At 49.2% G+C, this 57,671-nt stretch carries 48 protein-coding genes and 2 pseudogenes (1 of these 50 running past the window's edge); 23 read left to right on the top strand and 27 right to left on the bottom strand.

Features of this window, described 5'->3' with window-relative positions; all coding sequences use genetic code 11:
• The 3 genes from eco to AC2A06_RS15825 form a co-directional block, all read left to right on the top strand.
• On the top strand, positions 1 to 468 hold the 3' portion of the coding sequence (eco, locus tag AC2A06_RS15835) for a serine protease inhibitor ecotin (protein ID WP_023492680.1). 57 nt of this gene lie to the left of the window's left edge; the window shows 468 of its 525 coding nt (coding positions 58-525); its start codon lies beyond the left edge, outside the window; its stop codon occupies positions 466 to 468.
• 455 nt (positions 469 to 923) lie between these two features.
• Complete coding sequence (gene dcuC, locus AC2A06_RS15830; protein ID WP_484380899.1) at positions 924 to 2,285, top strand: C4-dicarboxylate transporter DcuC; 1,362 nt, start codon at positions 924 to 926, stop codon at positions 2,283 to 2,285.
• A 428-nt stretch (positions 2,286 to 2,713) separates the two neighbouring features.
• Positions 2,714 to 3,838 carry a M20 family metallopeptidase gene (locus AC2A06_RS15825; protein WP_484380898.1) on the top strand — a complete coding sequence of 375 codons (1,125 nt, stop codon included), beginning with the start codon at positions 2,714 to 2,716 and terminating at the stop codon, positions 3,836 to 3,838.
• A gap of 89 nt (positions 3,839 to 3,927) precedes the next feature.
• Here the strand turns inward: AC2A06_RS15825 and AC2A06_RS15820 are convergent, their stop codons facing one another.
• From AC2A06_RS15820 to AC2A06_RS15800, 5 genes and pseudogenes are all read right to left on the bottom strand, one after another.
• On the bottom strand, positions 3,928 to 4,809 hold the full coding sequence (locus tag AC2A06_RS15820; RefSeq protein ID WP_484380897.1) for a MurR/RpiR family transcriptional regulator: 882 nt from the start codon (positions 4,807 to 4,809) through the stop codon (positions 3,928 to 3,930).
• Between the two features lie 542 nt (positions 4,810 to 5,351).
• Positions 5,352 to 6,623 (bottom strand): RidA family protein, encoded by a 1,272-nt coding sequence (locus tag AC2A06_RS15815; protein WP_484380896.1) that lies wholly within the window; start codon positions 6,621 to 6,623, stop codon positions 5,352 to 5,354.
• A 519-nt stretch (positions 6,624 to 7,142) separates the two neighbouring features.
• Positions 7,143 to 7,406 (bottom strand): annotated as a pseudogene (locus tag AC2A06_RS15810) (transposase); the annotation flags it as partial.
• Positions 7,303 to 7,563 carry a hypothetical protein gene (locus AC2A06_RS15805; RefSeq protein WP_484380895.1) on the bottom strand — a complete coding sequence of 87 codons (261 nt, stop codon included), beginning with the start codon at positions 7,561 to 7,563 and terminating at the stop codon, positions 7,303 to 7,305. The pseudogene AC2A06_RS15810 and the gene AC2A06_RS15805, both read right to left, overlap by 104 nt.
• A gap of 349 nt (positions 7,564 to 7,912) precedes the next feature.
• Positions 7,913 to 9,601, bottom strand: a complete 1,689-nt coding sequence (locus AC2A06_RS15800; RefSeq protein WP_484380894.1) for an aspartate:alanine antiporter — start codon at positions 9,599 to 9,601, stop codon at positions 7,913 to 7,915.
• A gap of 407 nt (positions 9,602 to 10,008) precedes the next feature.
• On the opposite strand from AC2A06_RS15800, the gene AC2A06_RS15795 reads away from it, so the two are divergent.
• Positions 10,009 to 10,398: an inner membrane protein YbjM gene (locus AC2A06_RS15795; RefSeq protein ID WP_484380893.1), complete on the top strand. Its 390-nt coding sequence runs from the start codon at positions 10,009 to 10,011 to the stop codon at positions 10,396 to 10,398.
• A 33-nt stretch (positions 10,399 to 10,431) separates the two neighbouring features.
• On the opposite strand, the gene AC2A06_RS15790 is transcribed toward AC2A06_RS15795, so the two are convergent.
• Positions 10,432 to 10,695, bottom strand: coding sequence for a GrxA family glutaredoxin (locus tag AC2A06_RS15790; RefSeq protein WP_023491972.1), 264 nt, complete (start codon positions 10,693 to 10,695; stop codon positions 10,432 to 10,434).
• 192 nt (positions 10,696 to 10,887) lie between these two features.
• Here AC2A06_RS15790 and AC2A06_RS15785 point away from each other — a divergent pair, with 192 nt between their 5' ends.
• From AC2A06_RS15785 to rlmC, 4 genes are all read left to right on the top strand, one after another.
• The gene (locus AC2A06_RS15785) at positions 10,888 to 11,184 is read left to right on the top strand and encodes a DUF1418 family protein (protein WP_023491971.1); all 297 of its coding nucleotides are present in this window, start codon (positions 10,888 to 10,890) and stop codon (positions 11,182 to 11,184) included.
• A 22-nt stretch (positions 11,185 to 11,206) separates the two neighbouring features.
• Positions 11,207 to 12,109: a 30S ribosomal protein S6--L-glutamate ligase gene (gene rimK / locus AC2A06_RS15780; protein ID WP_484380892.1), complete on the top strand. Its 903-nt coding sequence runs from the start codon at positions 11,207 to 11,209 to the stop codon at positions 12,107 to 12,109.
• Between the two features lie 194 nt (positions 12,110 to 12,303).
• Positions 12,304 to 12,783, top strand: a complete 480-nt coding sequence (locus AC2A06_RS15775; protein ID WP_473195566.1) for a YbjN domain-containing protein — start codon at positions 12,304 to 12,306, stop codon at positions 12,781 to 12,783.
• Positions 12,784 to 12,953: 170 nt separating this feature from the next.
• Positions 12,954 to 14,081, top strand: coding sequence for a 23S rRNA (uracil(747)-C(5))-methyltransferase RlmC (gene rlmC / locus AC2A06_RS15770; RefSeq protein WP_484380891.1), 1,128 nt, complete (start codon positions 12,954 to 12,956; stop codon positions 14,079 to 14,081).
• 106 nt (positions 14,082 to 14,187) lie between these two features.
• Here rlmC and AC2A06_RS15765 read toward each other — a convergent pair whose 3' ends face one another.
• The 5 genes from AC2A06_RS15765 to artP form a co-directional block, all read right to left on the bottom strand.
• On the bottom strand, positions 14,188 to 14,922 hold the full coding sequence (locus AC2A06_RS15765; protein WP_473195564.1) for an arginine ABC transporter substrate-binding protein: 735 nt from the start codon (positions 14,920 to 14,922) through the stop codon (positions 14,188 to 14,190).
• Positions 14,923 to 15,124: 202 nt separating this feature from the next.
• Positions 15,125 to 15,793 (bottom strand): arginine ABC transporter permease ArtM, encoded by a 669-nt coding sequence (artM, locus tag AC2A06_RS15760; protein ID WP_484380890.1) that lies wholly within the window; start codon positions 15,791 to 15,793, stop codon positions 15,125 to 15,127.
• Positions 15,793 to 16,509: an arginine ABC transporter permease ArtQ gene (gene artQ, locus AC2A06_RS15755; protein WP_023491963.1), complete on the bottom strand. Its 717-nt coding sequence runs from the start codon at positions 16,507 to 16,509 to the stop codon at positions 15,793 to 15,795. Before artQ ends, artM begins: the two co-directional genes overlap by 1 nt.
• A gap of 9 nt (positions 16,510 to 16,518) precedes the next feature.
• Positions 16,519 to 17,250, bottom strand: a complete 732-nt coding sequence (gene artJ / locus AC2A06_RS15750) for an arginine ABC transporter substrate-binding protein (protein ID WP_484380889.1) — start codon at positions 17,248 to 17,250, stop codon at positions 16,519 to 16,521.
• Positions 17,251 to 17,282: 32 nt separating this feature from the next.
• On the bottom strand, positions 17,283 to 18,011 hold the full coding sequence (gene artP, locus AC2A06_RS15745; RefSeq protein ID WP_484380912.1) for an arginine ABC transporter ATP-binding protein ArtP: 729 nt from the start codon (positions 18,009 to 18,011) through the stop codon (positions 17,283 to 17,285).
• Positions 18,012 to 18,323: 312 nt separating this feature from the next.
• On the opposite strand from artP, the gene AC2A06_RS15740 reads away from it, so the two are divergent.
• A complete protein-coding gene (locus AC2A06_RS15740) occupies positions 18,324 to 19,169 on the top strand; it encodes an N-acetylmuramoyl-L-alanine amidase (protein ID WP_484380911.1) in 846 nt (281 codons plus the stop codon).
• Here AC2A06_RS15740 and AC2A06_RS15735 read toward each other — a convergent pair whose 3' ends face one another.
• Complete coding sequence (locus AC2A06_RS15735) at positions 19,170 to 20,180, bottom strand: NAD-dependent epimerase/dehydratase family protein (protein WP_484380888.1); 1,011 nt, start codon at positions 20,178 to 20,180, stop codon at positions 19,170 to 19,172.
• A 200-nt stretch (positions 20,181 to 20,380) separates the two neighbouring features.
• Positions 20,381 to 21,820, bottom strand: a complete 1,440-nt coding sequence (locus AC2A06_RS15730; RefSeq protein WP_473195561.1) for a DUF2867 domain-containing protein — start codon at positions 21,818 to 21,820, stop codon at positions 20,381 to 20,383.
• Positions 21,821 to 21,962: 142 nt separating this feature from the next.
• On the opposite strand from AC2A06_RS15730, the gene AC2A06_RS15725 reads away from it, so the two are divergent.
• On the top strand, positions 21,963 to 22,310 hold the full coding sequence (locus tag AC2A06_RS15725; RefSeq protein ID WP_473195560.1) for a DUF1294 domain-containing protein: 348 nt from the start codon (positions 21,963 to 21,965) through the stop codon (positions 22,308 to 22,310).
• A gap of 2 nt (positions 22,311 to 22,312) precedes the next feature.
• Here the strand turns inward: AC2A06_RS15725 and AC2A06_RS15720 are convergent, their stop codons facing one another.
• Entirely contained in the window at positions 22,313 to 23,140 is an 828-nt protein-coding gene (locus tag AC2A06_RS15720) for a MurR/RpiR family transcriptional regulator (RefSeq protein WP_484380887.1), read from the bottom strand.
• 167 nt (positions 23,141 to 23,307) lie between these two features.
• Here AC2A06_RS15720 and AC2A06_RS15715 point away from each other — a divergent pair, with 167 nt between their 5' ends.
• Both AC2A06_RS15715 and AC2A06_RS15710 read left to right on the top strand, forming a co-directional pair.
• Positions 23,308 to 24,864, top strand: a complete 1,557-nt coding sequence (locus AC2A06_RS15715; RefSeq protein WP_484380886.1) for a maltose/glucose-specific PTS transporter subunit IIC — start codon at positions 23,308 to 23,310, stop codon at positions 24,862 to 24,864.
• Complete coding sequence (locus tag AC2A06_RS15710; protein ID WP_484380885.1) at positions 24,861 to 25,553, top strand: N-acetylmannosamine-6-phosphate 2-epimerase; 693 nt, start codon at positions 24,861 to 24,863, stop codon at positions 25,551 to 25,553. The genes AC2A06_RS15715 and AC2A06_RS15710 overlap by 4 nt, the downstream gene beginning before the upstream one ends.
• A 91-nt stretch (positions 25,554 to 25,644) precedes the next feature.
• Here the strand turns inward: AC2A06_RS15710 and ltaE are convergent, their stop codons facing one another.
• From ltaE to AC2A06_RS15690, 4 genes are all read right to left on the bottom strand, one after another.
• Positions 25,645 to 26,661 (bottom strand): low-specificity L-threonine aldolase, encoded by a 1,017-nt coding sequence (gene ltaE, locus AC2A06_RS15705; protein ID WP_484380884.1) that lies wholly within the window; start codon positions 26,659 to 26,661, stop codon positions 25,645 to 25,647.
• Between the two features lie 301 nt (positions 26,662 to 26,962).
• Positions 26,963 to 27,967 carry an NADH oxidoreductase gene (gene hcr, locus AC2A06_RS15700; RefSeq protein ID WP_484380883.1) on the bottom strand — a complete coding sequence of 335 codons (1,005 nt, stop codon included), beginning with the start codon at positions 27,965 to 27,967 and terminating at the stop codon, positions 26,963 to 26,965.
• A 54-nt stretch (positions 27,968 to 28,021) separates the two neighbouring features.
• A complete protein-coding gene (hcp, locus tag AC2A06_RS15695; protein ID WP_484380882.1) occupies positions 28,022 to 29,671 on the bottom strand; it encodes a hydroxylamine reductase in 1,650 nt (549 codons plus the stop codon).
• A 171-nt stretch (positions 29,672 to 29,842) separates the two neighbouring features.
• Positions 29,843 to 30,739 carry a LysO family transporter gene (locus AC2A06_RS15690; RefSeq protein WP_484380881.1) on the bottom strand — a complete coding sequence of 299 codons (897 nt, stop codon included), beginning with the start codon at positions 30,737 to 30,739 and terminating at the stop codon, positions 29,843 to 29,845.
• 185 nt (positions 30,740 to 30,924) lie between these two features.
• Here AC2A06_RS15690 and AC2A06_RS15685 point away from each other — a divergent pair, with 185 nt between their 5' ends.
• A complete protein-coding gene (locus AC2A06_RS15685; protein WP_484380880.1) occupies positions 30,925 to 32,583 on the top strand; it encodes an ATP-dependent endonuclease in 1,659 nt (552 codons plus the stop codon).
• Between the two features lie 99 nt (positions 32,584 to 32,682).
• Here the strand turns inward: AC2A06_RS15685 and AC2A06_RS15680 are convergent, their stop codons facing one another.
• Both AC2A06_RS15680 and AC2A06_RS15675 read right to left on the bottom strand, forming a co-directional pair.
• The gene (locus tag AC2A06_RS15680; protein ID WP_484380879.1) at positions 32,683 to 33,462 is read right to left on the bottom strand and encodes a creatininase family protein; all 780 of its coding nucleotides are present in this window, start codon (positions 33,460 to 33,462) and stop codon (positions 32,683 to 32,685) included.
• Between the two features lie 16 nt (positions 33,463 to 33,478).
• On the bottom strand, positions 33,479 to 34,870 hold the full coding sequence (locus tag AC2A06_RS15675; RefSeq protein ID WP_484380878.1) for a purine-cytosine permease family protein: 1,392 nt from the start codon (positions 34,868 to 34,870) through the stop codon (positions 33,479 to 33,481).
• Between the two features lie 658 nt (positions 34,871 to 35,528).
• On the opposite strand from AC2A06_RS15675, the gene macA reads away from it, so the two are divergent.
• Positions 35,529 to 36,641, top strand: coding sequence for a macrolide transporter subunit MacA (gene macA / locus AC2A06_RS15670; RefSeq protein ID WP_484380877.1), 1,113 nt, complete (start codon positions 35,529 to 35,531; stop codon positions 36,639 to 36,641).
• Positions 36,641 to 38,587: a macrolide ABC transporter ATP-binding protein/permease MacB gene (macB, locus tag AC2A06_RS15665; RefSeq protein WP_484380876.1), complete on the top strand. Its 1,947-nt coding sequence runs from the start codon at positions 36,641 to 36,643 to the stop codon at positions 38,585 to 38,587. Before macA ends, macB begins: the two co-directional genes overlap by 1 nt.
• A gap of 92 nt (positions 38,588 to 38,679) precedes the next feature.
• Here macB and cspD read toward each other — a convergent pair whose 3' ends face one another.
• Positions 38,680 to 38,901, bottom strand: a complete 222-nt coding sequence (gene cspD / locus AC2A06_RS15660) for a cold shock-like protein CspD (RefSeq protein ID WP_023491938.1) — start codon at positions 38,899 to 38,901, stop codon at positions 38,680 to 38,682.
• A gap of 412 nt (positions 38,902 to 39,313) precedes the next feature.
• Here cspD and clpS point away from each other — a divergent pair, with 412 nt between their 5' ends.
• The gene (gene clpS, locus AC2A06_RS15655) at positions 39,314 to 39,634 is read left to right on the top strand and encodes an ATP-dependent Clp protease adapter ClpS (RefSeq protein ID WP_473195550.1); all 321 of its coding nucleotides are present in this window, start codon (positions 39,314 to 39,316) and stop codon (positions 39,632 to 39,634) included.
• A 26-nt stretch (positions 39,635 to 39,660) separates the two neighbouring features.
• Positions 39,661 to 41,943, top strand: coding sequence for an ATP-dependent Clp protease ATP-binding subunit ClpA (clpA, locus tag AC2A06_RS15650; RefSeq protein WP_023491935.1), 2,283 nt, complete (start codon positions 39,661 to 39,663; stop codon positions 41,941 to 41,943).
• A gap of 212 nt (positions 41,944 to 42,155) precedes the next feature.
• On the opposite strand, the gene infA is transcribed toward clpA, so the two are convergent.
• The 6 genes from infA to AC2A06_RS15620 form a co-directional block, all read right to left on the bottom strand.
• Positions 42,156 to 42,374: a translation initiation factor IF-1 gene (gene infA / locus AC2A06_RS15645; protein WP_002211347.1), complete on the bottom strand. Its 219-nt coding sequence runs from the start codon at positions 42,372 to 42,374 to the stop codon at positions 42,156 to 42,158.
• Positions 42,375 to 42,500: 126 nt separating this feature from the next.
• Positions 42,501 to 43,253 carry a leucyl/phenylalanyl-tRNA--protein transferase gene (aat, locus tag AC2A06_RS15640; RefSeq protein ID WP_473195549.1) on the bottom strand — a complete coding sequence of 251 codons (753 nt, stop codon included), beginning with the start codon at positions 43,251 to 43,253 and terminating at the stop codon, positions 42,501 to 42,503.
• A 75-nt stretch (positions 43,254 to 43,328) separates the two neighbouring features.
• Positions 43,329 to 45,074 (bottom strand): heme ABC transporter ATP-binding protein/permease CydC, encoded by a 1,746-nt coding sequence (cydC, locus tag AC2A06_RS15635; protein ID WP_473195548.1) that lies wholly within the window; start codon positions 45,072 to 45,074, stop codon positions 43,329 to 43,331.
• 2 nt (positions 45,075 to 45,076) lie between these two features.
• Positions 45,077 to 46,843, bottom strand: a complete 1,767-nt coding sequence (gene cydD, locus AC2A06_RS15630; protein ID WP_484380875.1) for a heme ABC transporter permease/ATP-binding protein CydD — start codon at positions 46,841 to 46,843, stop codon at positions 45,077 to 45,079.
• Positions 46,844 to 47,181: 338 nt separating this feature from the next.
• A complete protein-coding gene (gene trxB, locus AC2A06_RS15625) occupies positions 47,182 to 48,156 on the bottom strand; it encodes a thioredoxin-disulfide reductase (RefSeq protein WP_023491931.1) in 975 nt (324 codons plus the stop codon).
• A 73-nt stretch (positions 48,157 to 48,229) separates the two neighbouring features.
• Positions 48,230 to 48,544, bottom strand: a complete 315-nt coding sequence (locus tag AC2A06_RS15620; RefSeq protein ID WP_473195545.1) for a hypothetical protein — start codon at positions 48,542 to 48,544, stop codon at positions 48,230 to 48,232.
• A gap of 213 nt (positions 48,545 to 48,757) precedes the next feature.
• Between AC2A06_RS15620 and lrp the strand changes: the two genes are divergently transcribed.
• The 6 genes and pseudogenes from lrp to AC2A06_RS15590 form a co-directional block, all read left to right on the top strand.
• Positions 48,758 to 49,252, top strand: a complete 495-nt coding sequence (gene lrp, locus AC2A06_RS15615; RefSeq protein WP_023491928.1) for a leucine-responsive transcriptional regulator Lrp — start codon at positions 48,758 to 48,760, stop codon at positions 49,250 to 49,252.
• A 120-nt stretch (positions 49,253 to 49,372) separates the two neighbouring features.
• Positions 49,373 to 52,912, top strand: a complete 3,540-nt coding sequence (locus AC2A06_RS15610) for a DNA translocase FtsK 4TM domain-containing protein (protein WP_484380874.1) — start codon at positions 49,373 to 49,375, stop codon at positions 52,910 to 52,912.
• A gap of 250 nt (positions 52,913 to 53,162) precedes the next feature.
• Complete coding sequence (gene lolA, locus AC2A06_RS15605; protein WP_023491924.1) at positions 53,163 to 53,774, top strand: outer membrane lipoprotein periplasmic chaperone LolA; 612 nt, start codon at positions 53,163 to 53,165, stop codon at positions 53,772 to 53,774.
• A 7-nt stretch (positions 53,775 to 53,781) separates the two neighbouring features.
• On the top strand, positions 53,782 to 55,125 hold the full coding sequence (locus tag AC2A06_RS15600; protein WP_473195542.1) for a replication-associated recombination protein A: 1,344 nt from the start codon (positions 53,782 to 53,784) through the stop codon (positions 55,123 to 55,125).
• Positions 55,126 to 55,514: 389 nt separating this feature from the next.
• Entirely contained in the window at positions 55,515 to 56,807 is a 1,293-nt protein-coding gene (serS, locus tag AC2A06_RS15595; RefSeq protein ID WP_473195541.1) for a serine--tRNA ligase, read from the top strand.
• Between the two features lie 173 nt (positions 56,808 to 56,980).
• Positions 56,981 to 57,441 (top strand): annotated as a pseudogene (locus tag AC2A06_RS15590) (molybdopterin dinucleotide binding domain-containing protein); the annotation flags it as partial.
• Positions 57,442 to 57,671: the final 230 nt, after the last annotated feature.

Genomic DNA, 57,671 nt, shown 5'->3' with positions numbered 1-57,671 from the left:
CTCGCTGCAACAACTATTGCCGCAACAACCACACAGGAAGATCTTCAGCAGCAACCGCTGGAAAAAGTAGCGCCATTCCCTAAAGCTGAGAAAGGCATGACTCGGCAGGTCATCTATTTACCCCAGAAGGAGAATGAAGAAAACTTTAAGGTTGAATTACTGATTGGTAAAACGCTGGAAGTGGATTGTAACCGCCATATGATGGGGGGAGCGCTGGATAGCAAAACATTGGAGGGATGGGGTTATAACTATTTTGTCCTGACCAAACTTTCGCCGCTGGCGTCCACCATGATGGCCTGTGCCGATGACACCAAGCGCCAGGAGTTTATTGCCGCCAATTTAGGTGAACAGGCCATGCAGCGTTATAACAGCCGCCTACCTATCGTGGTTTATGTCCCCAAAGACGTTGAAGTGCGCTACCGCATATGGTCAGCCAGTGAAACGATGGGTCGTGCAGTAATAAAATAATGCTCGCTGGATAAAGCCAACCTGCCCATAAGGCATGGGCAGGTTGGTGAGGTATCTAATCAGATTTCTTCGCCATCCATAGACTTTTGGTCGTTCTTATCGTTAACCGCGTGTGGGTCGTGATTTAAAACCGGTTAATGGGAAATCGTATTTCTCATGACTATTCAATCAATTCCATATATTACCGCTTAGATTTAGCTCAAAATGCTAGTTTTTACACTGAACCTTCAACCACAGCACCATAGTAGCGTACTGATTAGTAACGCTGTGGGATTAAATTCTGCATATCAGGGTGACATTGGAGTGATTATTGTTTTGAGATGTAAATCCAGTATAAAAATGCGGTTACTACACGCGATATCACAGTTTTTTTAGGGAAAGATCACTTCTCATGTCGTTTCAAGCTGGATAAATTCAAGATAGGCGTTACTAACTGTTTTCTTATGGAGAAGCATATGGTTGCGCTGCTTGCCTTGCCCATAGTGTTTGGTGCGGGATACTTAATTATAAAGAAATATAACACCCAAGCGGTATTATTTGGGACTGGTCTCTTAATGATGATGATCGGTGTCGTTTTTTCTGAGCCTGATTTTTTGCCAAAAGGGACAAAGCCAACGGGTTCGGTATTGGTAGATTTTTTCTTTGTTATTCAGACGATCACTTCTTCAACATTGGCCAACTTAGGTCTGATTATTATGGCCGTTGGTGGTTTTTCTAAGTATATGGGGCACATCGGTGCGGCCAATGCTTTGGTAAAAGTGACCACTAAGCCGCTTTCTACAATTAAAAACCCCTATATAGTTCTTGCCTTGGGGTACATCTTAGGTCAGTTTTTAAACGTTTTCATACCAAGTGCCGTTGGATTAGCGATGTTATTGCTGGTTGCATTATATCCAGTATTGGTCGGTATCGGTTGCACTCCCGCCTCTGTTGCTGCGGTATTGGCGACAACAGCATGTTTAGATTTAGGCCCAGCTTCTGGTGCTGCGAACAAAGCGGCAGAAGTGATTGGCATTGATGCCGCTTCATATTTTATTGAACACCAATTATTTGTTGGCATCTGCTCGGCACTTGTTATTGCTCTGCTGCATTTTGTTTGTCAGAAGTGGTTCGATAAACGAGATCAGGTTAAAGGTGTCTCTTACGAGCTGCAAGCCAAAGAGGATAACGCGCGCGAAGCACCACAGTGGTTTGCAATCTTACCGGTTTTGCCACTGGTATTGCTGTTAACATTCAGTAAATTTGCGATTACCTCGATTAAAATTGACGTGGTCACCGCGATGTTTATTAGCCTTGCGGTCGCAATGGTCTGTGACTTTATTTATTCTCGAAACGGCAAGGCAGTAGCCGATTCGTTGAAAGTCTACCTACAAGGGATGGGGGATGTCTTCGCTAGCGTTGTATCGTTAATCATTGCTGCACAAACTTTTGTGGTTGGTCTTGATGCGATAGGCTTTATTTCTGGCATGTTGGGTGTCTCCGCCCACCTTGGATTTGGCTACATCATGATGGTTATCGTGCTTGTGGCAATTATTGGTATCACAACGCTTATGTCAGGTTCTGGCAATGCGGCCTTCTTTAGTTTTTCTAACTTAGCACCTGATGTTGCTGCTCACGTTGGTGTTTCCACCGCTGCGTTAGCGTTACCGATGCAACTTTCTGCTGGTATTTTCCGCTCTTTCTCTCCTGTGGCTGGGGTGGTGATTGCTTGTGCAGGGGTGGCAGGTATTTCGCCATTCGAACTGGTAAAACGCACCGCGATTCCGATGATAGGCGGGTTGCTGACGGTACTTATCATTACTTTTATCGGGGCGTAAGGCGACTAATAGGCCGGACTAACATGCATCTTGGATTGAAGATTCATTTGCAGTAGTCACTTGGCTAGAGCGGGCAGCGCGGTTGCTTGCTCATCAAATCGTTGATGCTGAAAGAATGCATGCTAATTCTTCAGCATCACCTCAGGTGCTTATGTCGCAAGCGGTGATGATAAAGTCCGCAGAAAAATTTGCTGTAGAGAAGTGCGGCCTATTATCAAGTAAAAGCCCCATTGAAAAGGCCACTGAGTAAGATGATTTGAGACGAATTTGACCACAACATCCTGCAGTTTTAGCAAGATTAGCCGCAGATGAGCTTAATACAGCTGGTGAACCTAATCATTGTCTTGGTGGTAATCATGCGTTACTCAATGAAACTGTAGAGCCATATCGCACCGTGACAGCTCGTATCTAGGATTTTGGAGTGAATAATGAAATTTAATCTAGCGGAGTATCTTGAAGAGTTACGGCCGCTGATCAACGTCGATTGCGGTACCTATACCCTTGAAGGCATTGAATGTGTCGCCAGTCAATTTGAACAAAAATTTCAAGCTATGACTGGTTGGTATGTTAAACGTGTCGATTGTGCTAAAGCGGGTGTTGGTCTGGAAATTCGCAACAAGCCAGATACTGAACAAATTGATATCATGTTGGTTGGTCACCTTGACACGGTGTTTGCAAAAGGCACGGCGGCGCAGCGCCCTATGTCTTATGATAATGAGAAAGCGTATGGCCCTGGCGTCGCTGATATGAAATCAGGGCTACTAAATATTGTATATGCGCTACGCCATCTTGAGCCTGATCTGATCGATAAGTGTTCTATTTGCGTGTGTATGAATCCTGATGAAGAAGTCGGTTCTGCAGATTCGGTTGCTTGGCTTCAGTCAGTGGCTAAACATGCCAAGCATGCATTGGTGGTTGAAGCGGCACGAGCGGATGGCGGTTTAGTAAAGGCACGCAAAGGGCGAGCTTGCTATCAACTGAATTTTCATGGCGTTGCTGTCCATGCCGGTAATGAACCGCAAAATGGGCGTAGTGCGATTACAGAATTGGCACATTGGATTGTCGCCATCAATGGGATGACCAACTTTGACTCGGGTACAACGTTAAACGTTGGGGTTGTGTCAGGTGGCACAAATAGTAATACGGTAGCTGAGTATGCCGATGCTGCTGTTGAAGTCCGCTTTTGGAGTAACGAAGAATATCAACACGTTGATGCAGCGCTGAAGCGCATGCAAGCCAACCCGTTTATTGATGGGGTATCGGTGGTAGTAGAGCGGGAAGTGTATAAGCCAGCGATGATGCCCTCTGAGCGTACCGAATCATTGATGAAACTGGTTGAAACACTGGCACAAGAGCTCGAAATTGATATCAAGTGGCATTCTGCTGGCGGTGGATCCGATGCCAACCACATGGCGATTTTAGGGATACCTACCATAGATGGTTTGGGGGCAATAGGTGGCCATTTTCACAGTGATAAAGAGTACCTGTTACTCGAATCGATCGAGCCGCGAATTCGATTACTAATGCGGATATTGCAGCAACTGGCGGCTTAAAGCATTTACCCTGGTGATGAGCCGAATTTGGCTCATCACCAGACAATCAGTAAGCATCGGTACGACCATTGAGTAAGGGTATATTTAAGCTATTCGGTGCATGAGTAAGTACCAAAAAATTTAAATAACGTTTCTAAATCCTCGAAATTATCATCATCTCGACACTCTTTTTGCAGTAAATACAGCAATAACTCAATAAACAAAAAGCCAATCGTACGGCTATGGAAGATTGAATCAACATCACTTGGCAAAATAAACTGCATATCGCTATAGATACCATAAGGATTGGAGTGGGTATTGCTTATCACCACTACATTGGATTTTATACTATTGAAATATTTAGTGATTTCCAAAACCACTGGATTAAAGCGATAGTAAGAAAAAGCCACTAAAATATCCTGTTGCGACACGCCAAGTAACGCTTTAGGGAGTTCTGCTTTGTCTAAAGGAAGCAGCACCACTTCAGTACGGCTGTATTTTAGCAATGTTGAAAAATGTGTGGCTAGCGCCCGTGATGAGGCTGAGCCGACAACGTAAATAGTACGCTGCTTTTCTGCAATCATCTTAGCCAGTTTTTTCAGAGCATCGCCATCCAACTCATCGGAGAATTGTTGAATCAGCTGAGTGACATTACTGATATAACGGAGCGCCGTCTCTTGGATACTGTCATCCTGGCTTTGATTCTTCACTCTGCTGGCTTCAATCGGCGCAATCATGATGTTATGAGTGCGCAAATTATTCTTTAATGCAGTTTTAAATTCAGCATAGCCGGTAAAGCCGAGCTTATTCAGATAGCGACCAATTGTCGCTTTACTGACTTTGGCTTTTTGCGCCAGATCAATGATGCCGTAATAAGCGAGCTCTTCAAAGTGCTTGATAATAAAAGCATTTAAGGCGGTTTCAGATTCGGTTAATGATTGAAGTTGCTTGGCTAACTGTATATACCCAGCCAAATCTATATGCTCTTTCATAAAGGTTAAATTATCGTATTGGCCCATAGAGGCAAGATTAGCACAGAGAGTGGTTGCGTTTATTGCTTAGAAGCAGAACTTAAACGGTTAGGTGCATTTAGTTTACATGTGGATGGTAGTTTATCAATTACTATCAATGTGTTAACCGGGGTTATTGGCGGATGTAAGTGACTAGGTGAGTTGGATTTATGCCAGAGAAGGGGCGTCAGCATCAGCATAGTTAACCTGAGATCTGGTTAAGCCATTATCAGCGACGTCATTTCTGAACGGGTCACTTTGATTGATGGATTATCCTCCTTCAGACAGTACGCGACCAGTTCGCACACCTAATCGACGCAAAAGAGCTACATAAGGGCACCATGACCGACGACATGACGCCTAAAAAGCGGGTGTAACTGAGGAGCTCAGGTAATCTAAATCGGGCTGATTGGAACGATGAATTTAGGGCTGAATGGCTATTTGATTAATATTTAAACACAATAGAATTCAACCCTAGAGTGACAGTTGCACAAGAAAGCTCTTATGCTTTTTTGTTGTTGCGGTTAAATTATTGGCGGTGTTCCTTCTTCGTTGCCGAGCACAACATCAATTTGGATCAATGCATCTTCTGGTAAAGCAGATACGCCCACAGTTCTTCGTGCTGGAATACCTTTAGGGAAGAAAGTAGTGTAAACTTCATCCACATCAGCAATATCTGCTATATTCTTTAGAAAAATATTGACTTTCACTACATCTTCCAAAGCATGATCAATGCTCTCAACGATTTCTTTAATATTCGTTAAACATTGTTCGGCTTGTTTTTTTATATCGCCCTCAACTTTTTTTCCGGTGACAGGATTAAGAGGTAATTGGGCGGAAAGATGATTGTAGTGAGAAAATGCAACAGTTTGGGTAGAAAAACCACTTATAGGTGCCTTTTCTGTGTTATTTGCTTCAATGATTAGCCCATGTCGATCTTCAATCGCTTGTGGCGGTGTGCCATCTCCATGGGAAACCACGGCTTCAATTTGCACTAAAGCATCCATCGGTAACGCACAAGAGGCTATGATTGTTCGTGCTGGCAGATAAGCGACAGTTCGGGCAATAGCTGAATCTGGGAAAAAGGTACTATAAACCTGATTGACATAATCAATATCGGAAATATTTTTAAGGAATATATTAACTTTAACAATATCATCAAAGGGAACATCAATACTTGCTAAAATTGCCTTAATATTTTTTAAACATTGTGCCGTTTGCTCTTTCACACCACCAATGACTAATCTACCGGTTTTAGGATCAATAGGTAATTGTGCTGAAATATTATTGTAATGAGAAAAAGATACGGATTGGGTAGATAATAAACTCATGGGTGCATGAGCTGTGTTATTACAAAGTTTAATAAGATCGCCTGCTTGTGGAGCATTAGGAATGGTACCTTCACCATTAGAAATAAGTGCTTCAACTTGCACTAAAGCCTCCATAGGCAAAGCGGCGACAACGGTTGTAGTAAGAGTAGGAACATAAGTTGGGAAAAAACTTTTATAAATGCCTTCTACAACATCCAGGTCTTTAATGTTTTTGATAAATATAGTGATCCGAACAACATCGCTCATCAGATGATCAATGCCTTCTACAATGGCTTTTATGTTTTTAAAGCATTGTTCTGCCTGTTGCGTTATTCCACCAGTAACTATCTGGCCTGTTTTTGCATCAATAGGCAATTGTGCGGAAATATTATTATAATGTGAAAAAGCAACTGTTTGTGAATATGGACCTATACTTTTTGGTGCGTGCTCTATATTCCTTGGTAATACAGCATTGTAACTTGCCATGATCATATTTCCTTTTGAATGTATCCGTCCCCATTCAAACCGCAGGGTTGTTGGCTGTGTACTCGTCCCTTACAGGATCGCTGCAGGCAGCGTTCAAACCAACCTTTGACCTATTTGTCGTCACCCTGGCGCATAATTGGCTATGCTTTTAGAGATCCGCTTAGTTGTCGCTTACCTGCAACTTGCATGAACACTCAGACTAATAGCTAATAGAACGGAAGTTATAGCAAATAATCCATACATACTCTATGGTTTTTATCGGTTTTTTAAGCAGTTTTTTGCTTAAAAGATACAGAGTAAATAACCTAATTCCAGGGCAAACGATTGCTGTTTATAACTGGGTTATGTTGAACCCCCTTAAAACAATATGCGGTCAATCTAAACATCATATTCAGCATAAAAATATGCACACGCCGCTGACGTCACCATGACAGATGACAACATACCTAAAAAACGGGTATCGCTGAGCTATGCCAAAATACTGATTGTGGTAAAAATGATAGTTAACCTGAGATCTGGTTAAGCCATTATCAGCGACGTCATTTCTGAACGGGTCACTTTGATTGATGGCTTATCCTCCTTCAGATAGTACGCGACCAGTCCGCACACCATATTCAGCATAAAACCGTGCAAGCTCCGGTGCCGTGTGTGCTCTATCTGTGAGATGTTTTTCAACTGATCATTGATAGTCTCTATGATAAAGCGTTTTGATAACATCAGCTTGTCCCATAAAGATAGGGCTTTTGCCTTCATGTTCTTGCGTATGCCAGTGATCAGGTTTATGAAAAGCGATAAGGATGGTCATTATCTCACTGGGACTCATCCGGCAAGAGCGCCGACGTTTGCGGCTACCGTTCTCCAGACACTGCTGCTCCCATAATGGGATGAAGACCCTGCAAAAATCATCGAGATCACAGAAGAGTTCTATTAATTTGTTCATGCCTGTTCCCCGCTCGATTGGTCCGTTTGTTTTTTTCATCAAAAGATCGGATCTGGGAACAGGCACTTAGTTCAATTTTTTATCCAGAGCTCAGGTTAGTTACCCTGCTAAACAGGGATCCAGAGGGCGATGGAGTGTCGAGTTTATTGATAGCTATGGCGATAAATTTTAGGCAATAAAAAACCCGATAATCTTGAACCTAAAAAGGCGGGATTAACGGGCTCCACAAATTGGGGACATCAAAGAAAAGCAGTGGCACTAACTCAGACTATCAGTATTTGGAAAAGTTCTGCTTAATAATCGAAATATCATAAATATTTTATCTTAGGGGTGTTTTCTGGTGCGTGCTTTACCCCATTATCCCCGGCCATATCACTACGATGAGTGAACCGGCCAAGGTTAACAACACGTTAGCGATGGCGTAGGTGCCCGCGTAACCCAGAGCGGGAATATTACTACGGGCAGTATCGCTGATGATGTCCATCGCCGGGGCGCAGGTGCGAGCACCCATAATGGCACCAAACAGTAAGGCGCGGTTCATACGTAGAATATAGGCACCGAATAAAAAACAGATCACCACAGGTAGCAAGCTGACAATTAACCCGGCAATCAGCATCTGCCCACCAATGGCACCCAGGCTGTGACCAATACTGGCTCCGGCACTTAGGCCAACACCCGCCATAAACACCATCAGGCCAAACTCTTTCACCATATTCAGTGCCCCCTGGGGGATGTAACCGAAAGTAGGGTGGTTGGCACGCAGAAAGCCTAGCATAATGCCAGACATCAATAGCCCAGCGGCATTACCAATACCAAACGAGAAATTACTGAATTGGATAGTGATCTGGCCAATTAATAGCCCGATGATAAAAAAGGCACAGAATGCCAGCAGATCGGTGACTTGGCTGTGAATCGAGATAAAACCAATCTTCTCGGCCACACTTTTCACCCGGCGAGCATCGCCACTGACTTGCAGCACATCACCTTTATTGAGCACGATGCTGTCATCAATCGGCATTTCAATCTGGCTGCGGATCACGCGGTTCAAGAAACAACCGTTATCAGTCAGTTTCAGTTGACTCAGGCGTTTACCGACCGCATTGCTGTTTTTTACTACAATTTCTTCGGTCACGATGCGCATGTTGAGCAGGTCACGATCGAAGACTTCTTTACCATTACGAAAGCTGGGATCCAACCGGGCATGGGCATCAGGGTAACCAACCAGTGAGATTTCATCCCCTATTTGCAGGACGGCATCACCGTCTGGGGTAGCCAGAATACCGTTACGACGAATGAGTTCGATATAACAGCCAGTTTGCCGGTAAATGCCCAGTTCACGCAGATTTTTGCCATCAGCCCAGGCCACCAACTCTTGGCCAACCCGATAGGCGCGGATCACTGGCAGGTAAACTTTGCGCTGGCTGTCGGTATCAAGGCCACGCTCATGGGTGATTTGTTGGGCGGAGGTCGAAAGGTCCTGGTGCTGCAGTTTGGGCAGATAGCGAGCGCCAAAAATCAGGCTGACGAGGCCAATCAGATAAGTCAGGGCGTAGCCCAGGCTGAGATGATCTTGAGCGGCCAACAGTGTGGGGCCATCGCTAATGGTATTACGTAGCGTATCTCCCGCACCGACCAATACCGGGGTGGAGGTCATGGAACCTGCCAGCATACCGGCAGTCAGGCCGATATCCCAATCGAACAATTTACCGAGCCCGATGGCTGTCAGCATGGCGGTACCGACCATCACCAGTGCCAGCATAAAATAGTTTTTGCCATCACGGAAAAAGATGGAGAAAAAATTGGGCCCAGCTTCGACACCAACACAAAAAATAAACAACATAAAGCCGAGGCTTAATGCTTCAGTATTGATGTTGAAGTGTTGCTGGCCCAGCAACAGTGAAACCACCAAAACACCAATCGCATTACCTAATTGAATGGAGCCCAAGCGGATTTTTCCAAGGCAGAGCCCTAGAGCGAGAACCACAAACAGTAACAGAATATAGTTACCGTTTAACAAACTAGCGACGTTTATATTCACGGAGGATAACTTATTGTTTACCAGTAAATTATTGATATAGAAAACTTTAAGGTATAGATTTAACCCTATAATATAGGGATAAAACCGATACCGACCCAGATTGATGCAAAGGCTAGCCAATATAGCTGCCACTCGATTAGTGACGAGTATAACTATTGAACAGCGGGGCTTATTCTAGCTGGTATGATGAGTAACAGCCAGCGTATAGCCGAGTTGTTTCAATAAGAGCACGCTAAGTGGTAAAGCCAGGGGATAAGTAGTCCATTTTAACGGCTAATGTATTTCACTTTTTTTTACCAGGGAAAAGTTTCAGCTAGTGCTGCCAGCCCACGCCGGCGGCATATGACTTGATGGGTGGTCAGGCTGTTTTTCTGCAGTGTAGTGACTGGTTCAAAGGGGAGAAGGGCATGGCAAATTATCGCTATTGGCTGGGGATTGTGAGTAGTTTCTTGCTGTTTAGTCTGGTTTTTCTTAGCCAGAAAAGTGTTACGGTCAACCATTCTGCTGTTGAGCATCAAAGCGAGATCGGCTTGTTGCTGTTTGTTATACCAGGGCTGATTGCCAGTTATCTTTCAATCAAAAAGCACATTTTGTGCCCGCTGCTGGGTGCATTGATTGCATTGCCGCTCTGTTTGATCATCCGTTATATCGGGTTGTTGCCTGGCTATTCACTCTGGCAGGAACTGGCTTATGCCGTTAGTGCCGTATTCTGGTGCGTGCTGGGTGCCATGCTATACCTGTTTATCCGGATGATTTCGCAAACGTTGGATCAGTTGCGTAAGCGAAAGCGGCAATAAGTATAAAAGAGTCTTTTGGGTCAGATCAGCCGATTACTTAAACAAGCCCAGATGTTCTTTGGCATAGGCTTCGAAGTCGGTGCAGCCGCCAATGTGCTGTTCATCAAGAAAAATCTGCGGCACGGTTTCAACTGGCTTACCGACGGTTTTTTCCAAATCGGCTTTGGTGATACCTTCTGCATGGATATCAACGTAACGGAAATTAAAATCGTCACGCTCTTCAGTCAACTTCTCTGCCAACTCTTTAGCACGGACACAATAAGGACAGTTCGGACGCCCGAAGATTACAGCAAACATATGATACTCCTGGTTTGTTAGGGTAATAACTGAGATCTAGCAAAGTAAACTGCCGTTTACTATGCCTGTTGTCAGTGGCAAAAAAAAGCGGCTTCTGCCTGTTAATTCGATTTATCGAACCGATTAATCAGTGGGGCTATTGCCAAGAGGGTAAATTCACTACACTGAGTGCAACCATTCAGGAGACGATATATGCGTTCAATCCGCAAGTTACCGCGTACTGTTTTATTGCTTGAAGCGCTAGGCATGGTGTTGCTGGTGCTCTCTTATATGAGCATCCATGATTGGGTGCATTTACCGGGTATGCTGGCATCGCAGCAAGCGGCGGTAGGGATGATTTTTCTTGGTGTGGCCCTGATGGTGCCTGCGGCGGTATTTTTGGTCTGGCGTGTGGTACATGGTGGGAGCTTCCTGCTGCTGGGTGATAAGCCGCCCAAGCATGATCAGCGCTCTTTGCCCAATGACGATAAAAAAGATCAGGGTAACTGACCAACGTTTCCAGGAGTGATCCGTGAAAATTGCCATTCTTTCCCGTGATGGTTCGCTGTATTCATGCAAAAGATTGCGCCAAGCGGCGGAGCAACGTGGGCATCAGATCGATATCATTGACCCACTTTCTTGCTATATGAACGTCAACCCCGCAGCGCCAGCCATCCATTATCGTGGCCGTAAGCTGGAACATTATGATGCCGTTATTCCACGCATCGGTTCTGCTATTACGTTCTACGGTACGGCGGTGCTGCGTCAGTTTGAGTTATTGGGGAGTTACCCATTGAACGAGTCGGTGGCCATCACCCGCGCGCGCGATAAACTGCGTTCGTTACAATTGTTGGCCAGCCAAGGCATTGATCTGCCGATTACCGGTTTTGCCCATTCTCCAGATGATACCGGGGATTTGATTGAATTGGTGGGGGGCGCACCGTTGGTGGTCAAACTGGTGGAAGGCACGCAGGGGATCGGCGTGGTTTTGGCTGAAACCCGCCAAGCGGCAGAGAGCGTGATTGATGCGTTCCGTGGCTTGAATGCCCATATCTTGGTGCAAGAATATATTCACGAAGCCCAGGGGCGTGATATTCGTTGTTTAGTGGTCGGTGGGCGGGTGATCGCCGCGATTGAACGGCAGGCAAAACCCGGCGATTTTCGTTCAAATTTGCACCGTGGCGGTACCGCTCGCAGAGTGCAGATCACCAGCAAAGAACGTGCTACGGCGATCAAGGCTATCGCCGCACTGGGGCTAGATGTGGCTGGCGTTGATATTCTGCGTGCTGATCGTGGCCCGCTAGTGATGGAGGTCAATGCCTCGCCGGGGTTGGAAGGTATTGAAAATACCACCAGATTGGATATCGCCGGGATCATGGTCGAATATATTGAGCAGTGTGGCCGCCCGGGCTTTTGCCTGAAGTCAGGCGGTTGAAATATAGTGAATTTAGTGGTTTTAAAGGAAATTAAAGCACGTTTGGCTCAAGCTACCGCAGCGGCGAGTTGGGCGTGTTGGCGTAGAAAAATGATCAAATCCGTGAATTTATCGCCTTTGGGCGTGCATATCGATTGAATATTCCGTAAGCTATGCGCCGTTTATGTTTTTAAAGCTTGTGAGGCTGGTAATTTATGGATTCGCTCATTGTCCCCGATTTGGCGTTGTTACGACGTTGGCTGGATCAATTGGGTGTCTCTTTTTTTGAGTGTGACTCTTGTCAGGCCTTACACTTGCCACATATGCAAAATTTTGATGGTGTCTTTGATGCCAAGATTGATCTGATTGATGGTGTGATTCTGTTTTCTGCCTTGGCAGAGGTCAAGCCCACCGCGTTGATCCCCTTGGTGGCTGATCTGAGCCAGATTAATGCCAGCTCATTGACCATTAAGGCATTCGTTGATATTCAGGACGACAACCTGCCTAAGCTGATTGTTTGCCAAGTGTTGAGCATTGCTGTCGGGGTAACTTATGAACAGTTTGCCCATTTTATGCAGCAGGGAGAAGAGCAGATTTCCATGCTGATCCTGGAAGCCCGAGCCAACGATCTGCTGTTTATGGGCGATGAAGAAGAAGCCGCGCCAGTGGTCACCCGTCAGCCGATGTTGCATTAAATCGTGTTCACTGATTGATCAGCAGGTTTACCCCCCCAATTTCCTGTTTCCGTTTACCACCACGAAAAGTTCTTTATCCTAGCGCTAACGGCAGCTTGAATAGCGACGGTGTGCGGTAAAGTGTTACAATCTGCCCCCTTATCGTGTTGCGGATTTGATGGTTACCCTTTATGCATTGCGCGTTGTATCAGGCGAATATCTGCCGTTCCTGTCAGTGGTTGGAAAAGCCCTATCCGCAGCAGTTGGCTGAGAAACAGCATCACTTACAATCCTTGTTAGCGGCACACCAGCAGGTCGATTGGTTAGCGCCGGTAGCGAGTGAACCACGCGCATTTCGCAACAAGGCAAAAATGGTGGTTAGCGGCAGCGTTGAACGCCCATTGCTTGGCATGTTGCACCGGGATGGAACCCCGGTTGATTTATGTGCTTGCCCACTGTACCCCGCCAGCTTTGCTGAGGTCTTTGCTGTACTTAAGCAATTTATCCCTCGTGCCGGGTTGACCCCTTATCACGTTGCCCGCAAACGGGGTGAACTGAAGTATCTGTTATTAACCGAAAGTACCCACAGCGCCGGTTTTATGCTGCGTTTTGTGCTCCGTTCTGAGAAGAAATTAGCTCAATTACGTGCGGCATTACCCTGGTTGCAGCAGCAATTACCCCAGTTGACCGTCATTTCTGCCAATATTCAGCCAGTGCATATGGCAATTATGGAGAGCGATTGTGAAATCCCGCTCACCGAACAGCAGGTATTGGAGGAACGATTTAATCAGGTACCGCTGTATATTCGCCCCCAGAGTTTCTTCCAGACCAATCCACAGCTAGCGGGGCAGTTGTACGCTACCGCACGGGATTGGGTGCAGGCATTGGGCATCAGTAGTATGTGGGATCTTTTCTGTGGTGTCGGGGGGTTTGGTCTGCACTGTGCGCAACCGCAAACACGGTTGACCGGGATTGAAATTAACCCAGAAGCGATCGCTTGTGCTAAGTTGTCAGCCCAAAAACTGGGTTTACAACAGGTTGATTTTCAAGCGCTGGATTCCACCGGTTTTGCTCTTGCTGAAGGGGCGGTACCACAACTGGTGCTGGTTAACCCACCACGCCGGGGGATTGGCAAAGAACTTTGTGAGTACCTTAATGCAATGGCACCGGGCTATATTCTCTATTCAAGCTGTAATGCGGTGACTATGGCGCAGGATATCACCCAGTTGCCTGACTATCGCGTTGAGCGTGTGCAGTTGTTTGATATGTTCCCGCATACGGCACATTATGAAGTGTTGACGCTATTGGTACGTAAATAAATAGCACGAAAATAGTCAGGGCTTGAACTGCCCATCACACTCAAGTGGTAACTTGAATGGGTCTGGGCAGGGTTCAGGCCCTAAGTACTGATCACTGACGGGTCACTTATTGCGGGAACCACTTGTCGTTAATGGCTTTATAAGTGCCATCAGCCTTGATGGCATCTAGCGCAGCGTTCAACTTGGCTAACAGCGCCTGGTTATCTTGGCGTACGGCAATACCTAAACCTGTGCCAAAGTACTGGGCATCGGTAACATGCTCACCCACAGGGGCCAGATCCGGGTTGTTTTTCAGCCATTCATTCACCACCGCGGTATCCCCAAACACACCATCAATACGGCCATTTTTCACTTCCAGAATGGCGTTTTGATAGCTGTCATAAGCCACCGTATTAATCTCTGGGTGTTTATCCTGCATATATTTTTGGTGAGTAGTGCCATTCTCCATACCGATTTTCTTACCTTTTAAATCAGCCAGTGAGGTGAATTTGCCTTTTGGGGCAATCACGATAGCGGAGTTGGCATAATAAGGCTGGGTAAAAGAGACCTGCTTGCTACGTTCTGCGGTGATATCCATACCGGAGATCACAGCATCATATTTTTTGAATTTCAGTGCGGCGATCAGGCTATCAAAAGCATGGTTGGAGAAAGTACACTCGGCCTGCATCTGTTTGCATAAGGCTTTGGCCAAATCGATATCAAAGCCGACGATTTGGTTGTTGGCATCCAGGGATTCAAAAGGGGGATAGGTGGCAGAAGAGGCAAAACGGATACTCTCTGCCGCTGCGGCGTTAAAGGTCATCCCGGCGAGAAGGGTGGCGGCAAGTAACAGCTTTTTCATGCGTAATACTCCTGTCAAAAATGAGATTCTTTATTTCGCCACCTTTGATTTTACTGCCAATAACGCCGGCATGGTGAGTGGCTGGGACGCTAAACATGCCATTTAGTGAATTAATATGCAATATGAATGATTAAAAATTTATTTGGTGGAATAAAAAAGCCCTGCAGGGCAGGGCTTAAAGCAAGCAGTTTCGCTAGCCAGCTTAGTTGCGGCGTTCAAACGCCAGCGCACGGCGTTCAATCAGGCGCATCATCAATGTCAGTAACCCGTTAACACACAGGTAAACAAGACCTGCAGCACCAAACACCATCACATCATAAGTTCGGCCATACATCAGTTGGCTGTACCCCATCACTTCCATCAGCGTGATGGTGTAAGCCAGCGAGGTACTCTTGAAGACCAAGACCACTTCGTTGGAATAGGAGGACAAGGCGCGTTTAAAGGCGAACGGTAATAGAATGCGCAATGTTTGCTTGCGCGACATGCCTAGGGCTTCACAAGATTGCCACTGACCTTCCGGGATAGCACGCACCGCACCGTGGAACAATAAGGTGGTATAAGCCGCACTGTTTAACGCCAAGGCGATCATGGCGCAGAGCCAAGGTTGTGATAACAGACTCCACAACCAGGGATACTCACGGATGGCGGGGAACTGGCCTGGGCCATAGTAAATCAGGAAGATTTGTACCAGCAGGGGGGTGCCGGTGAACAGCGTAATATAGCCCTTTACCAACGGCGTCAATACCGGCGTTTTTAGCGTCAGTACCACCGTCAGGAACAATGACAGGAATAGGGAAACCACCAATGCCGCCACCGTCAGCGTCAAGCTGGTATGTAATCCTTTAAGAATGACAGGTAAGAACTCAAGCATCAGGATGGCCTCCGTTCAAAACGTGTGGCACGGAGTTCAATCCGTTTAAGGATGTACTGGCTGAGTAATGTCACCAGCAGATAAATGGCTGCGGCAATGACATACCAGTTAAACGGTTCCTGAGTACGGGTGGCGATACTTTTGGTTTGCAGCATCAAGTCATTAACGCTGATCAGGGAAACCAGTGCGGTATCTTTCAATAATACCAACCATTGGTTACCTAGCCCCGGCAAGGCATGGCGCCACATTTGCGGCATGATTAAACGGAAAAATATTGCCGCTTTGCTCAACCCCAATGCCTGGCCCGATTCCCACTGGCCTTGCGGCACGGCTTTCAGCGCCCCACGCAAGGTTTGCGAGGCGTAAGCAGCATACAGCAGGGCGAGGGCAATGACGCCACACATGAAGGGGCTGATCTCGAAATTATCGATAGCCAACTGTACCGGTAGTTGGAACAGGCCAAAGTTTAGGGTAAAGCCGTCCGATAGCAGCAGTAACAGCTGTGATGAGCCGAAATAAATGAACAGCACCACCAGGATCTCCGGCAAGCCACGCAATAGCGTCACCCAAGCGGTTCCGAGCCAACTGACCACTTTCCAACGGGAGGTTTCCCAGACGGCAAACAGCATCGCCAGGATTAACCCGAGCACCAAGGCACAAACGGCAAGGCCGACGGTCATGCCGGCGGCGCTTGCTAGAGGTTGAATTTCATTCATGGGTGATGATTACTGTTGGAACCATTTTTTGTAGATGGTTTCGTAGGTGCCATCTTGCTTGATTTTATCCAGAGCTGCGTTGAATTTCCCTTGTAGCTCGGTATTTTGCTGGCGAACCGCAATCCCCAGACCGGTGCCGAAATAGCCTTTATCGGTCACTTTGTCACCCACGGCGGCCAGTGCAGCATTCTGCTTCAACCATTCGTTAACCACGGCAGTATCTCCGAACACCGCATCAACACGGCCATTCTTCAGATCCAGAATTGCATTCTGGTAGCTGTCGTAAGGCACGGTGGTGATTTCCGGGTGTTTATCGGTCAGGTATTTCTGGTGAGTGGTGCCATTTTGTACACCTACTTTTTTCCCTTTCAGTGCGGCAACGTCAGCCAGCTTACCTTTCTCAGCAATGAATAGCGCTGAGTTATCATAATAAGGCTTGCTGAACAGCACTTGTTTCTCACGCTCAGGGGTAATATCCATACCTGCAATTACGGCATCGAAGCGTTTGAACTTCAGGCTTGGGATTAAACTGTCGAAGGCTTGATTGGTAAAAGTACATTCGGCCTGGATCTCTTTACACAGGGCATTAGCCAGATCGATATCAAAACCTTGGATCTGATTATCTGCCGCGACAAACTCGAACGGAGGATAGGACGCTTCGGTAGCGAAACGAATAGTTTCAGCGGCAGTGGCAGAAACGCTGATGCCAGCCAGAACGGCGGCGATAAGTAGTTTTTTCATCGCAAATTCCCCTAAAACAGCAAATAAAAGTATTAGTGTGACAGGTAGTTAGCAAACTCTGTGGTTTGCGGTTGAGCAAAATGAAGCGCAGACCCCTGTTCAACGACGCGGCCATTTTCCATATAGACCACTCGGCTGGCGGTTTTACGTGCCACTTCAACTTCATGGGTAACGATCACCTGAGTGATGCCAGTACCTGCCAGTTCATTGATGATACTGACTATTTGTGCAGTAATTTCCGGGTCTAGTGCGGCAGTCGGTTCATCGAACAACAACACTTGCGGTTCCATCATGAGTGCACGGGCGATAGCAACACGCTGTTGTTGACCACCGGAAAGATGCAGCGGAAAACGATCAGCAAAATCAGTCAAGCGCAGTCGCGTTAACAGCTTATCGGCCCGGTCCATTGCCTGAGCCTTGGTTAGGCCAAGTACACGGCAAGGGGCTTCTATCAGGTTTTGCAGTACGTTAAGATGCGGCCAGAGATTGTATTGCTGAAATACCATGCCGACATTCTGGCGCAGTTCGCGGATGGCTTTTTCACCGGGTGCCTGTTTGAAATCAAACTGGTTGCCAGCGATGTTCAGTACCCCCGAACGTGGCATCTCAAGCAGGTTAAGTACCCGTAGCAAGGAGCTTTTCCCGGCACCACTTGGTCCAAGCAATACTAACGTTTCCCCTGCAGGGCAATCCAAAGTGATGTTAAACAGCGCCTGGTGTGCGCCGTAAAAGCAATTGATATCTTTTAGTTGAATACTCATGCGTAGGAGTTGAATAGACATTGATGCGGCGAATGTTAACTTCCATAGAATACTTATGCAATCTTTGTGAGTTAAAATTTATCACTGAGCAGGATAACGCGATGCAGGTAGCACAATATAGTGAGATTGATATTCTTATCGGTTGTTTCCCTCGTCGTATGTGATATTGATAGATATTCTTTTTAAATCGAGGGTGTTTGGGGGGAAGGTATGCGAGGTGAGGGATTCTTGGCATGTGTTCGCCAGTCATCAAACATCGATTATGGCCCCAGCAGTTTGAATGGCGAAGGGTATATTGGAGGGATGGTGAGTATCAGAGCAGCGGTGATATTAGCAAGTGTACTATTGGCCGGGTGCCAAACCCAGCAGCACAGTACCAGTGCCAGTACCATTATGGAGCAGGGCAGCTATCGCTTGGAAACCTTGCATCAGGCCCGGGGGGCAGATCAGCGAATTCGTTTTTTGGTGATGCATTATACTGCGTCGGATTTTAACGCGTCGTTGAAGACACTGACAGATGAAAATGTTAGTGCTCATTATTTGTTGCCTGAGCAGCCGTCATTGCAAAAGGGCAAACCCGTGGCTTACCAATTGGTGCCGGAAGAGATGCGCGCTTGGCACGCCGGCGTCAGCTATTGGCGTGGGCGCAATAATCTCAATGATACTTCGATCGGTATTGAGCTCGTCAACCCGGGGTTTAGTCACCTGTTGCAGGCCAAGCATTGGCCCCCGTATTCCCCAGCACAGATCGAGCTATTGATTCTACTGAGCCGCGATATCATAAAGCGTTACGATATTCAGCCGATGGATATCGTTGGCCATAGTGATATTGCTCCGCAGCGCAAGCTGGATCCGGGGCCGCTGTTCCCTTGGCAGCAATTGGCGCAGGCGGGTATTGGCGCTTGGCCGGATAAGCAACAGGTTGAATACTATCTGGCGGGTCGTGATAAGCAGGCCCCGGTAGCGATGGCGCCGTTTTTGGCCAAACTGCAACGCTATGGTTACGGTGTTGATCCCACGTGGGATAGAAATCAGCAGCAGCACTTGGTGGCGGCGTTTCAGATGCATTTCCGACCTGGCGATCATCGCGGTAAGCCGGATGCCGAAAGTGAAGCGATTATTGATGCCTTGCTCAGCAAATATGGTCAGGGGCGCTAATCATAGGCCGTGCAGTTTGCCGTGTTCTGCCAGCCAGCGAGCAGTATGAGTAATGCCCTCTTCCAGTGAGATCAGCGGTTGATAACCCAGTTCTTGTTGTGCCCGCGTGTTATCCAACGTGAGGTCAAAATTGAGTTTAGCAACACCATAATGCGTGAACAGTGGCTCTTTGTTGTTGTTGCTGTTCAGCTTTTCCATGGCTCTGGCGATAAGATCCAATAGCGGATAAGGCACTGAACGGATACGGCATTTTATATCGAGCTGATCAATGAATTGCTGTATCACATGCTTCAGCGGGCACACTTGTTGATTGGTGATATTGTAGGTACGCCCTGATGGGGTGTCTGTTTTCAGGGTTGCCAGCCACATCGCATGTACCGCGTTTTCTTGATAGGTCATATCCACCAGCGCGTCACCGCCACGGGGCAACGGCAGGTTGCCGCACTGCTTAATCATCTGCAGCAGGCGCGGTAACAATATTTTATCGTGTGGGCCAAACAACCCTTGGGGCCGCAAAATAGTAAAGTGAGTTTGCGGGTTGGATAACGCCAGGTGCTGTACCACTTGTTCGCTTGCTGCTTTGCTGCGGGCAAATTCATTGGCATAGCGCTGTGGGCGGAAATCTTCCTGCAGATGGTGATGATGGCGGTAGTCAAAATAAATCGCCGGTGAGGAAATATGGATAAACTGTGAGACGCCATAAGCAGCCGCCCACTCCCCCAAACGACGCGTAGCGCGGACGTTAGCCAGTTCAAAGGCTTGTTCAGTCCCCCACGGAGAGGTAAAACCAGAGCAGTGCCATAGCACATCCACCCCCGCTAACATGGCTTTAGCTTGCGTAGAAACCAGGTTGCTAAGGTCGGCATGAATAAACTCCGCGCCTATTTTTTCCAGCAGAGAACCCAACGCCTGATTACGGCTGGTGGCGCGTACCGCGATGCCTTGACGGCAAAGATATTCAATGGCGCTACGGCCTAACCCACTGCTTGCACCAGTGACCAATACCTTCATAACGAACTCTATTTTTACCCAAAATCAAGCGGCTGGCTTGCTTGCCGGAGGAGATTACCCAATGTGCGCCATTGTTCCGTGATTTGAAGCGCTATGCAATCGGAAAGGGCCCAACTGTATCAGCAAATTGTGCGCTCAGGCAGAGCAGACGCCACTTGTTTTTCATTTTTGCACCAATAAAAACTAAACTCATCTCAATCTCAGTGAGATAAATTATCTTTTTGTTCTGCCAGCTTAATAATGCGTTTGGCCATGCCACGAAAAATAAACAGATGGGCTGGCATCATGACAAACCAGTAAAGCAACCCGCGAAAACCAGCAGGATGCCACCAGGCACGGACATCAAGTTGGCGACGATCACCCAGATCTTTGATGGTGAAGGTTAAGCGCCCAAGCCCTGGAGCCTTCATGCCGAACAACAAGGCTAATTGTTGCAACGGTTTTAGCGTGATCACTTTCCAACCATTCACCACATCGCCGAGCGCTAAGGTTTCCCGCTGTGGTCGACCATAGACGACACCGTTGCCCAGCATATCGTCCATCCGGGCGCGGATTTCCCATAAGATATTGGCATAGAAATAGCCTTCTTTGCCGCCCAATTGTTGAACCACATGCCATAAGGCTTCACTGGAGGCGGCGGTTTCCACTGCGCAGCCAGCCTGTTTGGGGTAGAAGCCGTAGCCTGGGCGCCAGCGGGCTCTGGCTTCAGGGGCGTAACCCCAGTCTGCAGAGTCGGTAACTTCTTCTTCGCGGCGTAGGGTGAGGGTGACTGCCTGATCAAAGGTTTGTAGTGGCTGCGGGATTAACGTTTGCAGCGGTTGACCATTAGCGGGTAAGTCATGGTTAAGGCCCTGAATCAAGGCCTTGGCAATGGACGGCGGCACCGAGGTAATCATGCTGATAAACCAGACTGAGATAAAACGCGTCGGCAAAGGGACTGGGATCAACCAACGTTTTTTACCGCTGATGGCAATAAAACGTTCAAACATGGTTTGGTAGCTGATGTACTCCGGGCCAGCAACGTCGAAAATCCGGCTTTCTGTTGCAGGGTGTTGTAATAACTCGGTCAGGTAGGTGAGCAGATTATCCAAGGCGACCGGCGAGGATTTAGAACGTACCCAACGTGGTGGGGTCAGGACCGGCATGTTGTAAACCATATCGCGCATAATCTCGAAAGCCGCGGAACCTGGGCCGATAATAATACCGGCGCGCAGTTCTGTTATCGGTATCCCGCTTTGCCGCAGGATCTCACCGGTCAGTTTACGTGCCACCAGGTGCGGGGAGCTTTCCCCTGTTGGTTGCAGAGCACCGAGGAAAATAACTTGCTTGACCTGAGAATCTCGCAGCGCATTACGCAGATTTTCTGCGGCTTGACGCTCTTTTTCGATAAAATGCTCGCCATCACCCATTCCGTGGATCAGGTAATAGACGGTATCGATTTGCCATAAAGCGTCGGGCAGGGTGGCAGGGCGATAAACATCAACATAGCGGCAGTTCACCTGCGGCCAGTTTTGTTGCTCCAACCATTCGATGCGACGTGCGGCAGCGGTGACTTCATGACCCTGTTGAGCCAAGCAGGGGATCAGATGCTGACCGATATAGCCACTAGCACCAAGAACCAAAATACGTTGGGGAGTCATTATTGCTGCCTTGTCGTCAATTTGTCAGTAATATAAGCGGTCGTTACAGAATGCCAAATTTGCTGATGAATTGCAGCAGTTATACTTGCTATCATTTCAATGTGTTCCTTATTACACCTTACATCCATTTGAGCCTATACCAATGAAAATCAATTATTTTTGTTATTTGATGCTGTTGCTGATTTTTATTGGCTGCCAGTTTATTCCCCATCCATTATGGGGGTGGTTGTTGCTGGTCAATGTGTTGACCCTGTTGCTCTATGGTGGCGACAAACTGGCTGCCAGCAAGGGGTGGCAACGGTTGCCAGAGTTCACCCTGTTACTGTTTGGGATACTGGGGGGCTGGATAGGCGGCTTTCTTGGGCAACAGCTTTTCCGGCATAAAACGCAAAAACAGCCCTTTAAAACGTATTTTATTCTCAGTGTGGTGGTTAATCTGCTGGCGATGTTGGCCGCAGGATATTGGCTTTATGGCCGTATGGTGGTGTGAGTTTATAACAGCAATGGGAAGGTGGCACGGGCGGTATTTTCAATGGACTGGTTATAGCCCGCAGCCTGTTTGGTCAGTTCTGCCACCATAAACTCCACCAATAACATCGCCCCCACTTTGGCTGGCAATGTGCCCGCGTTGAGTGGGCCTTCCGGTTTGGCAGCTACCAGTAAAATATCCGCCAGTTTAGCCAAAGGGCTGCGTTGGGTGTTGCTGATAACAATCACCTGGGCCTGTTGCTGTTTGGCTAAGGTGACCGCATGTAAAATATCTTTGGTGGAGCCTGAACTGGAAATGGCAATCAGTACATCCTGCTGGCCCAGTGAGGTGGCATTCATTGCGGCACGATGCATATCGCTAAAAAGCAGTGCCGGTTTACCCACGCGTAATAACTTGTATTGCAGGAAATCACCAATGATCGCACTGGCGGCGACGCCATAAATTTGCACGGCTTTTGCCTGGTGCAAAGCTTGGGCTGCCAGTTGTAATGCCTGATGGTCAAGTAGCGCCCCGGTATCACGCAGCGCTTGTACGCTTTCTTCGATCAAACTTTCTGTTGAGCTGAGGTCTGACGCCACTTCCGGTTGATTTTGCTGCACACACAGTGCCAGCGCCATTTTAAACTCGGTGTAGCCTTTGCAGCCCAGATGACGGCAGAGGCGGGTAACACTGGCTTCGCTGGCTCCACTCTCACGGGCCAACTCAGTGATGGTAAAGTAGAGCACCCTGGAAGACTCTTCGATAACAAAATTGCCGAGTTTTTGCAGTGTAGGACTGTAACTCGTCAAATTCTGCTTAAGACGTAATAACAAATTTCCAGTATTCATCACGTTACCTTGTTGGCTATCTCTGCCCTATTGTGACGGAAGATCTTCCCTTCCCGCCAGCAAAATCCGCAGCCTGTGAAGCACATCATTATTTTGAATTTTATTTTCATATTTACGTTTTATTTGTGGTAATAGTTTTTATCTAAAATAAATATTAAAGGAGAAAATTTATGTCAAAGCCAGGAGGAAAAACATCAGGAAGTTGGTTTGAAAAAGCCCAACTTTTTGGTAAGTCATTTATGTTACCCATCGCCGTACTACCGGCGGCCGGGTTACTGTTAGGGATCGGTGGGGCGCTTTCCAACCCGAACACCGTGGAAGCTTACCCTTTTCTGAATATCGGTTGGTTACAGGGGCTCTTCACGGTAATGGCCAGTGCCGGTGCGACGGTATTTGCTAATTTGGCGGTGCTGTTTGCTGTTGGCGTGGCGGTTGGCTTAGCCAAAAGTGATAAAGGTACTGCCGGGTTGGCATCGTTAATTGCCTATTTGGTGATGAATGCCACGATTAATGCGTTGCTGAAGATCAGTGGCACCCTGGCCATTGATAACCCGAGTGCCGTAGGTCAAGGCATGATCCTCGGGGTTCAGACGCTGGAAACCGGGGTTTTTGGTGGTGTCATCATTGGATTGGTGACTTGGTATCTGCATAACCGCTATAACAAAATTGCTTTGCCGCAGTTTCTCGGGTTCTTTGGCGGTTCACGTTTTATTCCTATCATCAGTTCCTTTGCGGCCATTGGTGTCGGCGCGGTGATGACTCTAATTTGGCCGCACTTCCAGAAAGTGATTTTCAGTCTCGGCGGGTTAGTGGATGCCACCGGCTATCTGGGGACGTTCATCTATGGGTTTGTCCTGCGTATGCTGGGCCCATTTGGTTTGCACCATATCTTTTATCTGCCTTTCTGGACCACTGCCCTTGGGGGAAGTGAAGTAGTTAATGGGCAACTGGTTGAGGGCACGCAGCGTATTTTCTTCGCTCAGTTAGCGGATCCCAACACCCAACAGTTCTACATTGGTACTGCACGTTTTATGTCGGGCCGTTTTATTACCATGATGTTCGGGTTGGTAGGGGCTTGCCTGGCGATGTATCAAAGTGCCAAGCCTGAAAACCGCAAACGTGTTGGCGGGTTGCTGCTTTCTGCGGCGTTAACCTCCTTTCTGACCGGGATTACTGAACCTATTGAATTTTCGTTCCTGTTTGTTGCCCCGGCATTGTATGTAGTTCATGCCATCTTTGATGGTTTGGCGTTTATGTTGGCGCATATTCTGCACATTACTATCGGCCAGACGTTTTCTGGTGGTTTTATCGATTTTATCCTGTTCGGTGTTTTGCAAGGGGAAGCCAAAACCCATTGGATGTACGTCCCCTTGGTCGGCATCCCTTGGTTCTTCCTCTATTACTTCACCTTCCGCTTCCTGATTGCTCGCTTTAATTTCAAAACCCCAGGGCGCGGTGATGAGTTGGAAACGGAAACCCTTCAACCCGCCAGTGACCGTTCACAACAGGTAGTGACTGCGTTAGGGGGCAAAGAGAATATCGTCGAATTGGATTGTTGTGCCACGCGCTTGCGTATCACGCTTAAACAGAGTGATCACATTGATGAAGCGGCTTTAAAAGCCTCGGGTGCCCGCGGGGTGATTATCCGTGGCAATGGGGTACAGGTGATTTATGGGCCCCATGTCACCATTATTAAAAATGAAGTAGAGGAGTTATTGGGGTTATGACCGTATCGATTTTGCAGCAGATTAAAGGGAAGCTAGTGGTATCTTGCCAGGCTTTGCCAGATGAACCTCTACACAGTGATTTTATTATGTCGCGTATGGCGCTGGCTGCCGAGCAGGGCGGGGCGGCAGCGATCCGCGCCAACAGCGTAGTAGATGTCAAAGCGATTATGCAGGCGGTGGCGTTACCGGTGATTGCCATTATCAAACAGGATTACCCGGGTAGTGAGGTCTATATTACGCCAACCCTGGCGGAGATTGACCAATTGATGACGGTGGCGCCACAGATGATTGCCTTGGATGCCACACTCTATCCACGCCCGGGGGCGTTGCAGTTACCGGCCTTGATAGCCGCCATTCGTGCTAAATATCCGGCGCTATTACTGATGGCGGATATTGCCACCTTGGAAGAGGCAATAATTGCCAGTGAGTTAGGCTTCGATTGTGTGGGAACCACACTGCATGGTTATACCCAAGAAACTGCCGGGCAAAAGCTGGCGCAAGAGGATTTCCGTTTTCTGCGCGAGGTGGTGGCGGTGGTGAACTTGCCGGTGATTGCCGAAGGGAATGTTGAAACGCCGGAAATGGCCGCTCGTTGTCTGGCATTAGGGGCTCATGCGGTGGTGGTTGGGGGGGCGATCACCCGCCCTCAGCAAATTACCCGCCGCTTTGTGGCGGCGATAACTGGCTGAATAGCACGCCCTGATAGTTTATCAGGGCGTCTTAGCTCAGTTGGCAACCAGTTACTGCAATTATGCGGTAACTGGCCGGGTTGAGGCGATTTTAGGCATGTTGCTGCAAGAATTCCTGCCACAGATTGACCACTTTTTGCAGGTCTTGGCGGCTGACGTTGAGGTGAGTGAGGATACGGGTCAATGGCCCAGCACTGATCAGCACACCACGCTCTTGCATCCATGGCCCTAGTTTGGCTGCCAGATCCGGCGATTGGCGCAGGTATAATACGTTGGTCTGAGCGCCGGGTTCGGCAATATCCAATCCAATAGCACGTAACTGCTGTTCCAGCCATTTGGCGTTATCGTGATCTTCTTTTAGCCGTTCAACATTGTGTTCTAAAGCATACAACCCAGCCGCTGCCAGGATACCGGCTTGACGCATACCGCCACCGGTCATTTTGCGCCAACGAATCGCGCGCTGGATAAACTCCTGGCTACCGCAAAGTAACGACCCAACCGGTGCACCTAAGCCTTTTGACAGACAGATGGTGAAGGTATCGCAATATTGGGTGATAGTTTTTAGCGGTACATTCAGTGCCACGGCGGCGTTGAAGATGCGCGCACCGTCAATGTGCAGGGCTAACTGCCGTTCACGGGTGAATTGCCAGGCTTGTTGCAGATAGGCTAACGGCAGCACTCTGCCACTGATGGTATTTTCCAGACTCAATAAACGGGTTCTGGCAAAGTGAATATCGTCGGGCTTGATGGCGGCTGCGACTTTGTCCAATGGTAGAGTACCATCCGGCGCGGCTTCTACAGGTTGTGGCTGAATACTGCCGAGGACTGCGGCACCACCGGCTTCATATTTATAGTTATGTGCCTGCTGGCCGACAATATATTCCTCACCGCGTTGGCAATGGCTCAATAAAGCCACCAGATTAGCCTGGGTTCCGGTGGGCAGGAACAGCGCGGCTTCTTTGCCTGAAAGCCTGACGGCTTCGGCTTGTAGAGCATTAACGGTAGGATCGTCACCATACACATCATCGCCAACATCGGCACGAGCCATGGCGCTACGCATCTCTGCGCTGGGTTGGGTAACGGTATCACTGCGTAAATCGATTAACATAGGGAACCTTGAACGTTTGATGACGGGTGAGTTGTTATAATAACCCGATTGCAGGGTGGGAAAAGCAGAAAATAAAATGGTTTTTTCTTGTTTGGCGTGAAGAAAATGTCGGCAAGCACGCCAGTAGCCCGTTTGATTCAACCTGTTGTCTAGCCGTCATCAATCAAGCTACCGCGGCCCTGATGCGCTAAGCCTCAGTGATGAGCAGAGTAACCGCCGTCAACAGCCAAGCCACTTGAAGTATAAAGGGTGTGGTTGCATCCTGACCCTGCTCATCAAATCGCCTGACGACGGATACGCATTAGGCCAGAGTGGTATCACTCTCCAATAGGCAACTGCAGGCTAACACATAACCTGCTTCGATCTCTTTGGGCGTTAGCGTGATCGTACTGGTGGTGCTGTATTTGCCGTTGAGAATGCGGATTTTGCAAGCACCGCATACCCCAGCGCGGCAGGCTGCATTGACCGGTAGTTGGTGCATCTCCAAGGCGGCCAACAGGGTGCTGCCAACGGGAATACGGAATTCACGGAGTGGCTGGTTGATACGCAGTATCAATTGATCAGCCAGTGGGTCAGTGTGTGCTGATGGAGTATGGAACTGTTCCTGATGAAATTGAGCCGGCGGAACCCCCAGTTGCTGACACAGTTGCGCCACTTGTTGCATATAAGGCTCGGGGCCACAGGTCATCACGGTACGTGAAGCAATATCCGGTGCCACTTGTCGCAGCACCTGCTCATTGATGCGGCCGGTGAGAAAACCCGGAGTTGCCTCTTGCTCAGCCATCAGCGTTAACTGCAATTGTGGGTGTTGAGCCGCTAATTTCTGCCACTCATCGGCAAAAATGACCTCAGCTGGGCTCCGAACATTAAAGATCACGCAGATATCGCATTGCGCGCGGTTGCTGACTAACCAGCGGCACATAGAGATTATTGGTGTAACGCCACAACCAGCAGCGAGCATCAGGTAATGGTCACTGGGATACAGCGCACAACTGAAGTCCCCTTGAGCATCTGATAGCCAGAGCTGATCACCCGGTTTGACCTCCTGAGTCAGCCAGCGGGAAGCGGTACCGTCTGGCAGGCAGCGGACACTGATACTGATAAAACGGCTTAAACCAGGGGAGGAAGAGAGCGTATAGGCGCGCAATATTTCTTCACTATTACGGATACTGACTAAGGCATATTGGCCGGGAAGATAGGAGTAAACGCCGGGAGTGATCAGATTCAGTGTCCAAACGTCAGCAGTTTCCTGTTGCAGGGAGTGTACTTGCATCTGATTAGGGCAAAATGGGCTGGGTTGGGTCACTTCAATCACCTTAAAAATAGAGGGGCCGCAACTGGCAGCCCCGGGGAAGCAGCATTAGCCGAGAATACCTTGCAAATCTTGTTCAACGCTGGTGATTGGGCGCATGGCGAATTTTTCGTTGAGGATCGCCAACAGGTTATCGGTCAAGAACGCCGGGGCGGTGGGGCCGGTCAGGATATTTTTAACCCCCAGTGACAGTAGCGTCAGCAGGATAACAATCGCCTTTTGCTCAAACCAGGAGAGCACTAGACTGAGTGGCAGATCATTGACGCTGCAACCGAGTTTTTCTGACAGCTTCACCGCCAACATCACCGCTGAATAGGCATCGTTGCACTGGCCCACATCCAGCAGGCGCGGCAAACCTTCCAACGTACCGAACTCCAGCTTGTTGAAGCGATATTTGCCACAACCCAAGGTCATAATCAGGCAATCTTGCGGAATATTACGGGCAAAATCGGTAAAGTAGCTGCGGTCATCACGGCTACCATCACAGCCGCCAACCAGGAAGACATGGCGCAGTTTTTTCTGTGCCACCAGGTCAATAACGGTATCCGCCGCATTGAGGAGCACCTGACGACCAAAGCCGATGGTGATCTGCTGTTCAATCTCACTGTAGGGAAAACCCGCAAGCTGTTGTGCCTGGCTGATAACGGTACTGAAGTCGTCACCATCCAGGTGATTAACGCCCGGCCAGCCGACCATGCTGCGCGTCCAGATACGATCCGCGTAATTACCGACATTGGGATCGATAATACAGTTGGAGGTCATGACGATTGGGCCAGGGAATTTGGCGAACTCAACTTGTTGATTCTGCCAACCGCCACCGTAGTTCCCCACCAAATGGGGATATTTACTGAGTTCTGGATAGCTATGGGCGGGCAGCATTTCACCATGGGTGTAGACGTTGATGCCAGAACCTGCGGTTTGTTCCAGTAACAGTTGCAGGTCTTTCAGGTCGTGACCAGAAATCAGAATCGCTTTGCCGGCAACCGGGCGAACATTGACCGAACTGGGTTGTGGATGACCAAACGCCAGGGTTTCCCCCTGATCCAGCATCTCCATCACCTTAAAGTTCATTTTGCCGATGCCCATGGCGTTGTTTAGCAAGGTATCAACATCGGTCGGCAGTGCGCCCAGCCAAGCCATGTAAGCATGATAATCGGCATAGATTTGGCTATCCGACTGCCCCAATACATGAGCGTGTTCCATATAAGCGGCGGCGCCTTTCAGCCCATACAGACACAGCATGCGCAGCCCATGAATATCGTCACCGACGCCAGCTTTATCGCTATTGAGGGCAAACTGTGCCGCCTGCTGTAGCAGAGCGGACATATCGTCTCCCGCTAGTTGCAGTGCTGCCAGCGGGTGATCAACCCGGACACTGGGATCAAGCAGACGACAACGTGCCGCCAGTGATTCGCGCAACGCAACAGCCTCACGAGCGTAGCCGATAATGCGCTGAGAATCGAAGTTGACGTTGGTCAGTGTCGAGAAGAAGGCATGGGGTGAAAAATGGTCGATGTCATGATCGATAATCCCTAACGCCCGCGCTTGTAAAGCCCATGCAGATAGCCCTTGTAACACGGCAACCAACAGATCTTGCAGATCAGAGGTTTCAGCTGTTTTTCCACATACACCTTGAGCGTAAGAACAGCCATTGCCTGCAGATGTCCGGATGGTTTGTTCACATTGCACACAAAACATGATCGCTTCCTTTTTAAAGTTGCATTTTATATACCTGTTTATGAGCATAGATCGGCAGGCGTGGCTTAAAAAGGGATTTTTAATGCAATATTAACTTAATTTGATTTAGAACAAATTAACCTGAAAACAGCAATCATTCTCTTTTAGCGTCGGCAGCGCTGAACGGCATCATTAAGAGAACAACGCGATAAGTATCGGGGCTAACAAGCTTAACAGGAACCCGTGTACGATTGCCGGAGGCACCATGTCCAGCCCGGCACTGCGTTGTAGCACCGGTAAGGTGAAGTCCATGGATGTCGCGCCACATAATCCCAAGGCGGTAGAACCGCTGCGGCGAGCCAGTGTCGGGATCAGCATAATGGCCACCAGTTCCCGCGCCAGATCGTTAAAGAAAGCGGCGCTGCCCATCACCGGGCCGTAGGCATCGCTGATCAAAATACCGGAAAGTGAATACCAGCCAAACCCTGATGCCATTGCTAAACCGGTTTTTAGCGAAAGCCCCAGCAATTGTGCCGCTAACGCGCCACCAGCCAATGAACTGACTACCACCACCACAGCCACCACCAGACCACGACGGTTTAGCACTATCTGGCGCAGGGTCATACCATTATTGCGTAGTTGGATCCCCACCAGTAATAGCAGGAAAATCAAGGCATACTCACTGCCTTTACCCGCCAGTTGCAGCCAGTGCCACTGGGTTAACCCTAGCGCAAAACCCGCGAGAACCACGCCACCAAGCTTCAGTGATTCCAGTGCCATATGCAGGCGAGAGGGGGGTTTTAACTGTTTGTTGGTGTGCCGCCATGGACGATAGCGTTCCAACACAGAAAGTAACAGGAGATTGGCGCAGCAGATACACAGGAAAAACACCGCAGTGTATTGAAAGATCAAAACCAGATTAATGGCCAGGTTTTCCAGAAACGCCAGGCTGATCCCCATAAAAAACAGAATAACGTACACCATCCACCCGAGCAGACGGTTAATAACCTGAATCAGGGCGTTGCTGCGTAGTGGGACAAGGTAACCGACGATCAGCGGTAATAAAATAATCAGCAGTCCTGAATACATAATTAAATACGAGCCTGGTAATTTTGATAGGAGTTTATCAGAGGCTGGCGGATTATACCCAAGTTCATTCAATTTGCCGCTTATCTGCAACTCGCATAGACTGGGTCAGTAAGGTGCAGGTAGGTCACCAACGCGTCAACCTTGGCAGTATTGGCAATAACCATGGTGTGCACAGGAGCCGCTAGATGTTCTTAGAACGAGTTGAAATTGTAGGATTTCGAGGCATAAATCGGCTTTCATTGCAGTTGAATGATAACACGGTATTAATCGGTGAGAATGCCTGGGGTAAGTCCAGCCTGTTGGATGCCATGACCTTTTTACTGGCACCGGAGCAGACGCTTTATCACTTTGAAGCGAGAGATTTTTATTTTCCACCCGGCGATGAAGCGGCAAAAGAGCGTCATTTGCAGGTTATCTTTACCTTTTGTGAAAAAGATATCGGTCATGCCCACCTGCCACGTTATCGCCAACTTGCACCACTCTGGTCGAAAGGGGACGATAACCTCAACCGTATTTACTTCAGTTGTGCCGGCGAGTTGGCGGACGATGGCACGGTGTGTACCTGGCGTCGTTTCCTCGACACCCGTGGTAATGCTTTGCATTTGCATCATATCAACCAGTTGGTTCATGCGCTGATCCGTATTCACCCGGTATTGCGTTTGCGTGATGCCCGCTTTATTCGACGTTTGCGCCCCAGCCCGCTGAATGAACATCTTGCTGCCGATAATAGCGCTTTGATGCAACAACTAGAGCAACTCACACGGGAACTGGTGCGTAATCCGCAAAAATTGACCAATTCAGAGCTGCGTCAGGGATTGACTGCCATGCAGCAACTACTTGAGCACTATTTTGCTGAACTGGGCTCGCAGGCGGTTGGAACGCATCGCCATCGGCAACGGTCTGAACAGCAAGCATGGCGCTCGCTGGATAGCATTAACCGCATGATTGGAGAACCCAATAGCCGTAGCATGCGGCTGATCTTGTTAGGGATGTTCTCTACACTGGTGCAAGCCAAAGGTAACTTAAAACTCGATCCGCATACCCGGCCACTGTTATTGGTGGAGGATCCGGAAACGCGTCTGCACCCCATTATGCTGTCAGTGGCCTGGAATCTGCTTAACCTGATGCCATTGCAACGTATTACCACCACCAACTCCAGCGCGCTGGTTTCACTGGTACCGGTAGAAAACATATGCCGGCTGGTGCGTGAATCTGCGCGTGTGGCAACCTACCGCCTTGGGCCGCAGGGGTTAAGTGTGGAAGACGGGCGGCGTATTGCCTTCCATATCCGTTTTAATCGCCCGGCGTCGTTGTTTGCCCGTTGCTGGCTGTTGGTGGAGGGGGAAACGGAAGTTTGGTTGCTCAATGAATTAGCACGTCAGTGTGGTTATCACTTTGAAGCTGAAGGCATCAGAGTTATTGAATTCGCCCAATGTGGCTTAAAACCCCTGCTGAAATTTGCCCGGCGCATGGGTATTGAATGGCATGCCTTAGTTGACGGTGATGATGCGGGTAAGAAATATGCCAATACCGTGCGCAGCTTGCTGGATAGCCATGAAGATAGTGAGCGTGACCGTTTGACGCCGCTGCCAGCGCTGGATATGGAGCATTTTATGTATCGTGAGGGGTTCAGTGCCGTTTATCATCGGGTGGCCTCGGTACCGTTAAAAGTTCAGATGCCAGCACGCAAAGTGATCCTCAAAGCAGTGCATCACTCATCAAAACCCGATCTGGCGCTTGAAGTGGCGATGCAGGCGGGGGAATGGGGTACCGGTTCAATACCGCCGCTGTTGAAAAAGTTGTTTTCCCGTGTCATTTGGTTGGCTAGGGGGCGGGCAGATTAAGTTTGGGGAGGGGGTACAATGGTGCTTTCAGCAAGCTGCTAATCAAACGGCAAGGTGCTAGCACCTTGCCGTTTGCATAACTGATAAACCTACACTTGTTTAGTCACAGCGGCGGTCATAATTCCAGTCAGTTTTCTCCAGTTCCTGGATGTTCTCTACGACGATATCCACCAGTGCCGCCAGCATTTTCTGGCCTTTTTCGATACTGGCAAACGTTGGGTCGCCTGTCGCACCGGTGGCTGAAACTTCAGCGATATCCCAGATTAGCTGGATATGTTTACTGTAGCGCAGCGCATCTTCAGGCATTTGGCGCACTGCTTTAGACAGGTCGCATAACTCAGGGCAAACGGCAGCGGTAATGGACGATTCCCCTTCACCACCATGGCCCAAGCCATCCCAACCGGCGAAAAAGTCTGGCCCCAGACGATCACCAAGGATAGACCACCAAGCCGGTAAAAAGGCAAATACCACCTCTTTATGGCGCGCCTTGACTTTACGCTGGGCAATTTCAAGGGCGGCAATATTGCCATCATGACCATTGAGGACAAAGATATGCTTGATGCCATATTGAATCAGGCTTTCAAACATATCTTCCGCCAGGGCGATAACCGTTTCAAAACGGAGCGTGATGGCCATCGGGTTGGCGTTATAGTGCATGGAGGTTCCATAGGGAACCCCTGGCAACACCAGAGTGCGCCCCAGGCGTTGTGCCGCTTGCTTGGCCACTTCGGTTGGCACAAACAGATCGGGGCCGAGGGGCAGATGCCCACCATGGCTTTCACAACTACCGAAAATAGCAATTACACTGTCAATTTGCTTTTGCTGAAATAATGTTTCCAACTCCGCGGTGCTGAACTCATTGAGCATGACTTTTTTCATCTTTTTTCCCTTCTGTTCAATTGGTGGCGCACTGTTTTTGACCAAATACTGCCTGGATGAGTGTATAGGTGACGATAGTGATCAGTAGCGCCAATAATCCGGTAGGCCAGTTTGCCAAGATATTAAGCAGTGAAAAGGCTAACCCGATGCCCATACCTAAAACCGCACTGAACACCCCAGCCCAGTTAAAGCGAGGCTGCTGGTGCAACTGATCAAGGGCGTAGTTACCGCGACGATGCAGATAGTAATCCGCCAATAATGGACCAGCCAGTGGTGGCGCCATAACGCCCAGATAGTTGATAAACTGGGAGAACAGGATTTGATAAAAGCCCAGAGAACCCAGCAGCGTACCCAGGATCCCGGCAATCAATATCAGTGTTTTCTTATTCACTTTAATCCCGCAAGAATCCAGCACCGGGCCAGTATAAAGTGAATTGCAGTAGAGTTCGGCATCGTTGGTCGTCCACAGGGACAATGTCCAGGTGAGTACCCCGATACTGGCTAATATCACACTTTTACCCAGCATCCAGGTGACATAGTTAGGCATACCCACGGTGACCGTGCCGATATAACCCACAATGTTCAATAGCGGATTGGTGAAGATAAAGCAGGCGGCGGCTCCCCATAACACGGCTCCGACTGATTTATTGAAACGAAACAGATCCACGCCCATCACGGCACCAGCAATCCAGCTACCGATCACCATGGTAATCGCGGTGGAGAGAGGTAATCCGCTATTTTGATCTGAACGGGTAATAAACTCAGTTAATCCTCCCCCTTCATTCAGCATGGCGATACCGGTGGTCACTGCAATCAACATGATGATCGGTGAAACCGGTATGGCGATGATCTCCAACCCTTTCATGCCATAGAGTGACGTGAGGGTAAACAGCAGACCGGAAATGAGACAGGCTAAAAAGACTTCTAATGTAATGACACTGCCTTGAAAACCATGAAGCGCGGGATCAAAAACAGTGATCCCGGAAGGGTTACCGAGGAAAGAGCCCCAGATATCACCAACCATACCGGTAATGGCGGCAAACCAGCCCAAGGTTAATAACCCCATGGCAATCATCGGTAAATTAGCCCCTAACCGACCGTAAGAGTAACGGCTGATCAACGCCAGGCTTAACCCGGTTTTTTGCGCCATAATGCCCAGCAGCGAGGTTAGGACGAATAAAATACTCATCCCAATGGCAATGGCCATTAACGCTTGGGGAAAGGGTAAGCCGGGTTTACCGCCGACACCGGCTAATGCACCACCAATAAATAACCCGGTGGCAACATAACCAAAGCCAACCCAGACCAGCACCTGTTTCCAGGTGGGGCGGCGGGCAGAGAGTGGAATAGGGGAAAACATAAAATCCGCATCTGTCGGCGGAGTGGTGCTTGGTGTGTGTTTGCTCATTCAATAACCTATCTATTATTTTTATGTACCATGTGTAGCTCTCCATACCCGTTACCCCCTGATGGTAACTTGATTTAACTTGGGTATAGCGGCACAAAAGCACGGTAAGTTAAAAAACGCCCTAAAAATGAGTAGATCAAAAGCATTTTCATTACGTTTCGACGGTCCAGAAGCGTTAGCAGCGTAAGGCTAACCAATCCCAGATGAACAAAATTGTCGAGCATACTCACGGCCTGCCAGGTTGCAGAGAGCTTGGCGTGATGAGCAGGCCTATGCATGGACTTTGCTCACTGGCCTTCTGACTGCAGACAGGATGGACCGAGGTATGCTTTGCCACTACAGCGTCAAGTTGCAGTAGCAAAATGTAGTATAGGGGATAAGGAGAGAGGCAAAAAAGTCAAAAATTATGTTTTTTCCGCTTTGTTCCCAACAAATCTCTGTTGGCCCAATATATGCGTGTTTGCTGTTTTAATAACCTTAAAGAGAAGTAACATCCCTTTTAAGAGTAAGTTAATGTTCTGTTTTAAATTTTACACTTCACACATTGTCGGCCTGATAAGCATGGATTAGGCAATTAAAAATCAACAGTGATAATTTCGTTACGTTACTATAGAGTGCACTCAGTCATTGCAGGTCATCTGGATGGGAATAAGTATTGATGCGGTTAATTAGGCGTAACAAGTATTGGTGGGGCGCAGGGGTTAGTTTGCTGATGATCATTTGGGGTTATTGGTATTTCTCACACTCTGAGCCAGTGGATTTTAAAACCGTTAAGGTGGTGAAGCGCGATCTGCAACCAAGCGTCTTGGCGACCGGTCAATTGGATGCAATGCGCAAGGTGGATGTTGGGGCGCAGGTCAATGGGCAGTTGCAAAGCCTAAAGGTTGAAATTGGCGATAAAGTAAAGAAGGGCCAGTTGCTGGCCATCATTGACCCACAGCAAGCGCAAAACAGCATTCGTGAAGGTGAAGCAACGTTGCAGCAGTTGCACGCTCAGTTGCAGCAGACGCAAGCAGAACTGCAATTGGCGACACTTACCCTGCAGCGTAACCAGCAGTTGGCCAAAGTCCAGGCGATATCACGCCAGGATTTGGATAAGCTCACTACTGAACTGGCGGTGAAAAAGGCGCAAGTTGCAACCACTCAGGCTCAAATAGCTAAAAATCAAGCCAGTCTGGACACTGCCAGAATTAATTTAGCCTATACGCGCATTGAGGCGCCGATGGATGGCGATGTGGTACAGATCACCACGTTACAGGGGCAAACGGTGATTGCCGCGCAGCAGGCTCCCAATATCCTGACGCTGGCAGATATGAGCACCATGTTGGTTAAAGCGCAGGTTTCAGAAGCAGATGTGATTCACCTGAAACCCGGTCTGAAAGCGTGGTTCACCATATTAGGTGACCCCGGCAAACGCTTTGAAGGTGTGTTGAAAGATATTCAACCCACACCCGAGAAAATCAACAATGCCATTTTCTACTATGCGCGTTTTGCAGTGCCTAACCCGCAAGGCTTACTTCGTCTGCAAATGACCGCACTGGTTCATATATTACTTGATGAAGTCAGCGATGCCTTGGTGATACCCCTTGCCGCGCTGGGGGAACAAATTGACGAAAACCGCTATTACGTTTCGATATTGCAGCATAACCAAGACGTGAAACGGGAAGTGACGATCGGCATACGTAATAACCTGGAGGTGCAGATTCTCAGCGGATTGCAAGCAGGCGAGGAGGTGATTGTCAGCCGTGGCACTGTGGAGGGCAACAACTGATGGCGGTATTGCTAGAGCTGAGTGATATTCGGCGTAGCTATCTTTCTGCGGGGCAATCGGTAGATGTGCTGAAAAGTATCAGTTTACGTATCGACGCGGGGGAGATGGTGGCCATTATGGGGGCTTCTGGTTCAGGCAAATCAACCCTGATGAACATTCTCGGTTGCCTGGATAAACCTTCTGGTGGCACTTACCGTATCGCCGGGAAAGATGTGGCAACACTGGATAGTAATGCACTGGCGGAATTGCGGCGTGAGCATTTCGGTTTTATTTTTCAGCGTTATCATTTACTGCCCTATCTGAGTGCGGCACAGAACGTTGAAGTACCCGCAGTGTACGCTGGGTTGGGTAAGGCGGCGCGCAGTGCCAGAGCCATCGCTTTGTTGACGCGGCTGGGTTTGGCGGAACGCGTTACTTATCGGCCTAACCAACTTTCCGGTGGGCAGCAGCAGCGTGTCAGTATCGCCCGGGCACTGATGAATGGCGGTCAGGTGATCCTGGCTGATGAACCTACCGGGGCACTGGACAGCCAATCCGGGGAAGAGGTGATGCTGGTGCTCAAGCAACTGCGCGAGCAGGGGCACACGGTGATTATTGTTACGCATGATTTGGCTGTCGCCCAACAAGCTGAAAGAATTATTGAGCTCCGTGATGGAGAAATCATTGCTGATTCTGGTTCGCGGCTTCAAGGTAAGCGGCCAGTTAAAACGCTTGAGTTGACCACCTCCGTTGCTTCTTGGCGGCAGATGGCCGGGCGTTGGCGTGAGGCGCTGATGATGGCTTGGCGCTCTATGGCGACTAACAAGATGCGTAGCGCATTGACCATGTTAGGGATCATCATCGGTATTGCATCGGTAGCCTCAATCCAGGTGATAGGTGATGCGGCGCAACAGCAGGTGCTGGCAGATATCAAATCAATTGGTACCAATACGCTGAATATCTTTCCCGGCAAGGATTTTGGTGACGATGACCCTATCTATCGGCAAGCATTGAAATATGACGACCTTGATGCACTGCGTGAACAGCCTTATGTCCGTGCACTTTCACCCAATATTAGCAGTAGCATGCGCGTGCGTTTTGGCAAGACAGACGTGGCAGCCAATGTTGCTGGCGTCAGTGAGCAGTATTTCCGGGTTCACGGGATGGCTTTTTCTCAAGGCTCAGGTATAGATGCTGTACAAGTGCAATCGCAAGCACAGGTGGTGGTGATTGACGCCAATACGCAACGCCGCTTGTTTCCCTATCAAGATAATGTGGTGGGTGAGGTGATTTTGGTGGGCAATATGCCTGCGACGGTGATTGGTGTCACGCAGGAAAAGCAGTCAATGTTTAGTGGTAGCAGTTCGCTGAAAGTGTGGCTTCCTTATACCACCATGAGCAATCGGATCATCGGCAACAACTATTTTGATTCGATTACGGTGCGTATCCGCGATGGCTATAATAGCCAAGAGGCGGAGCAGCAGCTTACGCGACTGCTGACATTGCGCCATGGCAAGAAAGATTTCTTTACTGATAACATGGACAGCCTGGTACAAGCGGTGGAGAAAACCACCTATACGATGCAATTATTCCTTACCTTGGTGGCGGTGATCTCGCTGGTGGTTGGCGGGATTGGAGTGATGAATATCATGTTGGTTTCGGTAACAGAACGCACCCGTGAAATTGGCATCCGTATGGCGGTAGGGGCGCGTTCTGGTGACATCATGCAGCAGTTTTTAATCGAGGCGGTATTGGTGTGCCTGATCGGGGGTGGACTGGGGATGTTGTTGTCCTTCTCTATCTGCTTGCTGGCACAAGGGTTGCTACCCGGCTGGCAGTTCAGTTTTTCAATGGCGGCTCTGCTGAGCGCTTTTTTCTGCTCTACAGCGATTGGCGTGATATTCGGTTATTTACCTGCACAGCGGGCTGCCAAACTGAACCCGATTGATGCGTTGGCGCGTGAGTAAACGAGACCTAAGTTTATTAAGTAAAATGCCAGCCGAATAACCGCTGGCATTTGCATTTAGTTTGACAGTGCAGGGTGGGATTGGTGGCGCAATCAGGCCAATGCCTCGTTTTCCACAGGCATAATAACGCTGGCATGATTCCCTTTCGGCCCTTGATGCACATCGAATCTGACTTGTTGACCTGCTTTCAACGTTCGATAACCATCCATTTTGATCGTTGAATAATGAGCAAAAATATCTTCACCACCGCTTTCAGGGCAGATGAAACCGAACCCTTTGGTGTTGTTGAACCATTTAACCGTACCGGTTTCCATGCTTTTACATCCCTCGCAACATAATTATTTTTCAGATGAGATGAATAACTGATTCTGGTGAGTGTTATTTGGTCAAAAGAGCAGCAACTCACGAATTTACACTCTAGAGCAAATGGTCGTCACGTCAAGATATCGGCTTTGACAGCAGGCAGTGGTTTACTAAAATTTGATCTGGTTAACATTGCCGACATTATTTAGTAACAAATAAGTTGCGAAATAATTCGGTAGGTGATGCAGCAGCTTCAGTATGATGATGATAAAATAGAAGTATCAAGGGATACTACTTTGAACAACCTTAAGATGTCTCCATATAGACTCAAGTTCGTGTCAATTGCTGTCACCAGGCCATGGCGCGAAGCCTCAGGCAGCCAAACGAGGAGGAACGATGGAGCACCAGAGAAGATGATCAGCAATGGGCAATAGTAATGGTTGGCTGGATCTTGAACATTTAGCCGAACAAAAACAGATTGATGCGGTAAAGCCGCCATCAATGTATAAAGTGATACTTAACAACGACGATTACACGCCGATGGAATTTGTGATTGACGTTCTGCGAAAGTTCTTTTCTTATGATACTGAACGTGCAACACAATTGATGCTCACGGTTCACTATCATGGCAAAGCTATCTGTGGTGTTTTTACCGCTGAAGTGGCGGAGACCAAAGTGGCTCAGGTGAACCGTTATGCAAGGGAGAATGAGTTTCCGTTGCTTTGTACGAAAGAAAAAGCCTGAACAGGCGATCTATTGGGGAGGTGCTTATGCTCAATCAAGAACTGGAACTCAGTCTCAACATGGCTTTCGCCAGAGCGCGTGAGCACAGACATGAGTTTATGACCGTGGAGCACCTGTTGCTGGCGTTACTCAGCAACCCTGCCGCGCGAGAAGCCCTTGAGGCTTGTACGGTGGATCTGGCGGCATTACGTCAGGAACTGGAAGCCTTTATTGAACAGACCACGCCAACGTTGCCTGCTAACGAAGAGGAGCGTGATACACAGCCAACACTCAGCTTCCAGCGCGTATTGCAGCGTGCCGTATTCCATGTGCAATCTTCTGGCCGTAGTGAAGTCACTGGCGCTAATGTCCTGGTGGCTATTTTCAGCGAACAGGAATCTCAGGCCGCTTACCTGTTGCGTAAACATGATGTCAGCCGCTTGGATGTGGTGAACTTCATTTCACATGGTATGCGTAAAGATCAGCCCGACCAGGCGCCGAATGAAGAGAATTCGGCCAGTAATGAAGATCAGTCAGGGGGGGAAGACCGTATGGAAAACTTCACCACTAACCTGAATCAACTGGCTCGTGTCGGTGGCATCGACCCACTGATTGGCCGAGACAGTGAGCTGGAGCGGACGATTCAAGTCCTGTGTCGTCGCCGTAAAAACAACCCACTCTTGGTGGGGGAGTCGGGGGTGGGCAAAACCGCGATTGCCGAAGGGTTGGCCTGGCGGATTGTTCAGGGCGATGTGCCAGAGGTGATGGCAGAATGCACACTTTACTCGTTAGATATCGGTTCACTACTGGCGGGTACCAAATACCGTGGCGACTTTGAAAAGCGTTTCAAAGCGCTGCTGAAACAGCTTGAACAGGATAAAAAAAGTATCCTGTTTATTGATGAGATACATACCATCATCGGTGCTGGTGCGGCATCTGGCGGGCAGGTGGATGCCGCCAACCTGATTAAGCCATTACTTTCCAGTGGCAAGATCCGGGTGATTGGCTCCACCACCTATCAGGAGTTCAGCAGTATTTTCGAAAAAGATCGCGCGTTGGCGCGTCGCTTCCAGAAAATAGATATTACTGAGCCGACGCCAGAACAGACAATTCAGATCATCAATGGCCTGAAAAGTAAATATGAAGCGCACCATGATGTGCGTTACACGGCGAAAGCGGTCCGCGCAGCGGTTGAGCTGTCAGTGAAATATATCAATGATCGTCATCTGCCTGATAAAGCGATCGACGTGATTGACGAAGCCGGCGCTCGTAGCCGCTTACTGCCGGCCAATAAACGCAAGAAGACCGTTAATGTGTCAGATATCGAGTCTGTGGTTGCGCGCATTGCTCGTATCCCAGAGAAAACAGTTTCAGCCAGTGATCGAGACGTATTGAGAAACTTGAGCGATCGCCTGAAAATGTTGGTATTTGGTCAGGATCCTGCCATTGAAGCGCTGAGCGAAGCCATTAAAATGAGTCGTGCCGGTTTGGGGCAGGATCATAAACCCGTTGGGTCTTTCCTGTTCGCAGGGCCAACCGGCGTCGGGAAAACTGAGGTGACGGTACAACTGGCCAAGGCACTGGATATTGAATTACTGAGGTTTGATATGTCCGAATATATGGAACGTCATACCGTCAGTCGTTTGATCGGTGCGCCTCCGGGTTATGTCGGTTACGACCAAGGGGGGTTGTTGACGGATGCGGTGATCAAGCATCCCCATGCGGTGGTGTTACTCGATGAAATTGAGAAAGCACACCCGGATGTGTTCAACTTGCTATTGCAGGTGATGGATAACGGCACGCTGACTGACAACAATGGCCGTAAAGCGGATTTCCGTAATATTATTCTGGTGATGACCACTAACGCCGGTGTGCGTGAAACAGAACGTAAATCTATTGGTTTGATCGCCCAGGACAACAGCATTGATGCTATGGAAGAGATCAAGAAAGTGTTTACGCCAGAATTCCGTAACCGTCTGGATAACATTATCTGGTTCAACCATTTGTCTACCGCGGTGATCCAGCAGGTGGTCGACAAGTTTATCGTCGAACTACAAGCGCAATTGGATGCCAAGGGGGTATCGCTGGAAGTGAGTGCCGAAGCCCGTGACTGGCTGTCAGTGAAAGGCTATGATCGTGCGATGGGGGCTCGTCCAATGGCGCGTGTCATGCAGGAAAGCCTGAAGAAACCGTTGGCCAATGAATTGCTGTTTGGTTCCTTGGTTGATGGTGGTTCGGTGAAAGTCGAACTGGATAAAGAGAATAACAAGCTCACTTACGGCTTCCTCAGTGCTCAGAAGCGTAAAGCGGATGAAAGTGCCATGCACTAAGTGATAGGTAGGCATAAAACACAAAAAAGCGATGTTTAGACATCGCTTTTTTTACGTCTGAATTTAATCAGTGCTGGGAATGGAAAAGCCCCCTCTCAGTTTACCCGCACCAAGAGAACTTGATACTGAACCTTGCTGCTTAGGTAAACAGAATTATCGCTAAGAGGGATCACATCCTCGCAATCACCACTGGCAGGTGATGGATGAACCGATTAACGGCTACGGAAGACAATGCGGCCTTTGCTCAGGTCGTACGGGGTCAGCTCTACAGTGACTTTGTCACCCGTCAGGATGCGGATATAGTTTTTACGCATTTTACCGGAGATATGAGCGGTTACCACGTGCCCGTTTTCCAATTCAACGCGGAACATGGTGTTTGGCAGCGTATCAAGAACGGTGCCTTGCATTTCAATATTGTCTTCTTTGGCCATTGAGTCCTCTAGGTGTTACTACCTTAGTTTTTAACCGGCAAGATAATGCCGAAAAACCTACATTATGTAAAGAAATGCCGCTGAATAATGCAGCGTTTCCGTAAAATTAGTGATTGAAAGAGGTCATTAACCTACTGTGAGGCCATATTCATCACCATTTGATTTAAGGAGGTGCTTACATAAATCAGGGTTGATATCTTGTGGCAACCAACATTCTGGCGCTAAAACCCGGCGCTGAAGTATAGCAAGTTGCTGCAAAAAATGGTTGCGCGGGATTTCTTTCGCTCCAAGCCCGGCAGTGTGAGGGTTAAGTACCTGGCAGTCAATCAATTCTCCACCATATGCCACAAAATGGCGGCAAAAAGCCAATAAGGCACATTTTGATGCATTGGTCACCAGGCTAAACATCGACTCGCCACAAAACAGTGCCCCTTGTGCGACACCATACAACCCCCCAACCAATTTATCGCCTAACCACACTTCAATTGAGTGTGCGTAGCCCATTTGATGCAGTTGCAAATAAGCCTGCTGGACTTCATCACCTATCCAGGTACCTTCATCAGGACGTTGCGCACAGGCGGTGATGACCTGAGCAAAAGCCTGATTAAGCGTGATACGGAACGGATTACTGCGCAGAAAACGCTTAAAACTGCGGCTAAGATGGTATTCCGTGGGAAACAGCACTGCCCGAGGGTCTGGTGACCACCAGAGAATCGGCTCCCCTGGCGAGTACCAGGGGAAGATGCCCTGCTGGTAGGCGGCGATCAACCGAGGCGGTGCCAGGTCACCACCAATAGCTAGCAGGCCATTAGGGTCACGCAGTGCGTGCTCCGGGGATGGAAACAGTATGGATTGCGGTGACAGAGTAAAAAGTTGCATAAATCTCGGTTTATTCAAGTAACAGCTAGGTTGCTGAGTGTCATTAAGGACAGATCCAGTCAGTATCAGGCCGTATCAAAGGGGCAGATTCCCCAGCCGCTGTTGAAATTGTGCATAGCGCCCCTGCTGGCTCATTAGCTCAACATGATTTCCTTGCTCGACGATTTGTCCACCATCCATCACACAAATACGGTCGAAATACTCCAATCCAGAGAGACGGTGGGTAATCAAAATCAAGGTTTTGCCAGCACAATGCTGGCGTAACAGAGCCAGGATTTGTTGCTCGGTCTCGGCATCTAACCCCTCGGTAGGTTCATCGAGTAGCAATAACGGGGCTTGATGCAGTAACGCGCGGGCAAGCCCTAAACGGCGTTGTTCACCTCCAGAGAGTTGGCGCCCCCCGTCACCCAGCCAGGCATTCAACCCTTCGTTAGCCAGTAGCTTACCCAGCCCGACCTGTTGCAGCATATCACTCAGAACCTCATCGCTGGCATCAGGGGCGGCAATGCGCAGATTGTCACGCAATGTGCTGCTGAAAATATGAACTCGCTGGCTAACCACGCTGGTCATGGCACGCAGGGTGGGCTCATCATAAGCGCTCAGCGGTTGACCATTGAGTTGGATCTGTCCACTGTCTGGATCCCAGGCACGGGTAAGGAGTTGCAACAAGGTAGATTTGCCGCAGCCCGTGCGTCCCAGCAAGGCAATTTGTTCGCCCGCAGCCACATTCAAGGTCACTTTGTTCAACACGGCTATCGGTTGATTGGGATAGGTAAAGGTGATTTCACTCAGTTGCAGTGAGGCTTGGGTTTGCCGCTCTGGCCCCGATACCGACTGCGTTGGAAAGGTGACTTCAGGTTGTTGATCGATGAGCTGCTTGACCCGAGTGGCTGAGGCGATCACTTGGCCCAGGTGTTGGAACGCGCCAGCTACAGGGAGCATGGCTTCAAAAGAGGCCAAGGCAGCAAAAACAAACAGGGCAATGAGTGCACCGGGCTGAGTATTGTTGCCAATACCTGCAGCGGCAAGCCACAACAACAAGGTGACAGTCAGACCACTGGCCAGGATCATTAATGCTTGTGAGAGCCCCCCTAGAGAGACTTGCTGCCATTGGCGCCGCTGCCAACGCTGTTCAGTGTCATTGAGTTGCTGGCGGAAATTTTCGAGTGCGCCAAAGACCACCAGTTCTGCTTGCCCTTGTAACCAGGCAGTAAGGCCGGTGCGGTATTGACTGCGCAATTGGGTCAGTTCTGCCCCGATGGGCTGCCCCGCGCGATAAAAGACCGGGGGGATGATCAGCAACAGGAACAGCAAAATTGCGCCCAGGGTGAACGCCAGTTGACCATCGATGAAACTTAGGCCAACGGTGACCACTAAAATCACCACGGCGGCGCTGACCAGCGGGGAAATCACACGCAGATAGAGGTGATCGAGCGTATCGACGTCCGCGACCAATCGATTTAGCAATTCGGCCTGACGAAAACGGGCAATCCCCCCTGGGGAGAGTGGTAGAATTTTTTTAAAGCTGAATACGCGAAGCTGCGATAGAACGCGGAATGTCGCATCATGGCTCACTACCCGTTCAGCATAACGCCCGGCAGTGCGGAAAATGGCTGCACCACGCACACCGGCTGCAGGTAGCATGTAATTGAAATTAGACAACCCCGCCAGGCCCGCCAGTGAGGAAGCGGCTAGAAACCAGCCAGATAGCGATAACAAGCCGATGCTGGCCAGTAATGTGACTATTGCCAGGACTATGCCTAGCATAATCATCCCTAAGTGGCGGCGATATAACGCCAGGAATGGTAATAAAACGCGCATGATTATAGCTCCCTGCGACGGTGGGCTATCAGGTTGGCAAACAGACCGGGTTGCGTACTGAGTGTGGCGTAATTGCCTTGCTGGACAATTTTACCGCTATCCATCACCCAAATCTGATCGTAATTTACCGTCTCTTCCAACTGGTGTGTGACCAACACCGTAGTCTGCTGATGGGAGGCAACACTCAATGCCTGCATCACTAAACGCTCGCTGTGGGCATCCAGGCTAGCGGCTGGCTCATCCAACAATAACAAGCTGCGTGGGCTTAGCAGCGCTCGCGCCACGGCCACGCGCTGAGCCTGCCCCACAGAGAGGCGAGCTGCACTATCGCCCAGTTCTGTTTCCAACCCATCTGGCAACTGTGGCAGAAATTCACTGATGTAGGCCTGATCAATGGCTTGTTGTAGTTGACGTTCATCGGCTTGTGGGTTGCCGAGTAGAATATTATCGCGCAGTGTTGCTGCTGGCAGGTGGGGGTTCTGCCCAACCCAACCTAATTGCTGACGCCAACTTTCCGCTGACAATTCACGGAATTCAATGCCATTGACCTGTAATGAACCTCGATAGGGAAGAAAACCGAGCAACAGATTCAACAGTGAACTTTTCCCGGCACCACTGAGGCCAACCAAGGCGATGCGTTGGTTGCCAGGCAAAGTAAAGTTAAGTGGCCCGGCAAGTAACACCCCATTGGGGGTGAGAATTTCCAAATTCTGTGCTTGCAAGGTCAGTGGGGTGCGGTTGTCCACGCGTTGCGTGCCATTACCCATCGATTCCCCTTCGGCAGCAAGAAAACTTTCCAGCGCTTCCGCCGCGCCCACTGCCTGAGCCTTGGCATGGTAAAAGGCACCCAGATCACGCAACGGCTGGAAAAACTCGGGTGCCAGGATCAGCACCAGAAAACCAGCAAACAGCGTGACACTTGTCCCATAGTTGCCAAAATTCAACTCACCCAGGTAAGAGAAGCCAAAATAGACGGCTACCACGGCGATAGAGACAGAGGCGAAGAACTCCAACACCGCCGAGGAGAGAAACGCCATGCGCAGGACTTCCATGGTGCGCTGACGAAAATCTTCCGAAGCACGGGCAATGTGAGCGGTTTCTGCCTGACCACGGTTGAACAGGCGCAAGGTATCGAGCCCACGCAGACGATCAAGAAAATTGCCACTCAGGCGTGCCAGGGCAACAAAATTACGGCGGTTGGCATCTGCCGCACCCATACCGACCAACGCCATAAACAGCGGGATGAGCGGGGCGGTTACCAATAGGATAAGACCTGCCGCCCAGTTAATCGGGAAGACGGTGATCAGGATCAGCACCGGGATAAGCACGGCTAAATACATTTGCGGCAGGTAACGCGCATAGTAATCCTGCATATCTTCGATTTGTTCAATAATGATGCTGGCCCAACTGCCTGCCGGTTTGCCCTGTATCCAGGCTGGACCGAGCTGTTGCAGTTTATCTAACACCTGAGCGCGTATCCGTTGGCGTATTACCTGCCCACAAATGAAACCAACCCGTTCACGTAACCCACTGAGCACGGCACGCAGTGCAAAAGTCGCCGCCAACCAGATAAATGATGAAACAAGTTCACTCCGTGGCTGATGGATAATTATCAGAGCATGGAGTAAGGAGGCTGACAGCCAGGCTTGTGCGACGATTAAAATACCGTTTGCCAAGCCGAGCAGCATAGAAATACGCAACCAACGCCGTGCCAAAGTACTCTGGGTCTTGAGCCAACGGGTCAACTGCTGCTGTCTGGTTTTTTTCATCGGAAAAGTCTGTGCCGCCAATGCCCGTAGCAACAGGCTAGGTTAACGTACTGTTGAAATGTTCGCTTAAGTCACAAGCAAGACAAATAAACGCCATGGTTTGAACACTATTGTTTGGATGCCAATGGTTGAATGCCATTATTTTAACACCAATGGATTGAACACTGTGGTTTGAACGCTCAGGTTACTTTTCTACTCAGCTGTCAGCAAAATAGCACAGCCGCTACGCAAACTGCCGGAATAATGGCTAAACGGCTGCTATTCCCGGGTTGATAAACCTCATCCTTGAGGTCACCTGCGGGCCAACCACTACGCAGTATGCCATCGTTATAACATGCTTACTGACCTGTTTGCGTCGCAAGGCTGTCAAGATAGCGTTCGGCATCCAGTGCGGCCATACAGCCAGTCCCTGCAGAGGTAATTGCCTGACGATAGATGTGATCCATAACATCACCAGCGGCAAATATCCCGGGAATAGAGGTTTGTGTTGCGTTGCCGTGAATACCGGATTGCACTTTGATATAACCATTTTCCAGCTCAAGCTGGTCACCAAAGATGGCCGTATTTGGGCTATGGCCAATCGCGATAAACACACCTGCCACCGCCAGTTCTTCGGTTTTATCCTCAGCTTGAGTACTGCGCAGGCGAACACCTGTCACCCCCATCTGATCACCCAGCACTTCATCCAATGTGCTGTTGGTGTGTAGAATAATGTTGCCGTTCTTTACTTTTTCCATCAGGCGATTGATGAGGATCTTTTCACTGCGGAAACTGTCACGACGATGGATCAGGTGCACCTCTGCAGCAATGTTAGACAGGTAGAGTGCCTCTTCTACGGCAGTATTGCCACCGCCAACTACCGCGACTTTCTGGTTACGATAGAAAAAACCATCACAGGTCGCACAGGCGGAAACGCCTTTCCCCTTGAACTGTTGCTCTGACGGTAGCCCTAAATAACGTGCTGATGCGCCGGTAGCGATAATCAGGGCATCGCAGGTGTACTCATTATCGTCGTCACCAAATAGGCGAAAAGGCGCTTTTTGCAATTCGACACGGGTGATATGGTCGAAAATAATGTTGGTATCGAACTTTGCCGCATGTTCACGCATACGTTCCATTAGGGCTGGGCCGGTCAGCCCTTCAGCATCCCCCGGCCAATTCTCCACTTCGGTGGTGGTGGTCAATTGGCCACCTTGCTCCATACCGGTGATCAACACGGGGTTCAGGTTGGCGCGTGCGGCATAAACTGCGGCGGTATAGCCCGCAGGGCCGGAGCCTAGGATCAATAACTTGCTGTGTTTAGCGTTGCCCATTTCAATAACCTCTTTTTGCACAATGGCAGATAATGATGCTGATTGTAGGGAAAATGCCCGCGTAAAAAAAGTGTTAAGGCGCGTTGTTAATGATTTGTTGAATGGCAAAAAATGAGTCGGTATCTTTGATGCGAAATGAATCGGGCAAAATAGCGACGGATTGCAGAATAGGGCTATCCACGTGGCTTTTCCGCTTCTGTTGGGGATGAATTTCCATCAGGCAAGTGGCACGTTCTACTGATTTTAGTTCTTTTACTTTGACAATCGGCTGTGCATTTGCGAAAACATCAGAGGAAGGAGAAATTTTTTCCGGACTGACAGCGAATTTTAGTATTAACATCCAGACTGATTCAAATTGCAGCCAGGTGGCAGACGGGTAAATCCGCATCAGCGTCGCTTATTATTGCCTTAGGGTGACTAAGTATAGCCAAACCCCCGCTGTTTGAATGAGAATGGGTATCAAGAACGAACTCTCCTGATTAACCAAGGAGGGGGACGCTTACCACTGGCATCGAGTCTTCGCTTGGAACAAACCCTGCCTTGGTACATTGTTTTGGCTTAGGGTGTAAGTGCAGGGAAGAACATAAGAGAGACAACAATAATGGCAGAGAATAAAAAACGACCAGGTAAAGACCTGGACCGCATCGACCGCAACATTCTTAATGAGCTACAAAAAGATGGGCGGATTTCTAACGTCGAGCTTTCGAAACGTGTCGGTTTATCCCCAACACCTTGTTTAGAGCGTGTGCGCCGTCTTGAGCGTCAGGGCTTTATCAATGGTTATACCGCATTGCTTAACCCCCATTATCTGGATGCTTCCTTACTGGTTTTCGTGGAAATTACCTTGAACCGCGGTGCGCCAGATGTGTTTGAACAGTTCAATGCTGCGGTGCAGAAATTGGAAGAGATCCAGGAGTGTCACTTGGTTTCAGGTGATTTCGACTATCTGTTGAAAACCCGTGTACCGGATATGTCAGCTTACCGTCGGTTGCTGGGTGAAACGCTATTGCGTTTACCAGGGGTTAATGACACCCGCACTTATGTGGTTATGGAAGAAGTTAAGCAAACCAATCGTCTGGTTATCAAAACACGGTAACACGCAGGTGCAAAACCTGATTAAATTCGCTATACTCCTGTTTATTCATACAGTTTTAGCGCCGAGAAAATTTCTCGGCGTTGTTACGCTGTCAGCTAACAGGAACCTGGAGAGCCTTTCTTGAGCCAGGAATACACAGAAGATAAAGACGTTACTCTAAAAAAACTCAGCAGTGGGCGGCGTTTGCTCGAAGCTATGCTGCTGGTGGTGGCGGTTTGCGCCATCTACCTGATGGTTGCCCTGCTCAGTTTCAATCCATCTGATCCTAGTTGGTCACAAACCGCATGGCATGAGCCTATCTACAATTTGGGGGGCAGTGTTGGTGCCTGGTTGGCCGATACCTTGTTCTTCACTTTTGGCGTACTTGCCTACGCGATCCCCCCGATCATGCTGATTCTTTGCTGGGTGAGTTACCGCCAAACTGAGGATGGCGATTATATTGACTATTTTGCGTTGGCATTGCGCCTGATCGGCACTTTAGCGCTGGTACTGACCTCTTGTGGTCTGGCGGCACTGAATGTTGATGACCTCTATTATTTTGCTTCCGGCGGGGTAATTGGCAGCTTATTGAGTAATGCCATGTTGCCTTGGTTCAATGGCATTGGTGCAACGTTGGCGTTACTTTGTGTTTGGGCTGCGGGTTTAACCTTGTTCACCGGTTGGTCATGGCTGACGATTGCTGAGAAAATCGGCTGGGTAGTGTTGAGTGCTGCCACCTTTATGACCAATCGTTCCCGTCGTGAAGAGCATTACCACGATGATGATCTTGAGCTAGATGAAGATATTGAACCCCGCAATGGTATTGAATACCGCGATGGTAATGATGTCCGCGTGTTTGAAGATCGGCCTGAGCTAACGACTCATGAGCCTATGACCGCGGTCTCTGCTGATGCAATTGCGGATGATGGCGATGTGCTGTTTTCTACCCCTTCCGTGGCGGAAATGGCCCAAGAAGTAGCAGAAGAAGTAGCGGAGGATGTTGCTGACCCCTTATTGAGTGGCTTACGAGCCAGCAGCGATGACTATCCGACTGCTGAGTTCGAACCTGCGGGTATGCTGCGCTCTACCCTGCCTGACGCCGCGATACCACCAGCAGGTATCATGGCGCCTGAAGCGTCTGCCGCAGACAATTCTCTGCCCCTAGGGCTGGCTGCAGAGGCTGATATGCCGCCGTTGTATTCATTCGAAATCCCTACCGATAAGGCTGTTGAGTCTAATACAAGCCATTCGGCAACCTCTTATCTGGAAATAGAAAACGATCCCCGGATGGGTAACTGGCAGATAACGGATACGGCACAAGCAGAACTTTCACCACTTGATTTTACTGCAGCTCAACGTGATAGCGATGGTGCGCTTGACCCGGCTGGTAGTGCGGCGTTGGGGGCGGTGAATAACCTGTTTACACCCGCATTCACCGCAACTAATGACGCCAGTTCGCAGATTAAGCAGGGTATTGGCCCTGAACTGCCCCGGCCAAATCGGGTACGGATCCCAACCCGGCGTGAGTTGGCTTCTTATGGTATCAAACTGCCTTCTCAGCGCATGGCTGAGCAACAGCAACAACAGCAACAGCAACAGCAACAGCAACAACAGCAACAACAGCAACAACAGCAACAACAGCAACAAGCACAGCGTGTGGACGACTTTTTGCAGCAGCAACCCCAGGATGATGCTCAGCAGGAAGCCTTATTAGGTCAGGCTTTTGCCGAGCAGCAGAGCCAACGCTATGGCGAAGGGTATCAGCCAGACCAACAAGCGGATGAAGAGGCACAGAACCAGGCTGCACTAGCCCAGGCATTTGCTGCACAACAGCAGGCTCGCTATGGTGAAGAGTACCGGGAATCTGAACCTGTAGAGCTTTCTCCACCTGCTTCTTTCTCTCAACGCGGTTTTGGCATTACGCCAACCACCGATCAGTTTGATGATGGCCCAAAAGAACCGTTATTCAACTTATCGCCTCAGCTTGAAGATCGTATTGAGCTGCAAAGCGAGCAAGAAGATGATGTGCCTTTTGGTCAATATGAATCTGCAGTGCCAGCCTATTCGAGCACACCGGTTTCAGCGCCGCGAGTGCCAGCACCGCAACCTCAATCACCACAAACAGAAGTTGCACCGGCGATGGATAGCTTGATCCATCCATTCCTGATGCGCAATGATCTGCCACTGCAGAAGCCAACAACGCCATTGCCGACATTAGATCTGCTGACGGAAGCGCCAAAAGATATTGAGCCGGTAGATACTTTTGTCTTAGAGCAAAAGGCGCGCTTGGTAGAAGCTAGCCTGGCGGATTATCGGGTAAAAGCGGATGTTGTCGACATTCTGCCTGGCCCAGTTATTACGCGTTTTGAGCTGGATTTGGCACCAGGTGTTAAAGCGGCGCGTATTTCAAGCCTGTCGCGCGATCTGGCTCGCTCCTTGTCTGCACCGGCAGTTCGTGTGGTAGAGGTTATTCCTGGTAAACCTTATGTCGGGCTGGAATTGCCAAATGCCAAACGCCAGACGGTTTATCTGCGAGAAGTGCTTGATTGCCCGGCTTTCCGTGATAATCCTTCACCGTTGGCGATTGTGCTGGGTAAAGATATTGCTGGTCAGCCAGTGGTGGCTGATCTGGCTAAAATGCCCCATTTGTTAGTCGCAGGTACCACCGGGTCCGGTAAGTCGGTAGGGGTCAATGCTATGATCCTGAGCATCTTGTATAAGGCCACACCGAAAGAGGTGCGCTTTATTATGATCGACCCGAAAATGCTTGAACTGTCGGTTTACGAAGGGATTCCGCATCTCCTTACTGATGTGGTTACCGATATGAAAGATGCCGCCAATGCATTGCGCTGGTGTGTCGCCGAGATGGAGCGCCGCTATAAGCTGATGTCCGCATTGGGGGTGCGTAACCTGGCGGGCTATAACGAACGGGTCGATCAGGCGGAAGCAATGGGGCGGCCAATCCCGGATCCATTCTGGAAACCGAGTGACAGCATGGAAGTGAGTATGCCGATGCTGGAAAAAGAGCCCTATATCGTGGTGATGGTAGATGAGTTCGCTGATCTGATCATGACCGTGGGGAAAAAGGTGGAAGAGTTAATCGCTCGCTTGGCACAGAAAGCCCGTGCTGCCGGGATCCACTTAGTGTTGGCAACGCAACGGCCATCGGTTGATGTGATTACCGGGTTGATCAAGGCCAATATCCCGACGCGTATCGCGTTTACGGTGTCCAGCAAAATTGACTCACGCACTATCCTCGATCAAGGTGGAGCGGAATCATTGCTGGGTATGGGGGATATGCTGTACCTAGCACCAAGTTCATCAATTCCGGTGCGTGTTCATGGTGCTTTTGTTCGCGACCAAGAGGTTCATGCGGTGGTCAAAGACTGGAAAGCGCGTGAGCGTCCTCAATATAAAGAGGGCATTCTCAACGAAGCTGACGATGGTGAGGGTACTGCGGGTAGTGGTCAAAGCGATGAAGAACTCGATCCGTTGTTCGACCAGGCGGTGGAGTTTGTGATCGATAAACGCCGTGCGTCGATCTCCGGAGTACAACGTCAGTTCCGTATCGGTTATAACCGTGCCGCGCGCATAATTGAACAGATGGAAGCCCAGGGGATTGTCAGTGAACAAGGGCATAACGGTAACCGTGAGGTACTTGCCCCTCCGCGCCATGAGTAATTAGCCACTGATACCGAAGCGGACTCAGTGAGCAGTTTTTGCTCTATCCGCTTTCGGCAGCATTACAGCTAAAAAGAGTTTCAAAGGCCGCATTTGCGGCCTTTTTGCAAAGATGCGTAAACCCGCGCTGGTTATCGGAATATTGCACTGGTTGCCAACTCAATGTTTCAGGTAAAGTGGTGGGGTTTAGGGTTATTTGATGCGCACAGCGTTGCTTTGCGATAAGAACATTTTATAAGGTACTGAAACAATGAAAAAACTGTTAGTTGCCTGTTGTCTGCTTTCGGGATGGGTGTCTACTGCCGTGTGGGCCGATGCGGCGCAAGATCTACAGAGTCGTTTGGCGAAGGTAAACAGTTTTCATGCCAGCTTCTCTCAAACGGTAACTAGTGCAGATGGTGCCGCGGTACAACAGGGTGAAGGCGAGCTATGGGTAAAACGCCCCAATCTGTTTAATTGGCATATGACTTCCCCAGATGAAAGTGTGTTGGTTTCTGATGGTGAAACACTGTGGTTCTATAACCCCTTTGTTGAGCAAGTGACGGCCAGTTGGTTGAAAAGTGCTACTGGCAACACCCCTTTTATGTTGATCACCCGCAACGATGCTAATGACTGGAAGCAATACAACGTTAAGCAGAAAGGTGATGAATTTGAACTGACGCCGAAAGCGAGCAGTGGCAATCTGAAGCAATTTGCCATTACCGTTACCAATAGCGGTACCATCAAGAGCTTTACTGCGGTTGAGCAAGATGGGCAACGTAGTGCTTATCAGTTGAAAGGCCAGCAGAATAGCCGTGTTGATGCCGCCAAGTTTAAATTCACACTGCCGAAAGGGGTGACGGTGGACGACCAACGGCAGTGAGGTGTTCGTGAGTAACATGTCGCTTGATTTTTCCCATAATGAGTTTCAGCCGTTGGCGGCCCGTATGCGGCCGACAACGCTGGCTCAATACATTGGTCAACAGCATTTGTTGGCGCCGGGCAAGCCTTTACCTCGTGCTATTGAGGCGGGGCAACTGCATTCAATGATTTTGTGGGGGCCGCCAGGAACAGGGAAAACCACCCTGGCGGAGTTGATTGGCCGTTATGGGCAGGCGGATGTTGAGCGGATCTCTGCGGTCACTTCGGGCATTAAAGAGATCCGCGAGGCCATAGAACGAGCACGGCAAAATCGTGATGCCGGGCGCCGTACTATCTTGTTTGTTGATGAAGTTCACCGCTTCAATAAGAGCCAGCAGGATGCCTTTTTGCCGCATATTGAAGATGGAACCATTACTTTTATTGGTGCCACCACTGAAAACCCCTCTTTTGAACTCAATTCGGCACTTCTTTCCCGTGCCCGGGTTTATTTGCTGAAGGCATTGACTGCCGAGGATATTGCTCTGGTCGTGGATCAGGCAATGAAAGACCCTGATCGTGGCTTTGGCGGCCAGAACATCACCCTGCTACCAGAAACCAAACAGATCCTGTCGGAATTGGTGGCGGGGGATGCACGTCGTGCTTTAAACAGCCTTGAAATGATGGCTGATATGGCCGAGATAGACAGCAAAGGCATGCGTGTGCTGACGCCAACCTTGCTGAAGGAAGTTTCGGGGGAGCGTAGCGCGCGTTTTGATAATAAAGGTGACCGTTATTACGACCTGATCTCTGCGCTGCATAAATCGGTACGCGGGTCGGCACCCGATGCAGCGCTCTATTGGTATGCCCGTATCATTACTGCCGGCGGTGATCCGCTGTATGTCGCACGCCGCTTGTTAGCCATCGCCTCTGAAGATGTTGGTAATGCCGATCCCCGGGGGATGCAAGTGGCTATTGCCGCGTGGGATTGCTTTACCCGTGTTGGGCCAGCAGAAGGGGAACGGGCGATTGCTCAGGCGATTGTTTATCTAGCTTGCGCGCCGAAAAGTAACGCCGTTTATAGCGCCTTTAAAGCGGCGATGCATGATGCCAAGGAGTTGGTGGATTATGACGTACCGGAACATTTGCGCAATGCCCCAACCAAATTGATGAAAGAGATGGGATTGGGGGCAGAATATCGTTATGCCCATGATGAAGTTAATGCATATGCTGCTGGGGAGTGTTATTTCCCACCAGAAATGGCTGCTACCCGTTACTATCATCCGACCGCGCGTGGTCTGGAAGGTAAAATTGGTGAAAAGTTGCAATGGCTCGCTGAGCAGGATCAAAATAGCCCGACAAAACGCTACCGCTAGTGCCATTGTTGCGGTAAGGTTAGCGGCATAACGCTTCTTTTAGCGGGGTTTATCCCCGGCTGTAGGTAATGGTTAACCCAGTGCTCTCAGGGGGCTGATAAGCCAAAATCGTAAGTGAAAGAAGCCCATAGTTTTATGACCTAAATACTATACCCAAAATAATTCGAGTTGCTTGCAGGCGGCCAGCGATGGACAAATCGGTCAGGAACCGATTTGAACAGCACTTGTTCTGGCCCGCACAGGGTGAACCTCAGGAATGAGGTTCATTGATCCCCAGGAGCATAGCTGACTATGTGGCTGGGGTGACAGAGTGCAGCTAACACCCAAGCAGCTTGAAGTATGAAGAGTATAAATAGTTTTCTTTCAATAACTACAAGCACAGGATTAGCATGCTCGATCCCAATTTACTGCGTAATGAGCTAGACGCAGTTGCCGTAAAACTGGCTCGCAGAGGTTTTAAACTCGATCTGGATCTGTTGCGTTCACAAGAAGAGCGCCGCAAGGTTCTGCAAGTAGAAACGGAAACATTACAGGCGGAACGCAATTCTCGCTCGAAATCCATCGGTGCGGCTAAAGCGCGTGGTGAAGATATCGAACCTCTACGCCGTGAAGTAAATGAATTGGGTGACAAGTTGGAGTCGGCTAAAGCGGCTCTGGATAAACTGCAGAGTGAGATCCGTGATTACGCGCTGGTTATGCCTAACACGCCTGATGATAGCGTGCCAAATGGTAAAGACGACAGTGAAAATCTGGAAGTGAGCCGTTGGGGGGAACCTGCCCAGTATGATTTCCCTGTGCGTGATCATGTTGAATTAGGTGAAATTTGTGGCGGCCTGGATTTTGCTGCTGCCGTAAAATTGACCGGTGCGCGCTTTGTGGTGATGAAAGGTCAAATCGCGCGTATGCACCGCGCGCTATCACAGTTTATGTTAGACCTACATACAGAACAGCATGGCTATCTGGAAACCTATGTTCCTTACCTGGTAAACCAGGCAACACTGTATGGAACGGGTCAACTACCGAAGTTCGGCGCTGATTTATTCCATACCAAACCGTTGGAAGAAGAGTCAGAAAGCAGCAATTATGCGCTGATCCCAACGGCAGAAGTGCCTGTTACCAACCTGGTACGTGACGAAATCCTCGAAGAAGACGATCTTCCGCTGCGAATGACGGCGCATACGCCTTGCTTCCGTTCTGAAGCAGGTTCATATGGTCGTGATACCCGTGGCCTGATCCGTATGCACCAGTTTGATAAAGTCGAAATGGTGCAGATTGTTCGCCCGGAAGAGTCTATGGATGCACTGGAAGAACTCACCGGTCATGCCGAGAAAGTACTGCAGTTGCTGAACCTGCCTTACCGCAAGGTATTGTTGTGTACCGGGGACATGGGCTTTGGTTCCTGCAAAACTTACGACTTGGAAGTGTGGCTCCCGGCGCAGAATACTTACCGCGAGATCTCCTCTTGCTCCAACATGGGGGATTTCCAGTCGCGTCGTATGCAGGCTCGTTACCGCACCAAGGCTGATAAAAAACCGCGCTTGGTGCATACTCTGAATGGTTCAGGCTTGGCGGTAGGCCGTACTCTGGTGGCCGTGCTGGAAAACTATCAGCAGGCTGATGGCCGTATTCAGGTGCCAGACGTATTACGCCCTTATATGGGTGGGCTGGAGTATATCGGCTAGTTTTAGTTGGATGTTCTTCTCTATTAAAAGCGCCTGCGGGCGCTTTTTGCTTTATATCCTGATCTCTTCTCCCTTCTATAAATAACTTTCCCGGTCTTGATAGCAAACAAAGTTTATTACTCAGTTATGGGCGATATTGGGGGCAATAAATCAATAATGTGAAGCATAGCAATCAGTTAGAGCAAGACGAAACAATCAGTCCTTTACCGATTTATGCCTCAACTTTTGAAGATTGGGACGACCCGTTACGGAAAACTTACCCACTGCAAATGTTTGGTTTCCATTACAAAACCAGAACCCATTCCAGCTACGCTAATATTGATATATTGCAAGGGGCATGTCCGCAGGAGGTGTGGATTAATCCTCTTGATGCACAGCAACGTGGCATTGTCAGTGGCGCAATGGTGCGAATATTCAATGCCCGTGGTGAAGTACGAGTTCTTGCCAAAGTTACCCCACGCATAATGCCCGGTGTGGTCGCGATGGGTCAGGGTGCTTGGCATCAAGCAGATATGAAAGGGGATCGTATCGATCATGGGGGGCCTGTATGAATACCCTGACGACACTGCGTCCCTCGCCATTGGCGAAGGGTAATCCGCAACATACCAACCTGATTCAGATTGAAAAGGTTTGAATTTGGCTTGATGAGTAACAATAAGTGTTTGCTGATGTTACCAAGCCGCAGTTTGGCAATGATTGAATGAGGCCAATGAGGGCTTTTAAATAACCCCCTAATACGTTACGTTAAGCCGATGGACTCATTATTCTCAGCGATTATTTGAGGAGGTATTTGGCCCAAATAATTGAGTGGCCTAACTGAATACTACTATTTTATTGCAAGGCTCTATAATATAGCCAGCGAAC

It is taken from the genome of Serratia sp. HNCC26DJ244 (assembly GCF_057180565.1).
This window is presented reverse-complemented; position numbering and strand designations above follow the sequence as displayed.

Coding starts and splice junctions, on each gene's coding strand:
- AC2A06_RS15790 (WP_023491972.1), bottom strand. CDS start 10,695: ATGTTTGCTGTAATCTTCGGGCGTCCGAACTGTCCTTATTGTGTCCGT.
- AC2A06_RS15825 (WP_484380898.1), top strand. CDS start 2,714: ATGAAATTTAATCTAGCGGAGTATCTTGAAGAGTTACGGCCGCTGATC.
- AC2A06_RS15685 (WP_484380880.1), top strand. CDS start 30,925: ATGTTCTTAGAACGAGTTGAAATTGTAGGATTTCGAGGCATAAATCGG.
- macB (WP_484380876.1), top strand. CDS start 36,641: ATGGCGGTATTGCTAGAGCTGAGTGATATTCGGCGTAGCTATCTTTCT.
- AC2A06_RS15730 (WP_473195561.1), bottom strand. CDS start 21,820: ATGACTCCCCAACGTATTTTGGTTCTTGGTGCTAGTGGCTATATCGGT.
- trxB (WP_023491931.1), bottom strand. CDS start 48,156: ATGGGCAACGCTAAACACAGCAAGTTATTGATCCTAGGCTCCGGCCCT.
- AC2A06_RS15820 (WP_484380897.1), bottom strand. CDS start 4,809: ATGAAAGAGCATATAGATTTGGCTGGGTATATACAGTTAGCCAAGCAA.
- AC2A06_RS15710 (WP_484380885.1), top strand. CDS start 24,861: ATGACCGTATCGATTTTGCAGCAGATTAAAGGGAAGCTAGTGGTATCT.
- aat (WP_473195549.1), bottom strand. CDS start 43,253: ATGCAACTTTTTACTCTGTCACCGCAATCCATACTGTTTCCATCCCCG.
- lolA (WP_023491924.1), top strand. CDS start 53,163: ATGAAAAAACTGTTAGTTGCCTGTTGTCTGCTTTCGGGATGGGTGTCT.
- AC2A06_RS15620 (WP_473195545.1), bottom strand. CDS start 48,544: ATGCGGATTTACCCGTCTGCCACCTGGCTGCAATTTGAATCAGTCTGG.
- clpS (WP_473195550.1), top strand. CDS start 39,314: ATGGGCAATAGTAATGGTTGGCTGGATCTTGAACATTTAGCCGAACAA.
- AC2A06_RS15765 (WP_473195564.1), bottom strand. CDS start 14,922: ATGAAAAAGCTGTTACTTGCCGCCACCCTTCTCGCCGGGATGACCTTT.
- infA (WP_002211347.1), bottom strand. CDS start 42,374: ATGGCCAAAGAAGACAATATTGAAATGCAAGGCACCGTTCTTGATACG.
- rlmC (WP_484380891.1), top strand. CDS start 12,954: ATGCATTGCGCGTTGTATCAGGCGAATATCTGCCGTTCCTGTCAGTGG.
- cspD (WP_023491938.1), bottom strand. CDS start 38,901: ATGGAAACCGGTACGGTTAAATGGTTCAACAACACCAAAGGGTTCGGT.
- AC2A06_RS15805 (WP_484380895.1), bottom strand. CDS start 7,563: ATGAACAAATTAATAGAACTCTTCTGTGATCTCGATGATTTTTGCAGG.
- AC2A06_RS15680 (WP_484380879.1), bottom strand. CDS start 33,462: ATGAAAAAAGTCATGCTCAATGAGTTCAGCACCGCGGAGTTGGAAACA.
- ltaE (WP_484380884.1), bottom strand. CDS start 26,661: ATGTTAATCGATTTACGCAGTGATACCGTTACCCAACCCAGCGCAGAG.
- AC2A06_RS15775 (WP_473195566.1), top strand. CDS start 12,304: ATGGATTCGCTCATTGTCCCCGATTTGGCGTTGTTACGACGTTGGCTG.
- AC2A06_RS15795 (WP_484380893.1), top strand. CDS start 10,009: ATGGCAAATTATCGCTATTGGCTGGGGATTGTGAGTAGTTTCTTGCTG.
- artP (WP_484380912.1), bottom strand. CDS start 18,011: ATGAGTATTCAACTAAAAGATATCAATTGCTTTTACGGCGCACACCAG.
- AC2A06_RS15715 (WP_484380886.1), top strand. CDS start 23,308: ATGTCAAAGCCAGGAGGAAAAACATCAGGAAGTTGGTTTGAAAAAGCC.
- macA (WP_484380877.1), top strand. CDS start 35,529: ATGCGGTTAATTAGGCGTAACAAGTATTGGTGGGGCGCAGGGGTTAGT.
- AC2A06_RS15690 (WP_484380881.1), bottom strand. CDS start 30,739: ATGTATTCAGGACTGCTGATTATTTTATTACCGCTGATCGTCGGTTAC.
- AC2A06_RS15815 (WP_484380896.1), bottom strand. CDS start 6,623: ATGGCAAGTTACAATGCTGTATTACCAAGGAATATAGAGCACGCACCA.
- AC2A06_RS15725 (WP_473195560.1), top strand. CDS start 21,963: ATGAAAATCAATTATTTTTGTTATTTGATGCTGTTGCTGATTTTTATT.
- serS (WP_473195541.1), top strand. CDS start 55,515: ATGCTCGATCCCAATTTACTGCGTAATGAGCTAGACGCAGTTGCCGTA.
- dcuC (WP_484380899.1), top strand. CDS start 924: ATGGTTGCGCTGCTTGCCTTGCCCATAGTGTTTGGTGCGGGATACTTA.
- artQ (WP_023491963.1), bottom strand. CDS start 16,509: ATGAATGAAATTCAACCTCTAGCAAGCGCCGCCGGCATGACCGTCGGC.
- artJ (WP_484380889.1), bottom strand. CDS start 17,250: ATGAAAAAACTACTTATCGCCGCCGTTCTGGCTGGCATCAGCGTTTCT.
- lrp (WP_023491928.1), top strand. CDS start 48,758: ATGGCAGAGAATAAAAAACGACCAGGTAAAGACCTGGACCGCATCGAC.
- hcp (WP_484380882.1), bottom strand. CDS start 29,671: ATGTTTTGTGTGCAATGTGAACAAACCATCCGGACATCTGCAGGCAAT.
- AC2A06_RS15735 (WP_484380888.1), bottom strand. CDS start 20,180: ATGAAGGTATTGGTCACTGGTGCAAGCAGTGGGTTAGGCCGTAGCGCC.
- cydD (WP_484380875.1), bottom strand. CDS start 46,843: ATGAAAAAAACCAGACAGCAGCAGTTGACCCGTTGGCTCAAGACCCAG.
- AC2A06_RS15675 (WP_484380878.1), bottom strand. CDS start 34,870: ATGAGCAAACACACACCAAGCACCACTCCGCCGACAGATGCGGATTTT.
- clpA (WP_023491935.1), top strand. CDS start 39,661: ATGCTCAATCAAGAACTGGAACTCAGTCTCAACATGGCTTTCGCCAGA.
- AC2A06_RS15785 (WP_023491971.1), top strand. CDS start 10,888: ATGCGTTCAATCCGCAAGTTACCGCGTACTGTTTTATTGCTTGAAGCG.
- cydC (WP_473195548.1), bottom strand. CDS start 45,074: ATGCGCGTTTTATTACCATTCCTGGCGTTATATCGCCGCCACTTAGGG.
- artM (WP_484380890.1), bottom strand. CDS start 15,793: ATGCTTGAGTTCTTACCTGTCATTCTTAAAGGATTACATACCAGCTTG.